The sequence below is a fragment of the Ureibacillus massiliensis 4400831 = CIP 108448 = CCUG 49529 genome, assembly GCF_000772965.1.
Taxonomy (GTDB): Bacteria; Bacillota; Bacilli; order Bacillales_A; family Planococcaceae; genus Ureibacillus; species Ureibacillus massiliensis.
Map to the genome: position 1 here is coordinate 1 of NZ_JPVQ01000021.1, position 57,671 is coordinate 57,671.

Annotated in this window: 60 protein-coding genes and 1 riboswitch (1 of these 61 running past the window's edge); of the genes, 13 read left to right on the forward strand and 47 right to left on the reverse strand. The window is 33.3% G+C overall.

All coding sequences use genetic code 11. The features are described 5' to 3' along the window. Window positions 1-68: 68 nt before the first annotated feature. From CD30_RS11660 to CD30_RS11670, 3 genes are all read right to left on the reverse strand, one after another. Window positions 69-920, reverse strand: coding sequence for an MBL fold metallo-hydrolase (locus CD30_RS11660; RefSeq protein WP_036177091.1), 852 nt, complete (start codon window positions 918-920; stop codon window positions 69-71). Between the two features lie 99 nt (window positions 921-1,019). Beyond that, window positions 1,020-2,318 (reverse strand): DUF4179 domain-containing protein, encoded by a 1,299-nt coding sequence (locus tag CD30_RS11665; protein ID WP_036177093.1) that lies wholly within the window; start codon window positions 2,316-2,318, stop codon window positions 1,020-1,022. A gap of 1 nt (window position 2,319) precedes the next feature. Further along, entirely contained in the window at window positions 2,320-2,823 is a 504-nt protein-coding gene (locus tag CD30_RS11670; RefSeq protein WP_052126174.1) for a sigma-70 family RNA polymerase sigma factor, read from the reverse strand. 158 nt (window positions 2,824-2,981) lie between these two features. Between CD30_RS11670 and CD30_RS11675 the strand changes: the two genes are divergently transcribed. Beyond that, window positions 2,982-3,167 carry a hypothetical protein gene (locus CD30_RS11675; RefSeq protein ID WP_036177095.1) on the forward strand — a complete coding sequence of 62 codons (186 nt, stop codon included), beginning with the start codon at window positions 2,982-2,984 and terminating at the stop codon, window positions 3,165-3,167. 46 nt (window positions 3,168-3,213) lie between these two features. On the opposite strand, the gene metA is transcribed toward CD30_RS11675, so the two are convergent. From metA to CD30_RS11695, 4 genes are all read right to left on the reverse strand, one after another. Continuing rightward, window positions 3,214-4,152, reverse strand: a complete 939-nt coding sequence (metA, locus tag CD30_RS11680; RefSeq protein ID WP_036177097.1) for a homoserine O-acetyltransferase MetA — start codon at window positions 4,150-4,152, stop codon at window positions 3,214-3,216. A 138-nt stretch (window positions 4,153-4,290) separates the two neighbouring features. Further along, window positions 4,291-4,399: riboswitch (SAM riboswitch) on the reverse strand. Window positions 4,400-4,459: 60 nt separating this feature from the next. Further along, on the reverse strand, window positions 4,460-5,224 hold the full coding sequence (locus tag CD30_RS11685; RefSeq protein ID WP_036177100.1) for a hypothetical protein: 765 nt from the start codon (window positions 5,222-5,224) through the stop codon (window positions 4,460-4,462). Window positions 5,225-5,247: 23 nt separating this feature from the next. Further along, window positions 5,248-9,012: an AAA domain-containing protein gene (locus tag CD30_RS11690; RefSeq protein WP_036177102.1), complete on the reverse strand. Its 3,765-nt coding sequence runs from the start codon at window positions 9,010-9,012 to the stop codon at window positions 5,248-5,250. Window positions 9,013-9,126: 114 nt separating this feature from the next. Continuing rightward, window positions 9,127-9,549, reverse strand: a complete 423-nt coding sequence (locus tag CD30_RS11695) for an acyl-CoA thioesterase (RefSeq protein ID WP_036177104.1) — start codon at window positions 9,547-9,549, stop codon at window positions 9,127-9,129. A 243-nt stretch (window positions 9,550-9,792) separates the two neighbouring features. Here CD30_RS11695 and CD30_RS11700 point away from each other — a divergent pair, with 243 nt between their 5' ends. Next, complete coding sequence (locus tag CD30_RS11700; protein WP_036177107.1) at window positions 9,793-10,167, forward strand: nucleotide excision repair endonuclease; 375 nt, start codon at window positions 9,793-9,795, stop codon at window positions 10,165-10,167. A 43-nt stretch (window positions 10,168-10,210) separates the two neighbouring features. Here the strand turns inward: CD30_RS11700 and CD30_RS11705 are convergent, their stop codons facing one another. Further along, the gene (locus tag CD30_RS11705) at window positions 10,211-10,789 is read right to left on the reverse strand and encodes a hypothetical protein (protein ID WP_036177109.1); all 579 of its coding nucleotides are present in this window, start codon (window positions 10,787-10,789) and stop codon (window positions 10,211-10,213) included. Window positions 10,790-11,079: 290 nt separating this feature from the next. Between CD30_RS11705 and CD30_RS11710 the strand changes: the two genes are divergently transcribed. Both CD30_RS11710 and CD30_RS11715 read left to right on the forward strand, forming a co-directional pair. After that, the gene (locus CD30_RS11710; protein WP_036177111.1) at window positions 11,080-11,538 is read left to right on the forward strand and encodes a hypothetical protein; all 459 of its coding nucleotides are present in this window, start codon (window positions 11,080-11,082) and stop codon (window positions 11,536-11,538) included. Next, on the forward strand, window positions 11,526-11,819 hold the full coding sequence (locus tag CD30_RS11715) for a DUF2653 family protein (RefSeq protein ID WP_036177114.1): 294 nt from the start codon (window positions 11,526-11,528) through the stop codon (window positions 11,817-11,819). The genes CD30_RS11710 and CD30_RS11715 overlap by 13 nt, the downstream gene beginning before the upstream one ends. A gap of 36 nt (window positions 11,820-11,855) precedes the next feature. Here the strand turns inward: CD30_RS11715 and CD30_RS11720 are convergent, their stop codons facing one another. The 6 genes from CD30_RS11720 to CD30_RS11745 form a co-directional block, all read right to left on the reverse strand. Beyond that, complete coding sequence (locus tag CD30_RS11720) at window positions 11,856-12,125, reverse strand: hypothetical protein (protein ID WP_036177116.1); 270 nt, start codon at window positions 12,123-12,125, stop codon at window positions 11,856-11,858. 290 nt (window positions 12,126-12,415) lie between these two features. Beyond that, window positions 12,416-14,614, reverse strand: coding sequence for a 5'-nucleotidase C-terminal domain-containing protein (locus CD30_RS11725; RefSeq protein ID WP_408056770.1), 2,199 nt, complete (start codon window positions 14,612-14,614; stop codon window positions 12,416-12,418). 193 nt (window positions 14,615-14,807) lie between these two features. Further along, entirely contained in the window at window positions 14,808-17,510 is a 2,703-nt protein-coding gene (acnA, locus tag CD30_RS11730) for an aconitate hydratase AcnA (protein ID WP_036177120.1), read from the reverse strand. Between the two features lie 199 nt (window positions 17,511-17,709). Beyond that, window positions 17,710-18,264, reverse strand: coding sequence for a hypothetical protein (locus CD30_RS11735; protein WP_036177122.1), 555 nt, complete (start codon window positions 18,262-18,264; stop codon window positions 17,710-17,712). Window positions 18,265-18,340: 76 nt separating this feature from the next. Further along, a complete protein-coding gene (locus CD30_RS11740) occupies window positions 18,341-19,126 on the reverse strand; it encodes a DUF2785 domain-containing protein (protein WP_052126175.1) in 786 nt (261 codons plus the stop codon). A 331-nt stretch (window positions 19,127-19,457) separates the two neighbouring features. Beyond that, window positions 19,458-20,657, reverse strand: coding sequence for an IS256 family transposase (locus CD30_RS11745; protein WP_036177125.1), 1,200 nt, complete (start codon window positions 20,655-20,657; stop codon window positions 19,458-19,460). Between the two features lie 238 nt (window positions 20,658-20,895). Here CD30_RS11745 and CD30_RS11750 point away from each other — a divergent pair, with 238 nt between their 5' ends. From CD30_RS11750 to CD30_RS11760, 3 genes are all read left to right on the forward strand, one after another. Next, on the forward strand, window positions 20,896-22,836 hold the full coding sequence (locus tag CD30_RS11750) for a right-handed parallel beta-helix repeat-containing protein (RefSeq protein WP_036177127.1): 1,941 nt from the start codon (window positions 20,896-20,898) through the stop codon (window positions 22,834-22,836). Between the two features lie 176 nt (window positions 22,837-23,012). Beyond that, on the forward strand, window positions 23,013-24,122 hold the full coding sequence (yfkAB, locus tag CD30_RS11755; RefSeq protein WP_036177129.1) for a radical SAM/CxCxxxxC motif protein YfkAB: 1,110 nt from the start codon (window positions 23,013-23,015) through the stop codon (window positions 24,120-24,122). A gap of 209 nt (window positions 24,123-24,331) precedes the next feature. Continuing rightward, window positions 24,332-25,354 carry a C39 family peptidase gene (locus CD30_RS11760; RefSeq protein ID WP_052126176.1) on the forward strand — a complete coding sequence of 341 codons (1,023 nt, stop codon included), beginning with the start codon at window positions 24,332-24,334 and terminating at the stop codon, window positions 25,352-25,354. 49 nt (window positions 25,355-25,403) lie between these two features. On the opposite strand, the gene leuD is transcribed toward CD30_RS11760, so the two are convergent. The 8 genes from leuD to ilvD all read right to left on the reverse strand — a co-directional run bounded on the left by leuD (window position 25,404) and on the right by ilvD (window position 35,769). Beyond that, entirely contained in the window at window positions 25,404-25,994 is a 591-nt protein-coding gene (leuD, locus tag CD30_RS11765) for a 3-isopropylmalate dehydratase small subunit (protein WP_036177131.1), read from the reverse strand. A gap of 33 nt (window positions 25,995-26,027) precedes the next feature. Further along, window positions 26,028-27,443: a 3-isopropylmalate dehydratase large subunit gene (leuC, locus tag CD30_RS11770; RefSeq protein ID WP_036177132.1), complete on the reverse strand. Its 1,416-nt coding sequence runs from the start codon at window positions 27,441-27,443 to the stop codon at window positions 26,028-26,030. Window positions 27,444-27,459: 16 nt separating this feature from the next. Next, a complete protein-coding gene (gene leuB, locus CD30_RS11775) occupies window positions 27,460-28,557 on the reverse strand; it encodes a 3-isopropylmalate dehydrogenase (RefSeq protein WP_036177133.1) in 1,098 nt (365 codons plus the stop codon). Window positions 28,558-28,759: 202 nt separating this feature from the next. Beyond that, on the reverse strand, window positions 28,760-30,307 hold the full coding sequence (locus tag CD30_RS11780; RefSeq protein ID WP_036177136.1) for a 2-isopropylmalate synthase: 1,548 nt from the start codon (window positions 30,305-30,307) through the stop codon (window positions 28,760-28,762). Next, the gene (ilvC, locus tag CD30_RS11785) at window positions 30,307-31,320 is read right to left on the reverse strand and encodes a ketol-acid reductoisomerase (protein WP_036177137.1); all 1,014 of its coding nucleotides are present in this window, start codon (window positions 31,318-31,320) and stop codon (window positions 30,307-30,309) included. The genes CD30_RS11780 and ilvC overlap by 1 nt, the downstream gene beginning before the upstream one ends. Window positions 31,321-31,423: 103 nt before the next feature. After that, window positions 31,424-31,939 (reverse strand): acetolactate synthase small subunit, encoded by a 516-nt coding sequence (gene ilvN / locus CD30_RS11790; RefSeq protein ID WP_036177139.1) that lies wholly within the window; start codon window positions 31,937-31,939, stop codon window positions 31,424-31,426. After that, the gene (ilvB, locus tag CD30_RS11795; RefSeq protein WP_036177141.1) at window positions 31,936-33,696 is read right to left on the reverse strand and encodes a biosynthetic-type acetolactate synthase large subunit; all 1,761 of its coding nucleotides are present in this window, start codon (window positions 33,694-33,696) and stop codon (window positions 31,936-31,938) included. Before ilvB ends, ilvN begins: the two co-directional genes overlap by 4 nt. Window positions 33,697-34,098: 402 nt before the next feature. Beyond that, complete coding sequence (gene ilvD / locus CD30_RS11800) at window positions 34,099-35,769, reverse strand: dihydroxy-acid dehydratase (RefSeq protein ID WP_036177143.1); 1,671 nt, start codon at window positions 35,767-35,769, stop codon at window positions 34,099-34,101. Between the two features lie 805 nt (window positions 35,770-36,574). On the opposite strand from ilvD, the gene CD30_RS11805 reads away from it, so the two are divergent. Continuing rightward, complete coding sequence (locus CD30_RS11805) at window positions 36,575-36,832, forward strand: GlsB/YeaQ/YmgE family stress response membrane protein (RefSeq protein ID WP_036177145.1); 258 nt, start codon at window positions 36,575-36,577, stop codon at window positions 36,830-36,832. 71 nt (window positions 36,833-36,903) lie between these two features. Here the strand turns inward: CD30_RS11805 and CD30_RS11810 are convergent, their stop codons facing one another. Further along, window positions 36,904-37,602, reverse strand: a complete 699-nt coding sequence (locus CD30_RS11810) for a lytic transglycosylase domain-containing protein (protein ID WP_036177148.1) — start codon at window positions 37,600-37,602, stop codon at window positions 36,904-36,906. A gap of 128 nt (window positions 37,603-37,730) precedes the next feature. Here CD30_RS11810 and mscL point away from each other — a divergent pair, with 128 nt between their 5' ends. Beyond that, entirely contained in the window at window positions 37,731-38,123 is a 393-nt protein-coding gene (gene mscL, locus CD30_RS11815; RefSeq protein WP_036177150.1) for a large conductance mechanosensitive channel protein MscL, read from the forward strand. A 164-nt stretch (window positions 38,124-38,287) separates the two neighbouring features. Beyond that, window positions 38,288-39,397, forward strand: coding sequence for a methionine biosynthesis PLP-dependent protein (locus CD30_RS11820; RefSeq protein ID WP_036177152.1), 1,110 nt, complete (start codon window positions 38,288-38,290; stop codon window positions 39,395-39,397). Window positions 39,398-39,441: 44 nt separating this feature from the next. Here CD30_RS11820 and CD30_RS11825 read toward each other — a convergent pair whose 3' ends face one another. From CD30_RS11825 to CD30_RS11840, 5 genes are all read right to left on the reverse strand, one after another. Continuing rightward, window positions 39,442-39,873: a CBS domain-containing protein gene (locus tag CD30_RS11825; protein ID WP_036177154.1), complete on the reverse strand. Its 432-nt coding sequence runs from the start codon at window positions 39,871-39,873 to the stop codon at window positions 39,442-39,444. Between the two features lie 105 nt (window positions 39,874-39,978). Further along, a complete protein-coding gene (locus CD30_RS11830; protein WP_036177156.1) occupies window positions 39,979-40,593 on the reverse strand; it encodes an SCO family protein in 615 nt (204 codons plus the stop codon). 108 nt (window positions 40,594-40,701) lie between these two features. Next, window positions 40,702-40,827, reverse strand: coding sequence for a YvrJ family protein (locus CD30_RS19830; RefSeq protein WP_084077853.1), 126 nt, complete (start codon window positions 40,825-40,827; stop codon window positions 40,702-40,704). 105 nt (window positions 40,828-40,932) lie between these two features. Continuing rightward, window positions 40,933-41,151, reverse strand: a complete 219-nt coding sequence (locus CD30_RS11835) for a DUF2922 domain-containing protein (RefSeq protein WP_036177158.1) — start codon at window positions 41,149-41,151, stop codon at window positions 40,933-40,935. Between the two features lie 22 nt (window positions 41,152-41,173). After that, window positions 41,174-41,392: a DUF1659 domain-containing protein gene (locus CD30_RS11840; protein WP_036177160.1), complete on the reverse strand. Its 219-nt coding sequence runs from the start codon at window positions 41,390-41,392 to the stop codon at window positions 41,174-41,176. A 122-nt stretch (window positions 41,393-41,514) separates the two neighbouring features. On the opposite strand from CD30_RS11840, the gene CD30_RS11845 reads away from it, so the two are divergent. Further along, window positions 41,515-41,946, forward strand: coding sequence for a DUF2621 domain-containing protein (locus CD30_RS11845; protein ID WP_036177162.1), 432 nt, complete (start codon window positions 41,515-41,517; stop codon window positions 41,944-41,946). Window positions 41,947-41,989: 43 nt separating this feature from the next. On the opposite strand, the gene CD30_RS11850 is transcribed toward CD30_RS11845, so the two are convergent. The 13 genes from CD30_RS11850 to CD30_RS11910 form a co-directional block, all read right to left on the reverse strand. Then, the gene (locus tag CD30_RS11850; RefSeq protein ID WP_036177164.1) at window positions 41,990-42,481 is read right to left on the reverse strand and encodes a CcdC family protein; all 492 of its coding nucleotides are present in this window, start codon (window positions 42,479-42,481) and stop codon (window positions 41,990-41,992) included. 184 nt (window positions 42,482-42,665) lie between these two features. Continuing rightward, entirely contained in the window at window positions 42,666-43,712 is a 1,047-nt protein-coding gene (locus CD30_RS19545) for an S-layer homology domain-containing protein (RefSeq protein ID WP_052126177.1), read from the reverse strand. A 185-nt stretch (window positions 43,713-43,897) separates the two neighbouring features. Beyond that, complete coding sequence (locus tag CD30_RS11860) at window positions 43,898-44,263, reverse strand: response regulator (RefSeq protein ID WP_036177166.1); 366 nt, start codon at window positions 44,261-44,263, stop codon at window positions 43,898-43,900. Between the two features lie 69 nt (window positions 44,264-44,332). Next, window positions 44,333-45,043 carry a cytochrome c biogenesis CcdA family protein gene (locus CD30_RS11865; RefSeq protein WP_036177168.1) on the reverse strand — a complete coding sequence of 237 codons (711 nt, stop codon included), beginning with the start codon at window positions 45,041-45,043 and terminating at the stop codon, window positions 44,333-44,335. Window positions 45,044-45,249: 206 nt separating this feature from the next. After that, a complete protein-coding gene (locus CD30_RS11870) occupies window positions 45,250-45,882 on the reverse strand; it encodes a GIY-YIG nuclease family protein (RefSeq protein WP_036177170.1) in 633 nt (210 codons plus the stop codon). A 106-nt stretch (window positions 45,883-45,988) separates the two neighbouring features. Further along, window positions 45,989-46,915 (reverse strand): EamA family transporter RarD, encoded by a 927-nt coding sequence (rarD, locus tag CD30_RS11875; protein WP_036177172.1) that lies wholly within the window; start codon window positions 46,913-46,915, stop codon window positions 45,989-45,991. A 208-nt stretch (window positions 46,916-47,123) separates the two neighbouring features. Continuing rightward, on the reverse strand, window positions 47,124-48,365 hold the full coding sequence (locus CD30_RS11880; protein WP_036177174.1) for an ABC transporter permease: 1,242 nt from the start codon (window positions 48,363-48,365) through the stop codon (window positions 47,124-47,126). Next, window positions 48,358-49,257, reverse strand: coding sequence for an ABC transporter ATP-binding protein (locus tag CD30_RS11885; RefSeq protein ID WP_036177176.1), 900 nt, complete (start codon window positions 49,255-49,257; stop codon window positions 48,358-48,360). The genes CD30_RS11880 and CD30_RS11885 overlap by 8 nt, the downstream gene beginning before the upstream one ends. A gap of 13 nt (window positions 49,258-49,270) precedes the next feature. Continuing rightward, window positions 49,271-49,816: a DUF2812 domain-containing protein gene (locus CD30_RS11890; protein WP_036177178.1), complete on the reverse strand. Its 546-nt coding sequence runs from the start codon at window positions 49,814-49,816 to the stop codon at window positions 49,271-49,273. Beyond that, window positions 49,806-50,129, reverse strand: coding sequence for a PadR family transcriptional regulator (locus CD30_RS11895; protein ID WP_036177180.1), 324 nt, complete (start codon window positions 50,127-50,129; stop codon window positions 49,806-49,808). Before CD30_RS11895 ends, CD30_RS11890 begins: the two co-directional genes overlap by 11 nt. Before the next feature lie 143 nt (window positions 50,130-50,272). Further along, window positions 50,273-51,103, reverse strand: a complete 831-nt coding sequence (locus CD30_RS11900; protein WP_036177182.1) for an N-acetylmuramoyl-L-alanine amidase — start codon at window positions 51,101-51,103, stop codon at window positions 50,273-50,275. A 365-nt stretch (window positions 51,104-51,468) separates the two neighbouring features. After that, window positions 51,469-51,657, reverse strand: a complete 189-nt coding sequence (locus tag CD30_RS11905) for a DUF6954 family protein (protein ID WP_036177184.1) — start codon at window positions 51,655-51,657, stop codon at window positions 51,469-51,471. A 72-nt stretch (window positions 51,658-51,729) separates the two neighbouring features. Continuing rightward, window positions 51,730-52,128, reverse strand: coding sequence for a PaaI family thioesterase (locus tag CD30_RS11910; protein ID WP_036177186.1), 399 nt, complete (start codon window positions 52,126-52,128; stop codon window positions 51,730-51,732). A 394-nt stretch (window positions 52,129-52,522) separates the two neighbouring features. Between CD30_RS11910 and CD30_RS11915 the strand changes: the two genes are divergently transcribed. Continuing rightward, window positions 52,523-52,840 (forward strand): CotD family spore coat protein, encoded by a 318-nt coding sequence (locus CD30_RS11915; RefSeq protein ID WP_235802053.1) that lies wholly within the window; start codon window positions 52,523-52,525, stop codon window positions 52,838-52,840. Window positions 52,841-52,913: 73 nt separating this feature from the next. Here CD30_RS11915 and CD30_RS11920 read toward each other — a convergent pair whose 3' ends face one another. From CD30_RS11920 to CD30_RS20130, 5 genes are all read right to left on the reverse strand, one after another. After that, a complete protein-coding gene (locus tag CD30_RS11920; RefSeq protein ID WP_036177188.1) occupies window positions 52,914-54,086 on the reverse strand; it encodes a toxic anion resistance protein in 1,173 nt (390 codons plus the stop codon). 179 nt (window positions 54,087-54,265) lie between these two features. Then, window positions 54,266-55,048 (reverse strand): SDR family NAD(P)-dependent oxidoreductase, encoded by a 783-nt coding sequence (locus CD30_RS11925; protein ID WP_036177190.1) that lies wholly within the window; start codon window positions 55,046-55,048, stop codon window positions 54,266-54,268. 227 nt (window positions 55,049-55,275) lie between these two features. Continuing rightward, window positions 55,276-55,443, reverse strand: coding sequence for a YjcZ family sporulation protein (locus tag CD30_RS19835; protein ID WP_084077849.1), 168 nt, complete (start codon window positions 55,441-55,443; stop codon window positions 55,276-55,278). A gap of 168 nt (window positions 55,444-55,611) precedes the next feature. Continuing rightward, window positions 55,612-56,382, reverse strand: coding sequence for an NRDE family protein (locus CD30_RS11930; RefSeq protein ID WP_036177192.1), 771 nt, complete (start codon window positions 56,380-56,382; stop codon window positions 55,612-55,614). Between the two features lie 22 nt (window positions 56,383-56,404). Next, window positions 56,405-56,545, reverse strand: a complete 141-nt coding sequence (locus tag CD30_RS20130; RefSeq protein WP_156962306.1) for a hypothetical protein — start codon at window positions 56,543-56,545, stop codon at window positions 56,405-56,407. Between the two features lie 242 nt (window positions 56,546-56,787). Here CD30_RS20130 and CD30_RS11935 point away from each other — a divergent pair, with 242 nt between their 5' ends. Further along, entirely contained in the window at window positions 56,788-57,105 is a 318-nt protein-coding gene (locus CD30_RS11935) for a YbjQ family protein (protein WP_036177194.1), read from the forward strand. A gap of 97 nt (window positions 57,106-57,202) precedes the next feature. On the opposite strand, the gene CD30_RS11940 is transcribed toward CD30_RS11935, so the two are convergent. Continuing rightward, window positions 57,203-57,671, reverse strand: the 3' portion of a protein-coding gene (locus CD30_RS11940; RefSeq protein ID WP_036177196.1) for a DUF4878 domain-containing protein. 149 nt of this gene lie beyond the right edge of the window; 469 of the gene's 618 nt are visible here — the last part of the coding sequence; its start codon lies beyond the right edge, outside the window — the gene reads right to left on this strand; its stop codon occupies window positions 57,203-57,205.

Consider the following 57,671-nt stretch of genomic DNA (forward strand, 5'->3'; position numbering starts at 1 on the left):
GTGGACTTTCACCACCTAGATAGTTGCCATGCCTGGCACACAATAAAAAGGTGCCTTTAGAAGACACCTTAATTATCGTATTCATGAATATATCGCCCATATTTAGGCTTTGCTATTTCATCAAATTCTTTTGCAAGTTTGGCCAAGCTTTCTTTTAGTTCCTCTCCAGTCATCGGAATTCCATGACCAGTTACTGCAATAGTTGGATTTAAATAGGAAAGCTTTTGAACGGATTCTCTTGCTTGATTCCAATTAGTTGTGAAATATCGTGGAGGACCACTAATTTCCTTCTCCTGGACTAAAACTTTAAATAATGATTCCTGTTTTACTGTAACGAAAGCATCTCCAACGATTAAAGCGCGGTCCTCATCTCTAAACAACGATACATGTCCTGGTGAATGACCGGGTGTAGGTATCCACTTCCATCCCGATAAATTTGGAATCGTTCCATCCTTCGGTAATGGTTGTACATGAGAACCGAGATGTATCGGATCATTTGGAAAATAAAAGGACATTCTTGCCACAAGTCCACCTTCAACAGATGTGTCTGCCTCTGGATATTTCTTTTGCCCCGTTAGATATGGAATTTCTAGTTCGTGTGCATAAACAGGAACATTCCAATGTTTGATTAACTCAATTACAGCACCGACATGATCAAAATGCCCATGAGTTAAAACAATAGCTTTTGGTTTTGTATTTGGTCCAAAGCGATTTTCAGCTTCTTGAATGATTGTATTAGCTGATTTTGGCATACCAGCATCAACTAATGTCCAGCCATTTTTGTCTCCTACAAAACAAACATTAACGACTTGAATCGTTAAAACATAAATATCTGTGGTAATTTCCTTCCCCACGCCACTTAAAATAGAGGTCATCGGAATAAATTTATAATCATTACCATAATTTAATTGTTCATCCATCTATACGAACTCCCTTCCAATCATATTTTTTCTTAAAGAGGTTCGTTTATACAATAGAAATACAAAAAACCCACTTATAATCGTGGGTTTTAAAGAGTTTTATTTTAACGGTATTTGGATTTGTGCGTTTCCGTCTAATAATTTTGGAGAACTGCTAAAATATATTTTCACTGGATTGACAGCATCTTTTAAGTCGAATGAATAAGTTGCTTCGATTTTCTGCTCATCAGTAGTAAATGAATGGCCATCACTATAAAAGATACTTCCTTTTGAATCAATGACATTACCGAACAGTTGGCTTTTTATTTCAGAAGTATCTGTATATGTGACATCTAATGTATTAAAGCCAGTAACCTTCACATCGACCTCTTTTTCGAGTGGGTTTTTAAGTACCTTTTGTTTAAGGAAATCTACTTCAATATAGTCTTCGCCTTTTGGTAATACTTCAATTTGATCAAAGATCATTGTTAGCTTTTCTGGTTCTCTGAAATAATTGCTTTGTATAAAAATACTATGTGTTTCATCTCTAAAATTACCGAATGCAATTAATCCATTGGAGGTTCTACCCCATTCTTCTCCATTTTCATCCAACATTTTAAATTGTTTTATATTTAATATTTGCATCGTATTCGTTAAATCTGCTCCAATTTTAATTTCTGCTCTTAAAGGTGATATTTTAATGGATTCAATATTTATTTTTTGGCCATCAATTTCAACTTGTTTATCTAGCTCTATAAGCTTAGACTTTTGAATTGGCTTCGATAAAGTAAATGGCACTTTAAATGTAGTTTGTTTCTCATCTGCAAATGTCAGCTTAATTTCAAAATTTGAATTTGTGTAATCGATTGGTTTATAGGCTACTACTTCCAATTTATCTTTAATGATGTTTGTTGGATCGATGGAAGGCCAACTATATGTTTTTGCTCCAAGTTCTAAGTTTCCATCTTTTTGAATAAGGTCAAATTCCTTTGTATCTAGCTTAGATATATCATAAGGAGCTTCTAATTGATAGAAAATAATCATTCCAGATTCATCTGCTATCGTTCCAAGAATCGTTAAAGTTAAGTCGTTTTTTGTTTGCATAATTCCTAGTTCTTCATAATATTCATTTTCAACAATGTCTTTAACACCTTTATCATACGTAATTAATTCAACTAAAGGAGCAAAACCGGGAATTTTTGCAATTGTTTGAGCGAATGTTGGTGAAATGCGAATAGAAGTGACGAAAGCTAATACGAGTACCGCTACAACAGCTAGTTGCTTAAGAATTGTACGGTTTCGTTTCATATTCTTTTTGAACTTGGAATACCCATCTTCCCTTGCTTTCCTAATTTTATCTTTTGGAACATCTATTTTTTCAAATTCCTTTTTAAGTTGTTCAAATTCTTTTTCATTCATGTTAACGTCCCTCCTCGCTAAATAATGACCGTAGCTTTCGAAGTGTAGCGTGTAATCTTGATTTGACAGTTCCTTCTGGAATATTGAATTCTCTTGCAATTTCTTCATTTTTTAATTCTCGATAATATTTCAGATAAATTAGATGTTGCTGCTCTGTTGGTAATTTTGCGATGACATCCGCTAACTCCAAATAATTCAAATTCTCTTGTTGAACAATTTCGATATCTTCTTTTAGTTCAATACGATTTATCTTTTTCTTCATATCGTGACAAACGTTGAGTAATATGCGAATTAACCATGTTGATAAAAATTGTGGCTGACGTACAGTGTGTATCTTTTTGAAGCTTCTGTAAGTAAATTCTTGAATAGCTTCAAGAGCATCATGTTCATTACGCATGAAGCTATATGCTATACGATAATAAATATCCTCATTTGCTTCTAATATTTGTAGAAAGGAAGCATGATCACCGCTTATTGCTTGTTTGCTTAACTCCAAATGCTGCATATTTTACCCTCCTTACTTATTAGACTTTATAGCAACGTAAATCGTTCATTTCATTCAATATTTTAAAAATTCTTTAAATTACAATAGTAAAACTCGTCATAGTTAGTATAAAATAATAATGATAGATTAAATAGGACGAATGATGAGGAAGTGGTTTTTTGAAATTTAGATTAATAACGGGAATTCTTTCAATTTTAGTTGGGATTATCTTTTTTGGATTTACCTATGATCCTTTAGGTACAGTTGGTAACATCATCATTCATGTGATTGGTATTTTGTTTATTTTAAAAGGGATTAATTTACTAATACATAAGGAACAACCAGTGAACACAAAATCGGAGTAATGAAAAAACGGATGTTTCGTAAAATCGAAGCATCCGTTTTTTATATTTAAATATGATATTCGATTGCGTCTTCAGCATAATGCCAATCATAAGGTGTTTCTTGATAAACGTAGTAGTTCAGCCAGTTATAGAATAGTAAATGTGAATGAGCTCTCCACGTGTTTTTCGGTTCTTTTGTTGGATCGTTCTGAGGGAAGTAATTGACTGGTACTTCAACCGGCTCACCTTTTTCAACATCTCGTTGATATTCATCTGCCAATGTATGCGCGTCATACTCAAGATGTCCAGTAATCATAATATGTTTTGTATCTTTTGATTGAATGATAAAAGCACCCGCATCTTCAGAATAACTTAATAATCGTAATTCTGGATGGTTTCGCACTTCTTCAAGAGACACATCTGTATGTCTAGAATGTGGTGCAACAAATTCATCATTAAAGCCTCTTACTAAATCAACAGTTAAATCCGTAATCACATGGGAATAGATACCTGAACATTTTTTTGGTAATTCAAATTTGCCAATGCCAAAATGATGGTAAAGTGCAGCCTGTGCCCCCCAACAAATGTACATACAGGAAGTAACATTTACTTTTGCCCAATCCATTACTCTTGTAATCTCATCCCAATAATTTACTTCTTTAAATTCCATTCTTTCTACTGGAGCTCCAGTGATAATCATTCCATCAAATCTGCGATGCTTAATCTCGTCAAATGTTTTATAAAATAATTGCAAGTGAGATTTGGATACATTTTTCGAAGCATACGTAGCAGTGTTTAAAAATGTTACATTTGTTTGTAATGGTGTGTTACCAAGCAAGCGTAATAACTGTAATTCCGTTTTCTCTTTTTCTGGCATTAGATTAAACACTAAAATATTTAATGGACGAATCTCCTGTGTTTTTGCCCGATCTTCATCCATTATGAAGATCTTTTCTTGACGTAAAACTTCTCCAGCTGGTAAATTTTTAGGAATATTAATTGGCAATTTTGTTTCCCCCATTTCTTAAAATGCCAAATTTCATCGTTTAGTTTTCATTGATGGATTTTCTTATTTCTAATCCATGACAATAAAAAACCTCCCATTCCAGCAAGTGAAATGAGAGGTACGATTTGAATTTGCGCACTCTTATCTCTCAAGACATACGTCTTGCTGGAATTAGCACCTTTCTAAAATAAATTAGAGGTTGCTGAAGCTTCATTGGGCCATATCCCTCTGCTTCTCTCGATAAGATTATTTGATGAAATTTAAGATAATAGTAACATGGAAAATAAATATTTGCAATATTCGAGATTTATTTTTTATTTAATATTTTATTTTTCCATTCCGACGCTTCTTTTTCAGTAATAGTCTTTTCTATTTTTTTATCCCAATGATCTAACAATGTATTCCATATACGAGCATAAACATGATCATTTTTTTCATCATAAAGAATGAGCTCAATACATGGTACATCGTTAATTTGGTCAAATTCGGTTGATTCTACTGATGAAATTTGAACTGCTTCAGAATTTGTTTCATCCGTGTCATTTTCGAATTCTGTAGTGCGAATTTCTTCTATAATGAGGTTCTCTGAAATGTTAATTTCATCATGTTGCTTATAATAACGATAAATTTCTTCAGGAAAATCTTCATATTCTAATACTTCTTCAATATCACCTTGCAAAAATGCTTCATGTGACGGACTATACAATAGTTCTTTTGTAGCAACCTCTTGATCTTCTTCATAGACACCACTCTGTAATTGAGCTTGTCCTTTTTCAGTAATATCGAAGATCTGCTCCACTTTCTCGATGAGCCCCATTTTCTCCATTTTTGTTAATAGATCTTGAACAAATAAATGCTCCACTAATAGAATATCGCTAATTTGTTGTGCGCTTTTGAAATGTGCCTTTTGAACGGATATTAATATCATTTTCATTAAAATATCCATTTGTCTTCGTACGACCGGTTTGTAGGTTACATTTACTGTGTGTATTGGTAGACACCAAACATCAGCGTGTATTAATTGATGGGATTGCTGTGATTTTAATTTTTTGAGTAATGATTGTAATAGCATATGAACTCCTAAGCGTTAAGTACTTAATTGTTAATGTAGTAACGGTAACCGTTCTGATTTTTTACAGTGTTTAATAAATTTTGGTACATCCATTGTGTTTCTTTCTTTTTCGGTCGAGCCGTAAACATGTCTGTACTGCCTATTAACATAAGTAATTCTCTTGCACGTGATAGAGCAACATTTAATCGACGATAATCCTTCGCAAAGCCAATATCTCCATGCTTATTATCATTATTACGAACCATACTTACTAAAATTACATCCATCTCCATGCCTTGGAACTTATCGACGGATCCAGTACGTATGTGTATATGTTGTAAGTTACATTCTTCAATGAGTCGATTAATTCTTCTAACCTGTTCAGCATAGAAACTAATAACACCTACTGATTTCAACGCTTCTTTTTCAATTAACCCATTCTCTTTTGCAAGTTTTACTGAATCATCTAAATCAGTAAGTAATCGATGAATGATTTTCAATTCTGCCTCATTAAATAAACTGGAGCCTTCCTTCATTCTTTGTTCAAAATATGCATGTTCATTTGGAACATCGAACCATAACAAATGGTCATTTCTTTTGATGAATTGACTTTCTAGTTTATGGTCCCGCATTTCATCGGAATTTGTTAACCCGCATTTCAAAGAATCACTTTCATTTTCATAAAACGGTGCAATGGATTGCATGATATTTTCGTGCATTCGATATTGGATGGCAAGCATTTTTTTATTTGTTCGAGGTAAGTTTTTATAAAGTCTTTCGAATAATGACTCCTCTAGTAACTTTTCAAGCTCTCTTTTTTGCTCGAAGGTATTGCTGTCTTTAATGACTTCTTCTAGCGTTTCCTCAAATGTTTCATCACCAATCAATGGAGGTAATTGATGATGGTCCCCAACTAATATTATTTTCTTTCCTTTTAACATTGGGAGTAGTAATTCTGGTGGCGTTGCCTTCGATACTTCATCAATAATGACAACATCGAAAATTGGATAGTTGTCCATAAATTCTTTATTCGCAGAGGCCACGCACGTTGTCCCAATAACATTTGCATGCTTAACATATAGTTTGCGAATTTCTTCTAAGTCATGCTCTGTAGAGTGCTCTAGTAACGATTTCCATTCTTTATGTAGCACCTCGGCAATTGGAAGTAATCCGATTTTTTCCTTTAATACTTCTATTTCCTTCTTTAGCTCATTCGATTTCTTTTGTGTTTTCTCTAATTCAGCTTCTGGATTTTGTTTCGTTATTTGTTCAACTTCTGCAAATTGTTTTTCGAGTTGGATGCCTGTTGCATTTAATTGTTTTAGTTCTTCTATCATTTCATTTAATGCATTTTGACCAGTTTGAATTTGACTATTAACCTGCTCTTCTTCTTCTTTTTTTAAATCGAGCTTCGATTGGATTTGGGCTGTTTTTTCCATATTGTCTTTGAGCTGTTCAATATTACTTTCTAATTCACGTATAGCAGCATTAGGATCGGTTTCTAACTCTATTTCACTTTCATTAAATTCGAATTGTGTAAGCTGTTCTTTTGTTCGATTTAACAACAGTGTGAAATTGGATTGTCTTTCTTTCAGAGATGCTAATTGTGATTGATTATTCCCTGTTTGATCTGTAATTTGATCGATTACTTCTTCTTTAATTTTAGTAAAGACAATTTTAGACTCTTCAATTAGTGCATTATATTTTTCTGTTAAATGGTTTAAAGAAATCTTTCTTACATATAATTCTTTCATCAAACGATTGCCGTTTTCTTGATTTACTTTCTTTTTTGCAAAGGCATAGCTTAGCTCTGTTAAAAATTCATTAATTTCTTGTAATGAATATTGATGATTTATAGGAGCGGCTTCTAATTGAAATTGAATTCCAAGAGTGTTTTGACAGTATTCTACCGCCTTATTAAAACGATTCGAAACATCCTTTAACGATTGATAGTTCAAAAGGTGTTGATGAATTTTTTCCATATCAGAGAACAATTGATTTAAAACATAGCCTCTTCGAATTTTGTGAGTTTCTATATATTGTTCGATATCATATAGCTTCTTTATGGATTCAACTTCATTTACTTTTTCAATTAAACTTGATGAAGATGGTTCTAAATCGGTTATCTTCATTGAAATTGTATTTAATTCATGCTCATATTCATTTAATTGGAATTGAAGTTTTTGATAATTAATTTGTTGCTTGTACTTTTCAATTTGGGTGTGAGCTTCTTTTATTTGCCCTTCGATAGAATCAACTTTCCCAAGGAGCGCTAGTTGTTCATTTAATTCATTAATTCTAGTCGTAATTTTATCTTTCGTCTCTGATAATTTTTCAAGGGCAAGCTCAGTTTTTTCCCTTTCCTTTTTCAGCGGGATGATTTTCTTTTTTAACGATGAAATTTCTTCCGTAATTTTTTCGAGTTCTATTTTTGCCTTGTTTTTCTTCTCTATTGCTAAATGTAATGTTTCTTCTTGAGCCTTTAAGTGTTCAATTTCATTTTCGCATTTGCTAATTTCTTCTTGTAATTCATTTTCTTTCGTTTTATGTTGTGATATCTCATTCGTAACGGCTTGTAATGTTTGAGCCTTCCAATAATCTGCAACATTTTCTTCGATGAATTTTTTTCCTTCTTCTTCAATGCTTTCTGTACGTCCATAGCGAAGAATCCGTATATCTTTATTGGATAATAAACGGCCTAAAGCATTGTCAACTGCCAGGTTTGATTGGGACGCAATCAATGTTTTTAATCCCGCTTTTGAATTTTGATAGCAAATTTCAGAGATTACCGTTGTTTTCCCAGTTCCAGGTGGCCCTTGGATCACATATAGATCTTCTGCACTGATTGCACCAGCTACCGCGTCTCTTTGGTATTCATTTAGGTTGTTATGAAATTCTATAGATAGGTCTTTTTTTGGTTCTATAACTTTCAGTTGATCTTCAAATAAAATATTTTCTAAATTGGCATTTGCTGCTAAGCCTTCTTTAAGTCTTTCAAACCCTTTTAACAATCGATTTAGTTGGGATTTTGTAGATGCATTGCTAAAAGTAATAAATTCTGAAGTAAAATCAAACTCATCTTTTTGAAGAAGCTTTGATATTTTAGGGCTAAGTTGGATTTCGACTTGCCGATTCGATCGTTGTACCTTCACTACTTCCCCAATTTCTCGATTATAGCCTTTTACATAGACGCTAAGCCCTTTTAATTGCCCCCATTGTTTATCTTCTATGTTGGATAGACGGAGATTGATTGTTGAAAAATCGTTGCTTACTTGAAGCGAATTAAATGTTGCATCAATATCTTCTATATCTGCATTTTTGTTTAAAACCTTCAAGTACCCTTCCCAGCTTGTGATACGCTTGTTGACATAATCGAATCTTTCTTGAGCCACCGGAAGGTCTGCAAGTAATTGGATAAACTCTTTCGGATATGTATGTCCATTGATACGAGATGCAACAAAGTGAATTCGTATTGGTTTACGGCGATTTGTTTCAACCGGTGTACTTGGGCCTCTTGTTCGGAAGCTTTTTGCTACTAGTCCATTTTTAATATCAAAAATGCAGTCCATTATGACAACACGATTGCTAAATTTTTTAGAAAGTATATTATTCCGTTTATTATCAAAAAATATTGATAAGGAAATAGACGATTCCTCTATAGCCTGTTTTTCTATGTACACATAAAAGGATTGCTGTAATTTGAAAAAGGCGTGTTCATCCGTGAAATGTTGTTTAATTGCTTCACGTGCTGTATTTGTAAGAACAATAAAACATTTCACTGAATCAATTTCTACGATTTTTTGTACCATGAACACACCTCCTTAACTTTTATCACAAACGTCATTATAACAAGAATCTCTCCTTCGTGGTAGAAGTTAAGCTATCCTGAAATAAGAAAAAGACTAGCAATTCGCTAGTCAGAACTACTTATTCACAGCTATTTCTAAATATTTTTCATCCCATATCGAATCTATTTTACTTAATGGATAAGGTCTAAAATTCTCTTTTTTCACTAAAGTATGAATGGATTTGGCAGTAGCAGCTATTGAACCATCTTCGTGCAATATTTCATAACCGTATGTAGTTTTTAATTTTGAATGGGAATCAACCCATGTACGAACCGTAGCAACTTGTCCATAGCGCATCGCTTTTTTGTATTGAATGGATAAGTCTAACACTGGTGATATGTATCCTCGCTCTTCTAAGCCAGCATAATTAAAACCTAAATCTGTCACTAACTGTGAACGGCCTATTTCCATCCATACTAAATAATTCGCATGATATACAACACCCATTTGGTCTGTTTCAGCATAACGGATTTCTATCTTTTTTTCACTAACGAACATATTATTCACCTCTGATTTAATTATACAGCAATATAATTCTGCTTTAAAATGTAAAATATTAATGTATAGCTAACTCATCATAACATTTTATTTAAATGCTATGATGTTTACCCAAATGAATGGTATAATTTTCTTTATTATTTAAAACATATGATATTTGAATCAAGACTGTTCCTCGCTTAAAATCAATGTTGAAATATTATGTGATCAATACAATATAAAAAGTTAAAGGAAGTGAAAAAATTGATAAAAATTGAATTACCAAAACCAGATCTAGTGATATACCAAAGAAAACAAGAACTAAAAGAAGGTGAAGTGCCAATAACGCCAATCAATGGATTTATAGATCTTCACAAGATTACACGTGAAAAAGGCGGTTTTTTCTTATTTTATAATAAGGAGAATGAAGTTTTATTTGTAGGAAAAGCACGTAAGCTACGCCAAAGAATTAAAAAGCACTTTGAGGATAACGTTTCTCCTATTAAAAATCATCGTGAGGAAGTATACAAAATTGAAGTTTATGAAGTAGAAGATCCAATGGAACGTGAAATTTATGAAACCTATGCCATTAACTTGCTTCGAGCAAAATATAATGTAGATAAAGTGTTTTATGAATAATGAAGTAAAAAGAAGCTGATGGAATTATCCATCAGCTTCTTTACTAAAACCCAATCATTTCTTTAATTTGATTAAAATCATCTAATATTAATCCCTTATTTTTCATAACATCATTAAACCACGGTTCGATTTGTTTTGTTGTTTGCTCTTCTGGTTGTTCACGATGATGTAAAACAAAAACAATATAATCAACAAGTTTTGTACGTTGTTCATAAAATTTAATCCGCATTTTATGATCACGATTCACTTCGATATTGAAAATTTCGCCTAATTGTATAATCCCAGCATTTACGTGTTGTTCAGCGTATAAGGAAGAACCAACAATTGCTAATTTTTGATTGAATGTCAAAGGTAATGGCTTAAAGTAAGTCGACATTAGATTTTCTGTTTGCTCAGTAATGTATTGTAATTGTGACTTTTGATCCGGGCTAAGGGTTTTAGTTTGTTCAAATATTGGCATAATTTTATATGCATCATCTAATAAAGTTTTAATCTGTTCAAACCGATTTGGATCATAGGGTTCTTCTAATCGTCGATAAATTGTTTCTGCAACAAATAGACGTTGAAGATAGCCTGTTAATAAAATCATGCCATTATATTGTGTTTTTGAGTTCTGTGTCATTTGTGATGACCCTCTTTCTATTCGATATTGGTTGTTTCTTATGTAGAGGTCATAACAAAGACTAACATACTTTGAAACATAATGGTATAAAAATGAACAATTCATAAAAGATGTAAATAATAGTCGATTCTTCTTTGAATGATTTCTGTTATTCACACCATAATAAAAATGTTCAAATAAATAATATGTAAATCTATGATTTTTAGAGTATTTATTTTTTTATCATAGGTTTTTTTGTTATAATAAATATAGCTTACAACTAAGTTTATCAAATGATATGGAGGATATTAATGAAAAAATTATCGGTTCTTTCAGCTATTTTTCTTGCTTTTACTTTAGTATTTTCAAGTGTTGGTTCAGTTCTTTTACTTGGAGATGATCATGTAGCTGAAGCGAAATCTTACAAATCTGGTAAAAAAGGATTTTCTAGTACACCTGGGAATAATAATTCAAACATTCAAAGTAAAGACACAAACACAAACTCTTCCACTGTAAACAAAAATAATACAAATACAACGAATAAAGGTGGCGGTTTTACAACTGGTGGCCTAATGAGAGGTTTATTTGTAGGTGGTTTGGCAGGATTATTATTCGGTAGTCTATTTTCAGATATGGGCTTAATTGGAAATCTATTAGGCTTTGCTATTAATGCTATTGCCATTGTAGTAATTATTGCCCTTTGTGTAAAAATTTATCAAATGATTACTCGTAAAAAGGATAAAGAGGTAACTGAAGGTTGGAAAAAATAACTTTAAGTGAACAAGAAATTGTGAATGCCCTTTGTATTTTTCATGGGAAATTTAGAAATGTAGATCCTAATAACGTCCAAATAGAACTGATGTATGATGATGAAACTGGGTTTTCTGCAGAAGCAGAAGTAAACGGTCAAATTGATCATTACAACACATCAAACTTCATTGCTGCCCTTCGATTATACATTGACGAACAATTGCATCGTGATGCGATGGGAGCTAGAATTCTGTTAGATCTCCATGATGATGAAGGAATAATCGCAAATATTGAATGGTAACAAAAACGTGCAATCTGATTTATGATTGCACGTTTTTTAATAATCTAATTCCTTTTTATCGAGTATTACTGTTTCTTTAACATTTGTTAAATGATCCTTTAAATGATAATAAACAACATTACTATTAATTAATTCAACAAAAAATTCAATTTCCGTGTGCTTATCGATTGGCCAATCTGCTAGAGCAAGTAAACCCTGCGGCGGCGGAACTTTTGATAGGCATTCAATAACTTTATTGCTATCAAAATTTAAAATAAAATACCTTCCATCTCGGAACTTAGCAAATATGCTATATCTTTTCTTCATTATTACCCAACCTTTACAAAAAGTTAGAGAATCTATATTATTATATATTCAATACAATAACAAATTATTTCCATTATATTTTACAATAAACTGTTTTGTTTTTTAAATAAAGATATTATGACATTTTTTTTAAAAAATATGATACATTTATTACTTTTTAAGTATAAACCTGTAAATAATATCGTTTCAATACTATACCCCGAATACCAAGCTACTTAAACATAATATAAATTTTCAAAAAAAGTGTGACTCAATTTGGATTGTTCCATGAATTGAGTCACACACTCTTATTATTTTGAAGATACGTCTACTATTCTACCTTCTACTTCAGATGGAATTGCCTCTAATGATTTTAAATGCTCTACGAGGTTCTCCCAGTCAGATAAACCTAGGTCTGTCACTCTACCTTCATTATAAGCAACTGCAAACATATCGAAGCCATCTCCACCTTTAGCTGTAAATGCGTTAGTAGCTACAGTATATGTTTTGTTGTCTTCAAGCTCAACGTAGTTTCCAGTACCATCATCATATTGAATACTAATAATACGTTCACCTGCTGGTTTTGAAGAGTCGAATTCCACTTTTGCTCCAGCTACGTGTAAGAAGCCACCATTTTCATCAGGATAATTAGCAACACTTGCTTCAAACGCTGCTTTTAATTCAGCTCCTGTAACGTCCATTAGTGCTAATGTATTACCAAATGGTAAAACTGTAATTACCTCAGCAACAGTGATCGGTCCTTCGTTAATTGCAGCGCGGATTCCCCCACCATTTTGGAAGGCCATTATTACTTGCTTATCAGTATAATTTTTAGCTTTCGCTAACATTCCATCAGTTATTAAATTACCAAGGATTGTTTCATTTTTACGTACACTTAGTTGCTCTGTATTTCCTTCATCAGAAACACGAGGAGTTTCTAGTGGTGCTTCTAGAGTTACACCAATTTCTTCTTGTTCTACTGCAGTAATTTGATCTTGATAAGGTTTTAAGATTTCTAGAGCGCCTTCATCATCAGCAACTTCACCTAATCCAATCAGTTGACCTTCAAAATCTACTACTACACCATTTTCATCGAAAGAAACATCTAATGTTCCTAAATAATCACTATATTGATAGGCTTGTACAATAATTGTAGGTTCTTTTTCTGCACCGTTTTCGTCAGTGTCCACTAATACTGGTTCACTTAATTGAGTATGACTATGTCCACCAACGATTACATCAATGCCATCTACAGATTTTGCTAATATTTGATCGTTATCGACTTCAGCACTATCATCAAATCCGATATGTGTAACTGCAACAATTTTATCCACACCCATATCTTCAAATGCTTTAACTGCTTTTTCAGCCTCTTCTAGATAGTCTTCAAATACGATTGCACCTGGTGAAGAAATATCTTTCGTTTCTGCAGTTGTTAAACCAAAGAAGCCGACTTTTTCACCATTAATTTCTTTTACTAGACCACTATAAATTTTTCCATTTTCAGGATCACTTGAAACTAAATCATTAAATAATCCTTTAAACTTTGCATCTGGAGAGAAATTAATATTTGATGAAACAAATGAGAATTTAGCTCCTTCTACGAAATCTGCTAATGCCTGATGACCTTCAGGACTTGAACCTAGGTCGAATTCATGGTTACCAAATGTCATTATGTCGTAGCCCATGTAGTTCATAAGCTCAAGATCAGCTTGTCCTTGGAATTCATTGAAATAAAGAGTTCCAGAAAATACATCACCAGCATCGATTAATAACGCATCAGGATTTTCAGCGCGTACTTCTTTAACAGCCGTTGCACGTTTAGGTGCCATATCTGTACGAGCATGTGTATCATTCGAATGCATAATTGTTAAGTTAAATGCACTGTCATCAGTAGAATCTACATTTGTAGCTTTGTAAATAAATGTAGAAAATTGACCTCTTGTTACATTTTGATTTGGAGAAAATGTATTTGCAGTAGTACCAACTGTTACACCATTATCATATAGTGCCTTAACATAAGCTTCATCTTCATCTGCAATGTCATTAAATGGAAGCGTATCTTCATTTAAAGATTGTAAATTGAATGCTTTCGTAAGAATTGATGCCATTTCTCCACGTGTAAGTGCTTCACCTGGTTTAAATGTATTATCGGCATAACCATTAATAAAACCAGCTTGTTTTAATGCAGCAATTGCTCCGTAGTAATTATGAGTTGTAGGAACGTCAGTGAATTCTGGATTTTCAACATTTTCAACATCTAATTCTAAAATGTTTGCTAAAATGGCTGCTACTTGTCCTCTTGTAATCTCATTTGCAGGTTTAAAAGTTCCATCAGCATACCCGTTAATTACACCAGCTTTTGCTAGTTCTGTAATTGCAGTGTAGTGAGAATAGTCTTCTTTTACATCAGTGAATGATATAGTACTTGCACTAGCAGGAGCTAAAGCAAAACTAGAACCAACAATTACTGAAGTGGCTAATGTTGCAGTAAATACTTTCTTATTCAATAAAGTTCCCTCCATTAATCAAAATATAAAACTATTACTTTTTAAGTATAATGAGAGAATATTGAGAATTGCAAGAGAAATTGTTAATATATTGTAAATATTTTAATTTGATAATGATTAAAAAGTAAAAAAAATAAACGGTAAGCACTACAAATCTAGTAGGCTTACCGTTTTTACTTGTTTCTATTTTGTATTATTCAGCAGCTTTCGCGCGAAGAACCATTTGTAGGATACCACCGTGGCGATAGTAATCTACTTCTACTTCTGAGTCGAAACGAGCTAGAGCTTTGAATTCTTTAACAGTTCCGTCTTCAGCTTTAGCAGTAACTGTTAAAATATCACGTGGTTTTACATTATCAGTGATATTTACAGAAATTTCTTCTTTACCAGTTAAACCTAATGTTTCGGCATTTTCACCTGGCATAAATTGAAGTGGTAATACACCCATCATTACAAGGTTTGAACGGTGGATACGTTCGTAGCTTTGTGCGATTACAGTTTTAATTCCAAGTAGGAATGTACCTTTTGCAGCCCAGTCACGAGAAGATCCCATACCGTAGTCGTTACCAGCTAATACTACTAAACCAGTACCATTAGCTTGATATTTCATAGCTGCGTCATAAATGTACTCAACTTCACCTGTTGGCCAGTAAGTAGTGAAACCACCTTCTGTACCTGGAGCTACTTGGTTACGAATACGGATGTTTGCAAATGTACCACGCATCATTACTTCATGGTTACCACGACGTGAACCATAAGAGTTGAAGTCACGGATTGCTACACCGTTTTCTTGCAAGTATTTACCTGCAGGTGTGTCTTTACCAATCGCACCAGCTGGTGAAATGTGGTCAGTTGTAATTGAGTCACCGAATTTCGCGATTACACGCAAGTTATCAAGACCTTTGATTGCTTCAGGCTCTTTAGAAAGACCAGTGAAGAACGGTGGGTTTTGAATGTATGTTGATTTGTCATCAAATGTGTAAAGAGACTCAGTTGATGTTTCAATTGCATTCCATTTTTCGTTAGCAGTAAATACAGTTTTATATTCTTTTTGGAATAGTTCACGTGTTACTACTTTGTTTAATACTTCGTTTACTTCTTCAGTTGAAGGCCAGATATCAGCGAAGAATACATCGTTGCCATCTTTGTCTTTACCTAAAGAATCTTTTTGTAGGTCGATATCTACAGTACCAGCTAAAGCGTAAGCAACTACTAATGGTGGTGAAGCTAAGTAGTTAGCTTTTACTAATGGATGTACACGACCTTCAAAGTTACGGTTACCAGAAAGAACTGAAGTTACGAATAAATCTTTATCTTTAATCGCTTCTTCGATTTCTGGAAGTAATGGACCAGAGTTACCGATACATGTTGTACAACCATAACCAACTGTGTTGAAACCGATTTGGTCAAGGTAAGTTTGTAAACCTGAATCTTGTAAGTAACCTGTAACTACTTTAGAACCAGGAGCTAATGAAGTTTTAACCCATTTTGGTGGTTGAATACCTTTTTCTACAGCTTTTTTAGCAACTAAACCAGCAGCTAAAAGAACGTATGGGTTAGATGTATTTGTACAAGATGTAATAGCTGCGATTGCTACTGCACCTGTAGGCATTTCTACATCGCCATCAGCAAATTTAATTGTTGATGTTTTTGAGAATTCATCTTCAGTTAATCCGAAACCTTGTACGCCCATTGGAGCAGTAACTGCTTCATGGTAACGAGCTTTCATTTCTGAAAGAGGAATTAAATCTTGTGGACGTTTTGGACCAGAAAGGTTAGGTTCAATTTCGTCTAATTTAACTTCTAACACATCAGTGTAAACAGGTTCTAAAGATGGATCGAAGAACATGTTGTTCGCTTTTAAATAGTTTTCAACTACTGCGATGTGCTCTTCGTCACGGCCTGTTAAACGCATGTAGTTTAATGATTCTTCGTCAATTGCGAAGAAACCACATGTAGCACCATATTCAGGAGCCATGTTTGAAATTGTAGCACGGTCAGCAAGTGGCAATTTAGATACACCAGGACCGAAGAACTCTACGAATTTACCTACTACACCACGTTTACGTAATACTTGAGTTACTTTTAATGCTAAGTCAGTTGCTGTAGCACCGTTTGGAAGTTCACCAGTTAATTTAACACCGATAACTTCTGGGATTGGGAAGTATGAAGGTTGTCCAAGCATACCTGCTTCTGCTTCAATACCACCAACACCCCAACCAAGAACGCCAAGACCGTTAATCATAGTTGTATGTGAGTCAGTACCTACTACTGAGTCTGGGAATGTTTCGAAAGTGCCATCTTCGTTTTCTTTAACATGAACAACAGGTGCTAAATATTCTAAGTTAACTTGGTGTACGATACCTGTTGCAGGTGGTACAGCACGGAAATTATCATATGCAGTTTGAGCCCATTTTAAGAAGTTGTAACGTTCTGCGTTACGTTCGAACTCTAAATCCATGTTTGCTTGTAATGCAGATGCATTACCATATTTATCAACTTGTACTGAGTGGTCAATTACAAGATCTACTGGAATTGCTGGGTTGATTTTATTAGGGTCTCCGCCTAATTCTTTCATAGCTGAACGTAAAGAAGCTAAGTCAACTACTACTGGTACACCCGTGAAGTCTTGTAATACTACGCGAGATGGTTTGAATGGTACTTCCCCTTCTGGATCTGCGCCATTACCAAATTTAGCTAAGTTGTTTACGTGCTCGTCTTTAATTACGTAGTTGTCATATTGACGTAAAACGGATTCTAATAATACTTTGATTGAGTATGGAAGGCGCGATACGTTTGCGATACCAGCTTCTTCAATTGCAGATAGACGGTAATAGTTATAAGTTTTACCGTTTACTTCGAATGAAGAGCGGCTGTTGTGTAAATTGCTTGCCATTTGTACTCCCCCTATTAATCTTTTTGAAAAGGCATATAATATGCTACTTTTTTTCCAATGTTCATGATACCTCATTTGTATTCATAAGTAAATTACATTAATATTATCTTTTGTAATAAGTTAAATTTATGACCTAGAATGATTCTTAAATGAGATAAATTAATACACTTTTAAATGATACTATTTATTTTTTTAGATTTTAAATGGATAGTTCGTTTAATATGTCATCTTGTTCATTAATTATTCTAATTTTAAAATGATCTTTATCTTCAATCAATGATAGATCAATAAACCAAATCTTATACCCTTTTATTCCATATAAATTTAACATCTCTTCTGAAACAGTTGATAATTCAATTAAAGTCGCAGCTTTGCCATTGATATTCACTTCTATATTTCCCTTTGGATTAATTAACCCGAATAATATTTGATTGTCTGAATGAGCAGATTTTATTTCATTTTCATTTAATGGATTAGGTATTTCCGAAAATACACCGCCCCCAGAGCTCCAGCCCGTCAAGTTTTTCGTTACAATTCCAGTGCCAAAGTAATTTCCATCAGCTAAAAAGAAATATCGGTGAACTGTATCGGTTTGAGGTCCTTCAATCCAAATATAGTCATGATCAGTTGGCAGCGCTTCTTCTGGGCTACTTTTACGATCACCTGAAAAGTGAACAAAATATTGGTTGAATAAAAAACTAAGTACAATGACGACTATAGCAAACAAGCCGATTCGCATCGATCGTGTTCTCAAACTGATGTCCCCCTTCCCAAGACTTTATTATTGCTTCATCCATTTTGCTATTAATAAGGAAACAATCCCCATTAACTTAGGCATTTTTTTTGTGAATTTTAGTTGGAAATATAAACTTTTCATAAAGTGGAGCGAGCGTATTCGTTCTAGCAGCAAAATAATTTGGTGTATATCCTGTTGTCATTAACGTGAATTCTAATTTATCAAAAACCTGCTCTACCCATTCAATTAAAATAGTTTCTGGATATTCCTTTAGAATGAGTTTTTCAATAATTTGAATGAATCGTTCATCTTCATCGTTTGTAAAAACCTCTTCCTTCCATAAGCTCGTTTTAATACCTTCTAAAAGTATTGGTGCCAATTTTAACTCAAATGAAGGATGAGAGACGATTGCTGAAGAAAGGTCAGCCCCATGCGTTATGGCTAATGCCCAACCTTTAGTATCTAAAAATCCACGGACATCTTTTTCTCTATTTAAATATGGTGAACAAGCGTGAAGTGTTTCTATAGCTTCTTCAGTGGTTAAAAATGGAACTTGCGCATCAACATATAGTAATCCTGTTAACCATAATGCAGAGAATGATCTCGTAAATACTGAATCCGTTCCTTTCTCACCGATATGTAAAAATAAAAAATCACTTTCTCTTAAAGTAAGAGTAAGTTGTTTCATTTGTTGCTTTGAAAATATCTGGGTACTTAATAGCTCAATAAACAATCGATAATTTAATTTATCTCGTAATTCGTCTTCTGGATAACCTATATGTTCTAGCATTTGATCTATTAACTGAGTACCATTTTCATCTATGTATATTCGCCTTTCTTCATCATTCATCTGAATCACACTTGTAAGAAGTTCTTTCATACTACCTCCATATTGTAGTTAGACATATGGATATCATTTTAAACTCCATGGGAAGATAATGCTACCAATTCGTAAATCTCCGTTATTTCATTGGGAATGTAAATTATTTTGTGTAAATGAATGACTTTCTCAAATTATGTTAATACTTTTATTATCTATTAAGGGGATAAGGCTCTGCTGAAGAGCAACCTGAGCACTTAACAGATAGACCAAAAAGGGGAGAGTTGCTCTCTCTTTTTCTATTCCTTTTTGGGCTGAAGAAAGCGTTAAACTTTTGGGCAAAGCGTAGCGAAGCCCAACACGACAGAACTTAATCAAATGAAAAAGCCAACTAAATGCGACCCGCAAATAATATTTTAAATTGTCCTTCACATTCTAGCCATCCTGGAATTGGCTTATTCCACTTTTCAATTGCATCCATAGTAGCTAAATAGATGATTTTCTTTAATGCATTGTCTGTAGGATAAGCTGATTTAGTTTTTGTCACTTTTCTTAACTGCCGATGGAATCCCTCAACCGTATTAGTAGTATATATAATCTTTCTAATCTCCGTTGGATATGAAAAGTAAGTCGTCAGCTCTAACCAATTTTCTTCCCATGATTCAATAACCTTCGGATATTTGCTATTCCATGATTCCTTTAGTTTTTTAAATTCCAGTTCAGCTTGTTCTAGAATGGAAGCTTTATAGACTTTCTTTAAATCATTCATAAATGCTTGTCGTTCCTTTGATGCAACATACTTCATTGTGTTACGTATTTGATGAATCACACATAACTGAATATGAGTCTGTGGAAATGTACTTTGAATCGCTTCTGAAAAGCCCGAAAGTCCGTCTTTACAAGCAATCAAAATATCTTCAACACCACGACTTTTAAGGTCAGTACAGACACTCAACCAAAAGCTTGCGCTCTCATTTTCTCCAATCCATATTCCTAAAATATCCTTTATTCCATCGGAATTAACACCTAGAACTGTGTAAGCTGCTTTATTGATAATGCGATTTTCATGCTTTACCTTAAAGTGAACAGCATCTAGATAAACAATGGGATAGACTCGGTCCAGCGGACGAGATTGCCACTCAACTATTTGTGGTAGAATTTTATCTGTCACTTTACTAACTAAACTAGGCGAAACATCTACACCATATATATCATTCATGTGTGACTCAATATCTCTAGTAGACATTCCTTTGGAATAGAGGGCTAGAATCTGTTCCTCTAGACCATTAATCGATGACTCATAGTTCTTAACAATTTGTGGCTCATATTCACCATTACGATCTCTGGGAATACTTAATCTTGTATTACCAAACTTTGTCTTAATAACCTTTGTTCTATATCCATTTCGACTATTACCAGTGTTAATTCCCTGAGAACTGTGTTTTGTATAGCCCAGGTGATCCTCTATTTCAGCTTCAAATACAAGTTGTAATGTTTCTTTAAATAAAGATTTCATCATCTCAATGATGTCATCGACAGATTGACACTCCCTGGCTAAATCCTTAATCGTCATATTTTCGTAATTTTGCATAATGGTCATCCTCCTCTTATTGGAAAGTTTAACCATTTACACAAAATTTAATACGCTCTCATTTCATTATCTCGATAAGTCATAAATTTGAAAATATCAGATTTTTAAACCTAAAAATAATCAATATATTAAGTAAAAATCATTTTCAATTAAAAATTCTTTTGGATAAGCGATTAAATCATGTCTAATTCAGTAAAAATAGAAATATCAACCAGATTTACTAAGAAGGAGGGGTAAAATGACAATCTTAAAATTGTTTTCAACTTTTTTTTCGAATGTTAAGACAATCAAAAAAGCTATCCAAAGGTCAAAAACAGGAGACCATATAAAGTTATCTCCAAAGATATATAAAGAATCGATTCATTTTGAAAGGGATGTACTAATCAGCGCAAATGGAAATGATTCAGAGGAAACGATTATTGAGGGAGTTATTATTGTTCCTAAAACAGTACAGGTTACAATTCAAAACGTAACGATCTCCCCTACTTCTCAAATTTATGTGGAAGGAAATTTAAAACTAGAAAATTGTCGACTCATTGGTAAAAAATCAGAAGTATTATTATCTGCGAATGGTGGAGTTATACAAGCTACTAATTGTGAACTAACAAACGCTAAAGAAGTCGCAGTTGCTCTTATGAATCAAAGTAAATCTTTCTTCAAAAACTGCATTTTTAACTCTAATGGAAAAATGCAAATTTTATTACAAGAATCAGAAGCAAATGTTGAAGAGTGTGAATTTACTGACTCGCAACATTGCTTTTGGATTAAAAACAATTCAAAACTTTATACTACTAAAAATCATTTGCACCATCATCATGGGACGCAAATAATTGTTGATGGTGCAAAATTTGAGGACTTTGGAAGTATCATTGAACGCGGAGAAGGAAACGGAATATATGGATTAAACGAAGCAGAAATTACTATTCAAAATAGTACGGTTCGGTACCATTCCCTTCCACAGATTTGGATTCAAGAAAGTATATTAAAAACCAATCATTGCATTATTAGCTATGGAGATGAATCGGGCATTACGTTAAAAAATAATGCAGAAGCAATGATATACTTTTGTGAAATTTCTAACCACAAGAAAGAAAATATCCTTGTTAAAAAGAATTCAAGAATTAATATAGAACAATGCCATATCCATTCCGGTAGTGGTGTTGGTATTCAAATAAAAAGTCAATCTATCGCGAATTTTAATGAAACAATTATTAAATCTCATGGACTATCTCAAATATATATTACGGACCAATCAATCTGTTCGATGAAAGGTTGTATTATAAAAGATGGCTATCATATTGGACTTTTTGTTGATAAAAAAAGTTGTTTATCTGTCGTAAAAAGCGAGATTTCAAGGCATGCAAATTCTGCCTTTACTAGTATTGAAGCTCAATTAAATGTATACGAATGTAAAGTGATGGATAATAAAGGAAATGGTATATTAGCGATTGAAAAATCGAATATAGATATTGAGCTTTCAACCTTTTATGATAACGATATGCCCCACCTCGCAAGTAAATCCAATGTTATTACAACCATTACACAATGTGAGTTTTTTAATGGAAAAAGCATCTTTATAGTAAAGCATAGTGAAGTATTTGTTTTTGAAAGTAAATTTCACCATTGTGATCAAGTACAGATTGAAATTACAGATCATTCAACAGCTGTTTTTGATAACACCTCCATAACAAATGGCTCTTCCTATGGGATAAAAATTACAAGAAATTCAATATCAAACTTTATAAATTGCCAAATTAGTAATCACTATCTTGCGCAAATGGTTGTCAATGATAGCTCTCTTATAATAAATAACTGTGAATTAATTGAAGGAAAACGCAATGGTTTATTAATACAAAATCATAGTGAGGTATTTATTCGAGATAGCTACATTGCAAAACATATGAAACCACAAATATGGATTGACTTTGAATCTACTGTAGATTTAGAAAGTGTACAAATCGCGGAAGGTTATCAATCAGACTTACTTGCTCAAAATCGATCCGCCATTTATGTCTCGGACAGTATTATTCGAAATGATAGGTACCGATATAATGTACAAGCAATGAATCATTCAAAAATTAAATTTAATAAAACAATCATTGAAAATAAATATGGAGAAGTATTTTATAGCGAAAATAACAGTTTAATTACGAATTCTATCGATGAAGTGGATGAATAATTTGATCCATTTCATTTATTTTTTATCTTAAGTTTACATAATAATATTATAAATAAACACTTCTCTTCGTATGTATCTTTATAGATTGGAATAAAATGTTCTAATTCATCATTTTATAGTTTTCGAAACTCAAAAACTATGAGAAAATGAGTTCTTGGAAAGGAAGATCGAAAACGATGAATACATTAGAAAAAATTACCCCTAACTTTGACCCTTGGGAAGCATATATGGATATTGAACAGCATGGAAAATTAACACTTTCGAATATTGAGTTTACAACCACTACTTTATGTAATATGAGATGTGCTCATTGCGCTGTAGGTTATACCTTACAGACGAAAGATCCAGTTGCGCTCCCGGTTGAGTTATTTATTCAACGACTTGAGGAAATCCCTCAATTACGTTCTTTAAGTATTACAGGTGGCGAACCGATGCTAAGTAAGAAATCAGTTGAAAATTATGTGAAACCACTATTGAAATATGCCCATGAACGTGGTGTGCGTACTCAAATGAATTCGAACTTAACAATTGATGGAGCTCGTTATCTAGAAATTGCTCCCTACCTAGATGTTTTACATATTTCTCACAATTGGGGAACAATTGAAGAGTTTGTGGAAACAGGATTTGCAATGATGGAAAGAAAGCCAACATTTGATCAACGAGCGTCTTTATTCGATCGGATGATTGAAAACTCTCGTCTTTTAGCAGAACATGGTGTCATGGTATCTGCTGAAACTATGTTAAATAAAAATACATTACCTTATTTAGAACACATACATCATCAAATTGTACATGAAATGAAATGTGCAAGGCATGAAGTGCACCCTATGTATCCATCAGATTTCGCCTCTTCTTTAACAGCACTTTCATTAGATGAAATTCGACATGCAATCCATCATTTACTTGATATTCGCGATGAAGATACTTGGATGCTATTTGGTACACTTCCCTTCTATCCTTGTAGTGTAAAGGATGAAGACCAGGAGTTACTAAACCGTTTACGCCAAGCCAAAAATGTTACATTACGGAATGACCCAGATGGTAGATCGCGCTTAAATATTAACATTTTCACTGGCGATGTTATTGTAACTGACTTTGGCGATACGCCTGCACTTGGAAATGTAAAAGAAGATTCCCTACCTGACGTTTTCGATAAATGGCTAAAAACGGATTTAGCTAAGTCATTAAACTGTCACTGCCCAGCGGTAAAATGTTTAGGACCAAATGTTCTCGTTAAAAATATGTATTATCAAGATGCGAAGTTTATTAGCGGATCTGTTAAGTAAATTCTTATATAAAACAACAATAAATTCATCTTTAATTAAGCCTGTCAATTTTATTTTGACGGCTTTTTCTATTTTTTTAATTTATTACTTTAAATCTTTAGCGAAAAAGTATTACACTAATAATAGGTATATTGACCATAATGGTATATTTTAATTTGGTATGCTAAGACTAGTAATTAATCATAGTTAGACGAGGATGTGCAACAGATATGAGAATTCGACAAAATTCCATAAAGATGATCGGAATAATTACTTGTACTACCCTTCTATTTGGTTGTTCTACTCATGAATATACGACGAATAGTGAACAATTATATGGAAGTAAAAATCTATCGGCTAGTAATTATTCTTCTGAATCATTAACCATCCATACAGTTGAATTTTCAAGTGATCGTAACGTAAATGATGTTACTGTTACCCTTCTCGATTATGATACAGGTGAAAAGCTTGCTTCCACTAAAGTAAATGAAGATGGTAAAGCAATATTTGATATGGTTAAACCTGATCATCCTTATGAGATTGTAATTTATAAAAATGAAATTACAGGTGAATTATCAGAGCAACAACGAGAATTCATAGTATTTGATCCGAACAAATCATTAGTAACAATTGAAACCTTTAATCCTTCTTCTGATAAAAGTCTTGCTGTACCTGTAGTAAAACAAAATCCAGAACTACCTAATGGCTGTGAAGTAACAGCTTTAGCAGCAATATTAAATTATTATGGAATTGGGGTTAAAAAAACCGAATTAGCAAAAGACTATCTGCCAACTTCTCCTGTGACTAAACGCGGAAACGAGCTGTATGGACCAAATCCATATGAAGCGTATGCGGGGGATCCTTCAAAAAAAGACGGTGGTTATTACGTTTTTGCCCAACCAATTGTTGAAGTTGCGAATCAAGTATTGTTTGAAAACAATAGTAACTATAAAGCTTTAAATTTGAGTGATGTATCTCGTGAGGAAATATTGGCTTATGTGAACTCTGGTGTACCAGTCCTAACTTGGGTTACTATTGACTTAAAAAAGCCGAGAACAAGTGGATATTGGATTATTGAAGAAACGAAGGAAAAACATTCAATCTTTATGAATCTACATGCAGTAGTTTTAACGGGATATGAAAATGGTAAGGTTACAATCATGAATCCTTTAACGGGTAATGAAACGATTAATGCGGATATATTTTTCAGTAGTTTTAAATCACTTGGTTCGCATGCAATAGTAATTTTATAAAAAATGGGCGACTCTTGATTAAAGTGCGCCCATTTTTTGTTTGAAATTATTAAAATGCAATTCTCTTTGCTTCATATTCTGCTATTTTATCTTCATATTTAAATGTTAATGCGATTTCATCCCAACCATTAAGTAGCATTTCTTTGTAGTAAGGGTCAATGTTGAATTGATAAATTGCTCCGTCTTCCCCTTTAACCGTTTGTTCTTTTAAATTTACAGCAACAGAATATGGCTTTTCTAATCCTTTTGCTAAAATTTCATCACACTCTGCTTCTGTTAATTTAATCGGTAGGATTCCATTTTTAAAGCAGTTGTTATGGAAGATATCCGCAAAACTCGGTGCAATGACTACTCGGAATCCATAATCTAGTATTGCCCATGGCGCATGTTCGCGAGATGAACCGCAACCGAAGTTATCTTGGGCAACTAAAATTTGTGATCCTTTATATTCTGGTTTATTTAATACGAAATCTGAAATTTCATTCCCCTGTTCGTCAAAACGCCAATGATAAAATAGGAAACGTCCAAATCCTGTACGTTCAATACGTTTCAAAAATTCTTTTGAAATAATTTGGTCAGTGTCTACATTTTTACGATCTAATGGTGTAATAATACTATTTACTTGATTAATAGGTTCCATTGTTCTGTCCGCCTTTCTCATATATGAAAAAAGTTATACTTCTTGCTCTTGTTTTACGTATTTACGTACATCAACGAAGTGACCTTCAATTGCAGCTGCAGCAGCCATTGCTGGACTTACTAAGTGAGTACGTGATCCAGCACCTTGGCGTCCTTCAAAGTTACGATTTGAAGTTGATGCACAACGTTCTCCAGCAGGAATTGTATCTTCATTCATACCAAGACATGCTGAACATCCTGATTCCCGCCATTCAAAACCGGCATCTAGGAATATTTTATCTAACCCTTCCTCTTCTGCTGCTTTTTTCGTTGACCAAGAACCTGGTACAACAATTCCACGAACACCTGGATGAAGTTTTTTACCCTCCACAATACTTGCGGCAGTTCTTAAGTCAGAAAGACGTGAATTTGTACATGAGCCAATAAATACATGTTGGATTTCGATGGATTCGATTGGTTGGCCTTCTTCCAATCCCATATATTTAAGAGCTTTTTTCAATGCTTGTTTATCAGTTTCAGACTCAAAATCATCTACAGTTGGTACTGACTTTGACACACCAGTTCCCATTGATGGATTAGTACCCCATGTTACAATTGGTTCAATTTCATTAGCATCAATTTCTAGCACTACATCATAAGTAGCATTAGGATCTGACGCAAGGCTTAACCAATATGCTGCTGCCTCATTGAATTTATCCTCTTTCGGAGCGAAACGTCGTCCACGTAAAAATTCCACTGTTTTTTCATCAGGTGAGATTAAGCCTGCTTTTGCACCTGCTTCAATAGACATATTACATATTGTCATCCGTTCTTCCATAGTTAATGAACGAATGGCTTCGCCTGTAAATTCCACAATGTGGCCAGTGCCTATACTAATACCCCATTTCGCAATGATGGCTAATATGATATCCTTTGCAGCTACACCGACACCTAATTGACCATTCACTCGAATTTCCATTGTTTTTGGCTTACTTTGCCATAAAGTTTGGGTTGATAAAACGTGCTCTACTTCTGATGTACCGATACCAAATGCTAGTGCACCAAATGCACCGTGAGTAGAAGTATGTGAGTCACCACAAACGATTGTTTTTCCTGGTTGTGTTAATCCTAACTCAGGACCAATGACGTGAACAATCCCTTGATCTGGATGTCCCATATCCGCAAGCTGAACACCAAACTCCTTCGCATTTTCAGCTAAAGTTGTAATTTGTTTCTTTGCAATTGGATCATTAATTGTAGGCAAATTTTTAGTTGGTACGTTATGATCCATTGTTGCAAAACATAAATCTGGACGACGTACTTTACGACCTGCTAATCGTAAACCTTCAAAAGCTTGTGGAGATGTTACTTCATGAATTAAATGAAGATCAATATAAAGTAAATCAGGTTTGCCTTCTTCATGATGTACAACGTGAGTATCCCAGATTTTTTCAATAATATTTTTTGCCATCACTTTTCACCAATCCTTAAATATAAGATTCTACAATACTATCAGCTACAAAATTTGTATCAATTTCGATAATTACACGATCAGTCCACTCGTTAGTTGATAAAGAACGTGATCCGTCTTTTGCTAGATCAGCAGTAAAGTAACCATCATTAAATACTGCACTAACTGCACGTTCAATTTCTGTAGCTTCTTCTTTTAATCCAAAGGAATAACGTAACATCATTGCTACTGATAGAATTGTTGCAGCAGGGTTTGCTTTTCCTTGCCCTGCTATATCTGGAGCTGAACCATGAATTGGTTCATATAATCCGAAATGATCTCCTCTAATAGAAGCAGAAGGTAATACACCAAGGGATCCAGTAATAACTGAAGCTTCATCACTTAAAATATCCCCAAACATATTGTCAGTAACGACAACGTCAAAATGTTCAGGATTTGTAATAAGCTTCATTGCTACAGAATCAACAAGATTATGCTCCACTTTGACATCCGGATACTGTTCTTTCTTCTCCTCTACAACTTGACGCCATAATCTAGAGGTTTCTAGCACATTTGCTTTATCAACTGAGCAAAGTCTTCCTTTACGTAAGCGGGCCATTTCGAATGCATTATCTACAATGCGTTCAATTTCTTTACGTGTATATATATTTAAATCGCTTGCTTCGTTGTCAGTGCGATGTTTTTCTCCAAAGTAAATACCACCAGTTAATTCACGTACGATCATTAAGTCAACATTCTCTGCAACTTCGCGCTTCAATGGAGAAGCTCCTAGTAAACTAGGAAATGCTTTTACAGGGCGAAGGTTTGCAAATAGATCAAAGGTTTTTCGGATTTTAAGTAATCCTTTTTCAGGTCTGAGTTCAGGTGGATTGTTATCCCATTTTGGGCCACCTACTGCTCCTAGTAAAATTGCGTCGCTTTCTTTACAGATTGCGATTGTTTCATCTGGTAATGGATTGTTGAATTCATCTATTGCTGTACCACCAATAACCGCATAGGATAAATGAAATTTATGGTTGTAACGTTTGCCAATTGCTTGTAATACACGAACAGCTGAAGCAACAACCTCAGGACCAATACCATCGCCAGGTAAAACTGTAATTTTCTTTTCCATTGTAAGACACCTCAACGTTTATTTTTTTACAGAGCCGTATGTTAAATCGAAATGCGAAATTTCTGAGTATAAAATGTTCAAAAATATATTTTTTGTTTTCTATTAATAAAAATGATATAAAATAATTAACGACTTTTTTTAGAAACGCCACCAAACGTTAAATGCTTGATGGCGACCTTGGGACAAATTATTCTTTCAAAGATTAAACATTTGCGATTTGACGGGTTCCGTGTATGTTTTCTTGAATCAAGTGACGGTTAATAGCGTTTAAATATGCTTTTGCAGTAGCTGCAAGCACATCTTGTGAGTTATCACGTCCAGTTGATGTGAACCCGTTATAGCGTAAAGTAACTACAGATTCCGCTAGAGCATCGCGACCTTTACTTACTGATTTAACACCGAAGTCTAAAATATTTACTTTTCCGTTTACTAATTGTTCTAGTGTGTTGAATATTGCTTCAACAGATCCAGAACCTGTCGCAGCAAGAGTTTTCAATTCTCCCTCTGGTGTAATAACTGATGCTGTAGCAGTTGGAATATTTTCTGTTCCGTAAGAAACCTGAACTGTTTTAAGCTCAAATAATGGAATATCTTCTACAGATACTTGTTGATCTGTTAAAAGTGTTATTAAATCTTCCTCTGTAATTTCTTTTTTACGGTCAGCTAATTTTTTGAATTCTTGGAAGGCTTTGTTAAGCTTTTCATCAGATAATTCATAGCCCATTTTTACAGCACGATCACGGAATGCGGCACGACCAGAGTGTTTACCTAGTACTAAATCCACTTCTTCTTCACCAATTAATGCAGGTGAAATAATTTCGTACGTTTCTTTATGTTTTAGAACACCGTCTTGGTGAATTCCTGATTCATGTGCAAATGCGTTTTTACCTACTACTGCTTTATTCGGTTGAATAACAACACCTGTTAAACGACTTACTAATTGAGAAGTACGTTTAATTTCTTTTAAATTTAAACCAGTCTCAATTTCATAAATATCTTTTCGAATATGCATTGCAACACCAATTTCTTCTAAAGAAGCGTTACCAGCACGTTCACCAATTCCGTTAATAGTACATTCAACTTGATCTGCACCATTTTGAATTGCAGCTATAGAATTTGCCACGGCCATACCAAGATCATCGTGGCAGTGTGCAGAGAATTTTACTTTATGAGCGCCATTAACATTTTCACGTAAGAATTTGAAAAGCTCACCATATTCTTGTGGAGAAGCATAGCCTACTGTATCTGGAACGTTAATTGTAGTAGCACCTGCTTCGATTACCTTCTCAATGATTTTTACTAAAAATTGGCGATCTGTACGGAAGCCATCTTCAGCAGACCATTGAACTAGTGGGAAGAATTTTTTAGCATATTTAACTGCTTCTACAGCTTGCTCTAGTACTTGTTCTGGTGATTTTTTTAATTTATATTCCATATGAATAGGACTAGTTGCTAGGAAGACGTGGATATGCGGCTGTTCCGCAACTTTAAGTGCTTCCCAAGTTGTGTCAATATCTTTTTGAACACATCGTGCAAGTCCTGTTACAATTGAATTTTTTACTGTGCCTGCGATTCGATTTACTGCGTCGAAATCACCAGGGCTTGAAGCAGGAAACCCTGCTTCAATAATTGTTACACCTAAACGTTCTAATTGCTTTGCGATTTCGATTTTTTCCTGAGTATTTAGATTAATTCCCGCTGACTGTTCGCCATCTCGAAGCGTCGTATCAAATATATCTATTTTACGCATTACTTAACCACTACCTTCTTTTTGCCTTCATTGATGAATGGCATCATTTCACGTAATTTAGAACCAACTTCTTCAATTTGATGCTCTGCACCTGCTTTTTTGTACTCAGTGTAGCGTGGGCGACCAGTTTCATTTTCGTTAATCCAATCTTTAGCAAATGTGCCGTTTTGGATATCTGTTAATACATCTTTCATACGTTCTTTAACTGATGGATCAATGATTCGTGGACCAGATACATAATCTCCCCATTCAGCTGTATCAGAAATTGAGTAACGCATTGTTGCCATACCGCCTTCGTACATTAAGTCAACGATAAGCTTTAATTCGTGAAGTGTTTCAAAGTAAGCAAGTTCAGGTTGATAGCCAGCTTCTACTAAAGTTTCAAAACCGTATTTTACTAGTTGAGTAGTACCACCACAAAGGACTGCTTGCTCACCGAATAAATCCGTTTCCGTTTCTTCTTTAAATGTTGTTTCTAACATACCTGCGCGAGCAGCACCAATTCCTTTACCATAAGCAAGTGCTAGATCACGTGCTTCACCTGTAGCATCTTGGAAAATTGCGAATAATGCAGGAACACCAGCACCTTGAGCATAAGTACGACGAACTAAATGTCCAGGACCTTTCGGAGCTACCAGGAATACATCAACATCAGCTGGTGGTACGATTTGACCAAAGTTAATGTTAAAACCGTGAGCGAACATTAATGCGTTACCAGATTTTAGATTTGGTGCGATTTCCTCTTCATATACTGCTTTTTGTCTTTCGTCAGGAAGTAAGATTTGGATGATATCTGCTACTTCTGCTGCTTCTGCTACTGTTCTAACATCTAGACCATCTTCTTTTGCTTGATCAAATGATTTACCAGGGCGTACACCTACAACTACATCAAAACCAGATTCTTTTAAGTTTTGAGCATGTGCATGACCTTGAGAGCCATAACCGATAATTGCGATTTTTTTACCTCTTAATACTGAATCATTGATTTCGTTTTGATAATACATTTTAGCCATTTTAATTTCCTCCTAAAGTTGGTTTTGTTTTTTTATTTTTTTAGTGTGATTACTATGTTTGTAATCACATTTTTATATACTTAACTACCTGAGTAAGCAGCACTTACTTCAGAATAGAAAGTTGTGGTGTTTCAATAGGCTGGGCCTCGCGTACAGAAGCTGTAACACCTGTACGCGTTAACTCTTTAATACCATAAGGTCGAATCAACTCAATAAATGCATCAATTTTTTCAGGATTCCCCACGACCTGATACGTCACTACGTTTTTGGATGTATCGATGATTTGTGGTCTGAACGGTTCTACAATTGCATTCATTTCTATTCTTAAATTAGCTGGTGAAATAACTTTCACTAAAGCGAGTTCTCTTAGAACAATTGATTTATCCGTTATATCATTGACTTTTAAAACATCAATTTGCTTGGATAATTGCTTGATAAGTTGTTCAAGTTTCACTTCGTCACTAATATTGACGACAAAAGTCATTTTTGAAATATTTGGTTGTTCAGTGTGGCCTACCGTAATCGATTCAATATTAAATTGTCGTTTCATTAGTAAGCCTGTTACTCGATTGAGAACACCACTTTGATTAATAACTGTTACTGTAATTACTCGTTTCACGGTTTTTTCACCCCTACAATATCATCTAGCCCTTTCCCAGCAGGTACCATTGGATAGACGTTTTCTAATTGTTTTACTCTAGCATCAATTACTGCTGGTTCATCTGAGTTCAACGCTTCTTCTAAAATTGCCCCAGCTTCGTCTAATGTTGTAATACGATAGCCTTTTAAGCCAAAAGCATCAGCTAATTTTACAAAATCAGGCTGTACAGGCATCAAGCTTTGTGAATAACGTCCATCATAAAATAACTCTTGCCATTGACGAACCATACCTAACGCACCGTTGTTAATGATGACAACTTTTACTGGTAAGTTAAATTCTTTTAATAAAGCCAATTCTTGATTTGTCATTTGGAAACCAGCATCACCTACGATAGAAATAACTTTTTTATCTGGCTTCGCAAATTGAGCTCCGATCGCTGCAGGAAAACCAAATCCCATCGTACCCAGTCCACCTGATGTTACCCATCCATGATCGTTATTCAATTTGTAATATTGTGCAGCCCACATTTGATGCTGGCCAACATCTGTCGTTACAATCGCATCACCATTTGTGATGGTATGAACCATTTGGATGATTTGTTGAGGCAAAATTTCTTGCTCATCTTCAACATACCAATATGGGTAATTTTCTTGTTTTTCTTTTAGAAACGCTAACCATTCTGATGAGTCAGGTGATTGGAAATCTTTTTTAAGTAATGCTTGTAATGCTTCTTTTGCATCCGATACGATTGGAATATCTGTTGGAATATTTTTACCAATTTCTGCAGGGTCAATGTCGATATGAACAATGGTTGCATTCGGCGCAAACAATTTTGTATCCCCTGTCAATCGATCATCGAAACGAGCTCCAATATTAATTAACAAATCACATTTTTGTATTGCATCATTTGCAACAGCTGCTCCGTGCATTCCAGCCATACCGAAGTTTAATTCGTGATTTCCGTGAATACTACCTAATCCAAGCAATGTATTAATAACTGGCAATTTGTATTTTTCGACAAATTCAGTTAATTCTTTGCGTGCATCTGCAAAGAGAACACCAGCACCTGCTAAAACTAAAGGTTTCTTAGATTCTGAGATAGCTTGCATTGCTTTTTGGATTTGTAAAAAATTTGGTTTTGTATTCGGCTGATAACCAGGTAAGTAAATTGGTTCATCATTATCTACAATCTCCGAAGCATCAAACAATTGACCGGATATATTTTTAGGAAAATCGATAAGGACTGGTCCTTTACGTCCTGTATTCGCAATATGAAACGCCTCTTTTACGATACGAGGGATATCACGTACATTTTGAATTTGATAATTGTGTTTAGTAATTGGTGTTGTGATACCAATAATATCTGCTTCTTGGAACGCATCTGAACCGATTACACTAGTTGCTACTTGACCAGTAAAAATTACTAATGGGATCGAGTCAATCATTGCATCGGTAATACCAGTTACTAAATTTGTAGCTCCTGGTCCACTTGTAGCAATTACAACACCTGGTTTATTTAAAACACGTGCATAACCTTCAGCAGCATGTATTGCTCCTTGCTCATGTCGAGTTAAAATATGTCTGATTGGATTTTTATAAATGGCATCATAAACATTTAATACTGCGCCACCAGGATATCCAAAAACTGTATCAACACCTTGATCGATTAATGATTTAATTAATAAATCAGACCCTGTCTTTGGTGTATATTTTTCTTCAGTTGAAGCTGCCGGCATAGCATCTATTTTCACGTTTGTTGATGTATTTGCAGTCATTTTTCAATTTTCCTCCATTCATATCAATTTTTATAAAATAAAAAAGCCTTTTTCTCCAACGCAAAAGAAAACCTTGTGCGTAGGGATGAAAAAGACTTTCATGGTACCACCCTTGTTCATAGCTAAAAAGCTACCTCGCGAATAGTGGGAACAATTCATCTACTTTGAATGTTTCAAAGGTTTTGAAAATTCAAAGTGCAACTAGATGAATTCACTATTCATTAATAACGAGCATTTCGAAGTTTGCCCGGAACTATCTAATGGCATAAATGCGTTTAATAGTTCACTCCGAGGGGATGTCGGATATAGTTGTATCACCGGGTTCCAGCATTCCCGGCTCTCTGGTAGATACAAGTCTCTATAACCTTTAACCTCATCATCGAGTTTTATATACATGATTTATTATATACTCATGATACCGCCTTTTGAGGCATTTGTCACAAGTTTTGAATATCTTGCTAACCATCCAGTTTTAATTTTTGGCTCGAATGGTTTTAAGTTTTTACTTCTTTCTTCTAAGACATCTTCTGAAACTTGAAGATTAATTGTTCTATTTGGTAAATCAATTTCAATTATATCTCCATTTTCAATTAATGCAATAGGTCCTCCTTCAGCAGCTTCAGGAGAAATATGTCCTATGGAGATACCTCTAGAAGCACCACTAAATCTTCCATCTGTTATTAGTGCAACTTTCGTACCTAAACCACGGCCCATAATTGCAGAAGTTGGTGCTAACATTTCCGGCATACCTGGTCCACCCTTTGGTCCTTCATAACGAATGACAACAACGTGACCTTCTCGTACTGTACCATCATCAATAGCAGCTTGTGCTTCATCTTGAGAGTCGAAGACAATCGCTTCACCAGTAAATGTTTTAATCGATGGATCTACAGCTCCAACTTTGATTACTGAACCTTCTGGCGCAATGTTACCATAAAGTACTGATAAACCACCTACAGGACTATATGGATTGTCTTTTGTACGTATGACTTCTTTGTTTGTAATTTGATGATCTTTTACTAAATCACCCATTGTTTTACCAGCAACTGTAATACGATCTGGATGAATTGCACCAGGAATTTTTGTTAATTCATTAATAATTGCTTCAACACCGCCAGCTTTATTAATATCATCCATTGAGATATCAGATGCCGGCATAATTTTCGCTAAATAAGGAACGCGAGCAGCGACTTTGTTGATGTCTTCTAAATTATATTCGATTCCCGCTTCATTTGCGATGGCTAATGTATGAAGTACAGTATTTGTTGAGCCACCCATTGCCATATCTAATGCAAATGCATCATCTATAGCTTCTTTTGTAATGATATCACGAGGTTTTACATCCTCCTCTATCATTCGAATTAAATGTTTTGCTGCGTCTCGGATTAATTCCTTACGCTTTTCACTTGTAGCAACAATTGTACCATTACCCGGAAGAGCTACTCCTAGCATTTCCATTAAACAGTTCATCGAGTTTGCAGTAAACATACCTGAACATGAACCACAAGTTGGACAAGCATTATTTTCTATATCTAAAAGTTCATCAGCTGACATTTTCCCTGATTTATGAGCACCAACACCTTCAAAAACTGATGTTAATGAAAGTTGTTTTCCTGATGAAGATACACCAGCTTCCATTGGACCACCAGAGACGAAAACTGATGGAACATTTGTACGAACGGCTGCCATTAACATACCAGGTGTTATTTTGTCACAGTTTGGAATGTAAAATACACCATCAAACCAGTGCGCGTTAATAACTGTTTCAGCTGAATCTGCAATTAACTCACGACTTGGTAATGAATAACGCATACCAATGTGTCCCATTGCAATTCCATCGTCAACACCTATTGTGTTAAATTCAAAAGGAATACCGCCAGCTTCTATTATTGCCTCTTTTACAAAATCAGCAAACTCACGTAAGTGAACGTGGCCAGGAATAATATCGATGTAAGAGTTACAAATACCGATAAATGGTTTTCCTAAATCTTTAGCTTTAACTTTACCCGTAGCATATAAAAGACTACGGTGAGGAGCACGATCAACTCCTAATTTAATCATATCACTTCTCATAATTGATACGCCCCACAATTTCTACTAAGATTAATTTATTTTATTTATTGATGTAATAATATTAAACTCACATATTGTTCATGCATTGAATCAAATAACTTACATTACATGATTGTGTTGTTGAATACTATTAACTTATTAAATTGTTGATATCATAGTACAAAAAGTGCTTCGTAGTCAACTATATTTTTCAAATAATTTGTACAATTTAAAAAACTATCATTCGTTGTAATCGTTTACAGTCTCGATAATACACAAAATATTCTGTTTTAAAATAAATTTAAGATTTTTTTATTCCCTTACTAATAAATACTTACAAGTTATTTAATGTTGTCTCTAAATGTATAAATTTGTTTATGCTAAAGGTATCGTAATGATGTTAATTAATTAAAAAAGACCCCAATAAATGGAGTCTCTTGGAATTGAATTATGGAATCATTTTGGAATAAACAACATATCTACAGCTAGATTAAGTACGATAATAGTATGCAACATTGTAATAAACAAAGCTTGGCGGTTTAATTTTTTCATAACATTTTTATCCATATGATCCCCACCTCATTTTAAATTTGTCTAACTTGTGAACATTATATGACAGTGTTTTAAAAATTGCAAAATATTTTTAATTTTCAGTGGTTCATATATTTCCTTTTACATATATTTTCTTTTTTCTTAAAGTTTTTCTTTATAAATACGTATAGTTTTTTTAATTTAACGGAAAATTTATAATATAACACTTCCAATGGTATTGACGTTTAATTCGTACTTTAAATGAAGTATTTACTTACAAAGGAGATGGACAACTATGATGAGCTTCATTTGGTTTCTAATAATTGGAGGAGTATTGGGTTGGTTAGCCGGTGTTATTTTAGGAAGAGATGTACCTGGGGGTGTTATAGGTAATATTATTGCAGGTATTGTCGGTTCATGGATCGGTAGTGCATTACTTGGGAATTGGGGTTGGGAAGTATCTGACTTTTATGTTTTCCCAGCTTTAGTCGGAGCGATAATATTGATTTTTATTGTTAGTTTCATTTTGCGATCATTTAGAAAAGCAACTTAAATCGATAATAATAAATGGTGGGTGTCATTGAAAATCTGACACCCTTTTTCTATGTATACAATAGCTTTTTATTAAAATGTAGTGTTTAGTACAATTTTCTCTAATTCACTACTTACACTTTCATACTGTTCATAATAAGAGATCACCATATCTACATAAACATCACTATGATTATAATTGAATACAGCCTTTCTTAGTTTACCATCAGATGCTCCAGCTTTTGAAAGGTAGTTTGCCGCACTGTAAATAGCATCTTCAATATCAAACGGATCAGCCTTCCCATCTCCGTCTCCATCTACCCCATACCCACCGAATTTTTTAATTATAGCAGGATTTGTCTTATCCTCCTCTGGAATCTGCCCTTGCCCTAACCCATCGCATGTTGGATGCTTCCACCCTACAAATGTGCATGGCATAAATTGCATATGCCCCTCTGCACCGACTGGAGAAATTAATGTACTCGTAGTAGAAAAACGTGTTTCTACTCTGTGATGGGCGGCTAACAATGTCCAAGGAACATCGTATAATTCACCTGCAGCTATGTATATTGGGATATATTCCTCTGGTATTTCGACATCAAATTCTTTTTGTATATCTTCTTCATTTAAAGCCGTACTTACTTCTTTGAAAATGGTTAAATCTTTTAGCTGTTGCCAAACTATAAAAGAGGAATAATACACTGTAATAGAGATTGGTATAAGTAAGATAATTAAAAATAATTTAAATCCTGGACTTAATAATGGTTTCTTTTGTTTCTTTTTCTTCGCCATATGAGCCACCTTTAAATGATTTCAATTGATATATTTTTCAATTTTTGAGATAGTTTTAAAATTAATAGGAATAATAACAATACAATTCTATACTAAAATACTAGAAAACACCAAGGAGTGAAATATTTATGTGGAAAGAATTTAAAGAGTTTGCTATGAAAGGGAATATTATAGATCTTGCTATTGCAGTTGTAATTGGTGGTGCCTTTGGTAAAATCGTGACATCATTAGTAAATAACATTATCATGCCATTTGTCGGGATTATTACAGGAGGAATTGACTTAACTAAAAGTTTTGTTTGGGCTGTTGGTGATGCAAAAGTTGAACTAGGTGTATTTTTGCAATCTATTATTGATTTTCTAATTATTGCATTTGCTATCTTCTTTGCCCTTCGACTACTTACGAAATTTAATCGAAAAAAGAAAGAGGAAGAAACTGTAGCAGAACCTGTTGTTGAAGTTGATAATAAAGAAGAACTATTAAAAGAAATACGTGATCTTTTGAAAAGCCACAAAGAGTAAGAGTATGAATTGTACCTGTGTATATGTTATTTAATTTTAAAATATTTGTTTGAAAACTTAATTAATTTCTTCGAACTCGGTTGTTTTCGCAAATTGTACATGATAAATTGAATTAATAATCAATATTTTTGTATCTAATGGAATAAGGAAAGAGTGAATCTAACATGACAAAAAAGGCAATCGAAACAAAATTAGTACAACTAGGCAATTTAAGTGATCCTAAAACAGGTGCAGTTAATCCTCCAATTTACATGTCTACTGCGTATAAACATGCAGGCATTGGACAGTCAACGGGCTATGACTATACACGTACGAAAAATCCCACTCGCGAAATATTAGAAAAAGGAATTGCTGAATTGGAGTTAGGAGATGCAGGATTTGCATGTAGCTCTGGTATGGCGGCTGTTCAATTAGTATTGTCTTTATTTAAACCAGGTGATGAAATTATCGTTCCTGATGATATTTACGGTGGTACCTATCGACTATTAAAGACTTTTAGTGAAACTTACAACATAAAGCCAATTTATTTTTCATCAGAAAAAGACGTAGAAGGTTTAATAACTGAACATACAAAAGCAATTTTCTTAGAAACGCCTACAAACCCATTAATGCTAGAGTTTGATTTAGATTTCTTCGCTGAAATTGCTAATAAACATAATATTTTATTTATTGTTGATAACACATTCTACACACCATACTTCCAAAGACCAATAGAACATGGTGCCGATATTGTTCTACATAGTGCAACAAAATATATTGCTGGTCACAATGATGTTCTTGCTGGGTTAGTTGTTGCAAAAGGACAAGAATTATGTGAAAAACTTGCTTTTGCCCATAATGGTATGGGACTAGTACTTTCTCCAATGGATAGCTGGTTAGTCATTCGTGGTTTAAAAACAATGCATCTACGGTTAAAACAACATGATGCAAACGCAAAAAAAGTGGCAGCTTACTTAGAAAGTGAAGCTCTTGTCACGGATGTATTATATACAGGTAAAGGCGGTATGCTTTCCTTTAGAGTAAAGTACCCTGAAATGGTTAATCCATTTTTACAAAATATGCAATTAATTACTTTTGCTGAAAGCCTTGGCGGTGTAGAAAGCTTCATCACCTACCCTGCTACTCAAACCCACGCTGACATCCCTTATGAAGAACGTGTTGCCCGTGGAGTAGATGATCGTCTATTACGATTCTCTGTAGGTGTTGAAGAAGCAGACGACATTATCGCGGATTTAAAACAAGTGTTTGATCAATTAAGAAAAGAATTTAACTAAAAATTATGAAAGAGCCCAGAAAGATTTATATCTGGGCTCTTTTTTTAGTGATTATAATGATCTTGTTCTGAAATTTCGCTTAACGCTTCTCCAGCTTCATTTACGAAAATGTTTTCTTTTGCTAAGTCTCCGATAGCAATAATTCCCACAATATCACCGTTTTGTACTACTGGTATACGGCGGATTTGATGCTTTGCCATCATTTGAGCACATTCATGTATGTCTGTATCAGGTGAACAAGTAACTACATCAGTAGTCATACAATCGTGACAGTGAACTTTATTACTATCTTTTCCTTCTGCAACACAATTAATAACAATATCACGATCTGTAATCATACCTACTACTTTATTCCCTTCACAAACTGGCACAGAACCGCAATTAATATCCCGCATGATTTGTGCTGCTGTTGTTAAAGAATCGTGAGGAGAGCAGATTCGAATTTTCTTCGTCATAATTTCTGATACAGTTTTCATTTTAAAACCTCCAAAAATAATTATTCAACCTTATTCTTCCTCAAAATTTGAAATTTATAAATAAAAAATACTAACAAGAATAATTCCTGTTAGTATTTTTGTATTTTATTTACCTAATCTTTCTTCAATCAACGTTTTCATGTCAATTGCGATTGTGTCATATGGAACTCCTGCATCGCTTTCTGTGTAACCAGAATAGTTCTTTACGACATTCCCTTGTTCGTCTACAAGATGAAACGTACTCATATGTGCTACCTGGTCACTATTATCTGGTTTTTTTACAAATGTTTTAAATGAATTTAACGCAAATTGCTCAATAAACGCTTGATCGTAGCCAGTAAGTAAATGCCATTTTGATTCATCCGGTACAGTATAATGACTCAAATATTCAGATAATATTTCCGGTGTATCAACTGTTGGATCTACTGAAAAGGCTACAATTTTATAATCTTCTACGCCACGTTCGACTAGTTCTTCTTGTATCACTGTCATATTATAAGTCATTGGCTGACAAATCGTTGTACAATTTGTAAAGATAAACATTGCTAACCAAGGCTCGCCCTTTAAATCCTCTAATGTAACTGTATTTCCTCGATGATCAGTAACTTGAAAGTCTTCTATCGGATAGTTTACATCTGCCTTAAATTTATAATTACTACATGCTGCTAATACAGTACTAATGACAAGTATAGTAATTATACAAAATAATTTCTTTTTCATATTGTGTCAACTCCCTATTTCTTACTTTCATCTTATCGAAAATCCAACTTAAAGTACATTTTTTTGTGGTGACACAATCATTACAAAATTGTGAAATCGATTTCAAATTTAATCTTTCATTGCTGTTAAGGCAGTGTGAATGGCATCGAGTTTTGTTTCGATTCTGTATAGCAAGTAAAAGGAAACGATTATTGGGAATCCAATTTCTTGTATCAGCATAATCCACTCCTCCATCATGTCACCCCTCCTAGATATTCTTATTTAATGAAAAAGCCGACAAAATCATTAAATGACATTGTCGGCAATTCCGTTAATATGAGTTGTATTTTTCAACTCATATTATGAAAGAGCAATTTCAGAAATATTTCTTTCAATAACACGTGCTTGATTTATTCCAATTAATGAAAATCCTTCATAATGAAATACGTCTTGATCAATAATTGTTTGCATAACATTGGATACTTCTGCAGGCGTTAAATCATCTTTAGGTTCACTAATTGAAATCGTCATCGTTTTACCGTTTTCGGTATTAAATTTCATTTCTAAAGTTAAAGCCATTTGTTATCCCTCCTTTTAAAGATTAAAATTCAATTACCTCTGTTTCAGATTTTTTTGCTTGATTTAATGGATACTTTGATAGACTTGCAATTGCTTGTGATACTGTAGCTAGTTTTTCAACTTCTACATCGTCACGTACATTTCTAATTGTTTTTGAAGTTAAAACAGGCATACCCAATTCATCAAGGCCAGTTTCAAATAATAATTTCAAACTTGCTTCCTCAAAGTTATATGCAGCCATTCTTTTCACCTCCCTCTCACTCTTTTATATATATCGAAATCGTGAAAATAGAGACATTGATAGTGAAAAATTTTAACTTTCCTTTTATAATTAGAGATAGTGTAGTAAAAGAGGTGAACAAATTGTTAGATGGCTGGTTCATGTGGTTTATATTATTTTGGGTTGTAATATTAGTTTCCTTTATGGGAATTGGTGGATTTTTCATGTTTCGAAAGTTTTTAAAAGCTTTGCCAAAGCAAGATGGAAAATCAGATTTAGATTGGCAAAATTATTATTTGGATAAAACAATTCATTTATGGGATGAAGAGTCAAAGAACTTATTGAATGAACTCGTTAGTCCAGTACCTGAATTATTCCGTCAAGTTGCAAAAGAAAAAATTGCAGGTAAAATTGGTGAAATTGCTCTAGAAGAACATGCGAAAAATATAACAAACGATTTAATCATTCGGGGATATATTCAAGCAACTCCAAAAAGGGATCATAAGTTTTTAAGAAAAAAATTAGATGATATGAAAATAGATGTATCCCCATATGAGGATTTATTTGAACAATAGATTCTTTATAATAAAACCTCCCTAAATGACTAGGGAGGTTTTATTATTGAACGATGTGCGCCTTTTCAATCTTCTTAAATTTTACAAGCATTGCAATTCTCCATGGTAAGAGCATAGAAAATGCTAGTATCCAAAACATACCCGCTAATTCTCCTACATCAAATGCATCTGATAATATTACCTTTAATATACTTCGTCCTACAAAAAGACCAATGAATATAAAGAAAAATGCTTTTGAACGTTTCATATAAATTTCATTTTCACGAATTTCAAATTTTGATGTTGCAATGAGTATAGTTGAAAAGATGACACCAACTACTACAGCCTCTAATATTTGTATAGGCGTTACACGGAATTCTTCAAAAATAAACATTAAAGCACCCGTAGACATTGCAATGGGAGGAATTAAAATTTTCTTCGCATTAACAGGCTTTTTCTGAGATCGCATTCGTGCAAACATGACAAAAGTACCCATAAATATTGCCATTAATGTCGAGCCTATAACTAAATAATGAGAAGGTATATAAGCAAACATCCAATTCCTCCTCTATATCTTTACATCTGTATAATAGTATCTGTTTTATATAATACCACATACAATCGTTAACGACATAAAAAAATCCGCATGAAATTTGTTATATCTTTTTCTGTATGCTCAATTAAATTAAAGGCAAATACAACTATTCGCTGTATTTGCCCTTTTCTACTTGTTTTATAATTTATTCAGTGTATGAAATAATAATGTTTGGTTCTTCCTCTGATTCATAATAGATTTCTCCACCAAGGTAAACATCAACTATTTCTAATTGATCAGTTACATTTTCAGTTAAAATTAGATCGCCGTAGATTGTAAGATTCTGTATTTTAATATAGTCTGCATTGACATATACTTCACCATAAACCTCTAAATCTCCCCCATTGAATACTAAAGGATTGTCTATTGTACCACCATTGTTTAACACTAATACAGATATTCCCTTAATATTGCTACCAGCAACATTTACTATCATATTTGAATTAGCTAGGGCTTGTGAATTTTCAGCAGAAAAAATATTTGATAAGCTTTCATCAAATGTATATTCCCCAGTTGTTGTAATTACTTTATCATTTTTAATCTCAATCACTTCTAAGTGCGGATACGTTGCTTCGATTGCTTTTACAAGAAATACTGCCATTTGTCCGCGTGTCACATATGCAGATCCATCAAACGTTGTTGCAGTACGTCCTGCTGTTACATTATTTTCGTAAAGAGCTGCAACAGTGTCTTTGTAGCCTGGATACACATCTGTAAATGGTAAATCATTGACATTTGATGCACTTAAATCAAAAGCAGAAGCCAAAATTAATGCCATATGGTAGCGAGTGATTGGTTTGCCCACTCCGTATGTACCATCTTCAAATCCGTTTACATAACCAGCATTTTGAATGGCAGCAATAGCACCGTAATAAGGATGACTAGTTGATACATCTGTAAATTTTGGATTTACAACATTTTCAGTATCTAATTCAAGTAAACCCGCTAGGATTACAGCCAATTGACCTCTTGTAATACTTTTATTTGGTTTATATGTATTATCTGGAAATCCAGTGACATAGTCGTTCGCTGCTAAATTCAACACAGCATTATAATAATAATCTCCTTCTTTTACATCCGTAAACAACTCGCTAGCATTTGTTGTAGTCGGCGCTACTATTACTAAAGAAAATGCCAGAACTGTTGTTGTTATTACTGCATAAATTAATCTAGTAATTTTATTTTTATTCATTGAAAATCTCCTATCATATGACTTTAAAACAATCATATATAGAATACTGTTAATAGACAATTGCTTAAAATAATGAATATTTAGTATGTTACTGGTATTATTGGTTATGGATTCATAATTCGACTAATTTCATTATAGACTTAAAAATCCCACCTTATATACAAGGTGGGATTAAAAGGGAAAGATTAGTAACTATTTAGAAGCTTATCAACAACCATTTTTAGTTGATTAGCATCGAAAGGTTTTGTAATGAAATCTTTTGCACCATTTTCAATTGCTTCAACGATAATACGTTGTTGACCTAGAGCTGTAATCATAATAATTTTAGCATCAGGATAACGTGGGATTATCTCTTTTACTGCATCTAATCCAGACATTATAGGCATAGTTACATCCATTGTTACCAAATCCGGTTGAAATTTTGAGTAGAGTTCCACTGCTTCTTTTCCATTAGAGGCAAGCCCCACAACATCGAATCCCCACTCTTCAAACATATTTCCCACTGTTGTTCTCATAAATAATGCATCATCAACTACTAAAACTGTTGGCATGTAACTCATTCCCTCTCGCTAAAAAAACATAAATGTAATTAAATTATGTTAATATTGTTGTTTATAACACTAGAAGCCTGTAAATCCACCAAAGATAGGCGTCAAAATTCGAATTAAATAATCTAATCCATCGAAAAATAATAGTATACCAATAGCAATCATTATATATCCGCCGACTTTAACAATAATTTGGCTATTTTTACGTATCCAACCTAATCGAGAAATAAAGAATGATAGTACAAAGAATGGAATTGCAAATCCAAAGTAGTAAGCTAACATATACCACATTCCAGATTCAGGGTGTGTACTTGCTAATAAGATGATCGAAGCTAAAATAGGACCAGTACAAGGAGTCCAACCTGCAGCAAAGGCTAAACCAATCAAAGCAGAACCAATATAACCTGATGGTCGATTTTTAAATTCAAATTTTCGATCCTTCATTAAAAAGTCAATTTGTAGTAAACCTACTATCATTAATCCAAAAACAACGATTAAGATGGCACCGATTTGTCTTATCAAATTTTCATAATTAGTAAATATTTCTTTAAAGATTGAAGCGCTAAAGCCGATTGCGATAAATATTAATGAAAAACCGATTAAAAAGAATACAGTATGTAAAATAGCACGTTTTTGTAACATGCCCTTTTCATCTTTAAGTTCTGTATAACTCATACCTGTGATATAGGATAAAAATGCAGGATATAAAGGTAGTGTACATGGCGAAATAAAACTTAAAAAGCCAGCACCTAAAGCTAAAAAGACATTAATATCTGTTTCCATGTTGATTCTCTCCTTACTATTAATGTCTCCATCGTATCAAATTTTTTAAATAAAAGCGGTTAATAATATTTGAAAATTATTGACTAAATTATGAAATCAATTCGAAAGCCACTACTAACCAATTTAAAACAATTATTAGTGTACCATAAATTGATAATTATTGTCATCTTTGTTACAAGATTATTAAAATTCTGAATATTCGATGTTTAATTACTAACAATCGAGCTCGTTAATTCACTTGTAAATCGAATATTCCAAATAGGTTCAAAACGGTTTATTAAATAATTTTTAACCTTTTTCATATCACTTTTTGATGTTAAAGGACACATTTGAATAAATATTTTAGAATGAGTAATTACTTTTGTTATATTCGCATTGACATGACAATGTGTGGCAGTTCCATCTTTAAAACAACTTTTTGGTGATATATTTCCAATATGTTGATTGAAACGAATTTTAAATGATTTCGCACATACTCCTGTAAATACGAGTTCATTATTTACTAGTATTGTGTATACCCCGGCTTTATTTAATATTGTTTCATTTCCTTTAACATTAAAACGAGAATAGGTTAAGTCACCATAGTTATTTAAAAATTGTAAATAAAAAGGATTACCATTACTCTTCATGGAATAGATAGCCTGTCCTGCAGGCATATCTAGCAGATCGGCATATTGCTTTTCACATTGAGTTTTTAATGATTCATACCTAGTTTGTTGTATTAATTCACCTAATGTTTTTTTATCAAATCTTGAGAAAACATTTTGTAACCCTGTTTCTAACAAATGTATTTCAGCTTTATAAAATTCGAACTGTTCTCCCCCAATTGCTAATAACATACTATCCCCCACATTCCCCTTACTATATTAGATAGTTTTATTTATTACTTTTAAATCATAACATTATTTTCCATTAATGTAAAAAAGCAAGCCGATATCGACTTACTTAATTTACATTAATAGGTTCATGATGTTTTGCGTGGTGGCGTTTTCTATAATCAGTAATTGTAGAAGCAATAAACAATAGAATAGCAAGCCAAATGAAACTAAAAGAAATAAAGTCAATTATAGTAAACGTTTCATTGTATAATACGATTCCCAAAATTAACACTACGGTAGGTGTTATATATTGTGTAAATCCAATCAGATATTGAGGAATTTTTTGAGCGCCTTTAGCAAAAAGAACTAGCGGAATTGCAGTAACAATTCCCCCTAATATCAATACTAAATCCGTCGTAAAATTTACTTGTAAAAAAGAAGTTTCTTGAGTATTCCATAAATAAATATAATAGCCAAATGCAAATGGCGTGATAAATAATGTTTCAATTGCTAGACCACGAGTTGCATCTAATTTAATCCTTTTTTTCAATGCACTATAAGTTGCAAAAGAAAGAGCTATTAAAATGGCAATCCATGGAACTTGACCGTAACTTACAGTCATTACTAGTACTCCTGTAAAAGCAATGATTACTGCAGCTATTTGAGCTTTTGATAATTTCTCTTTAAAGAAAATGACCCCAAATAACACTGTAAGTATTGGATTTATGTAATAGCCTAAGCTAGTATCAACAACATGATCATGATTAACAGCCCATATATACATGTACCAGTTAATTGTTATGACAATAGATGCTAGCATTAAAGAGAAAAATAGCTTTTTATCTTTCCAAATTGCTTTTAAATCAGCTACAAGATTTTTCCGTTGTTTTATAATAATAATAAATAATAACGTAAAAACGAATGACCATATCATTCTATTAATCAAAATTTCCAAGCTATCAACATGCTCTAGCATCTTCCAATATAATGGGAAAAATCCCCATAATCCATATGCGCTTAACGCATATACTAAGCCCTTCTGTTCTTCTGTCAAAATTTGCACCTTCTTATGTGAATACGTAAATATATTCCAATTATAGTGTTAGAATTTGTGTAAGTAAATGTATTTTTTATTTATCGGCTTAACCCCTTTTGTATCAGTTTACATTCAAAAGTAAGATGTATATTGTATTTTCGCGTACATTTTTGTACAAAAGAAAAATCGCTATCAATTATTTGAAAGTAATTGATAGCGATTCGTTTTAAGTAGTTACCTTTAATACAGTTTTAATTTTTTGAATAACTCCACCGCTGCTATATGTTAATACACTTCTCTTATAGAAGGATAAACTTAATACGTATAAAATCACAACTGATAAAATGAGTACCGCTAGTGAAAGTATCGGTTCAATTGGTGATAAATCTGTTGCTCCAATTCTCATTGGCATCACCATGCCAGAAGTGAGTGGAATGTATGAGAAAACTTTTATTAATATTGTATCTGGATTTGCTACTCCTGATATCATGACATAAAAGCCAACCAATAAAACCATAATTGCCGGTGTCATAACCTGAGAAGCTTCTTCTACTTTTGAAACAAGGGATCCAAATAATGCCCCAAGAATTAAGAATAATATAACGGTAAAGAAAATAAATGCAACTACATAAATGATATAGGAAAACGAAAGCTCACTAGCGATATTTCCAATTCCTAAATCGCTTGCAGGTGTTATATTAGATTTAAGGCCTATCAATGCAATTAATGCTCCGACGATAATGGCAAATTGTGTGAGAGCGATTAAAAATACACCTAGTAGCTTTGATTGAAAATGTGTGCTCGGTTTAACGCTTACTAACAACATCTCAAGTGCACGTGATCCTTTTTCAGATGCAACATCTGTCGTAATCATTGATAAATATGTTGTAATGAAGAAGTAAATAACAATTCCAACGACGTAAGATACCCACATTCCTGATTGTTTTTCGCCTTCACTTTTCCCATTTACGTCTTCGTTTAAATTTGTTGTTGTAATAATTGGCTGACTATTTAGTATCCGTTCAGCGTCTTGGCTTGATAAGTTTAGTGATTGAATGCCAAATATTTTTGCTGCATATTCTACATGTGAATTAATAGTTGACTGGTCATTTAATTGCAATGGATTGTATGTCACTATGTCTGCCTTCAAATTGTTATCTGCTTCTGAAAGTACTACTACTGCATCTAATTGATCTTGTTCTAACCCATTATGAAGCTCTTCTATTGGTTGTTCAGAAATTGTATATTGAATATCTTCACTGGATATAAAAATAGAACTCATATCTATTTCTGTTTCATTAACTAATGTTACTTCAATAGGTTCTTCCTTCAAGAAAAAGCTCGAAATTTCACTCCAGTATAATACGATTGCCATAATTACAATATACATCAACGTTAGTGATATAAAAGATTTAGAACCTAACTTCTGTTTATATAGTTGCTTTACGAGTATCTTTAGTTTATTCAATGTTTCCACCTACCTTATCCTTAAAAATTTCATCTAAAGATAAATAATCTAGGCTAAACTTTTCAATATAGTTTCCATTTGAAACAATATCAAAGATAGGTTTTGCAAAGGATTCATCTTCTAAGCTTATAACATATTCATCGCGTTCTTTTTTAATTTCCTTTATACCTGAAAGCTTTGATAAATAATGTTGGTCTATATTTGTACGGATCGTTAATTTGGTTTTCCCATATTGTTTTTTCAAATCAATTAAACTTCCTGAAAACAGTGAAACACCTCTTTTTAATAAACATAAATGATCACATAATTCCTCTACATTATCCATTTGATGACTTGAAAATAGTATAGTCATTCCTTGATTTTTAAGTAGTAAAATTGCGTCCTTTAATAAATCTCGATTAACTGGGTCAAGACCACTAAAAGGTTCATCTAAGATTAAAAATTTCGGTTTATGAATAAAGCTTGCAATGAGCTGAACCTTTTGTTGATTACCTTTCGATAAGGTTTCCGCTTTGTCATGTCGTTTATCCTCTAAATCAAAACGTGAAATCCAAAAATCAATTTCCTTTTCAATCTCATCTTTTTTCATTCCTCTTAACTCACCAAATAAATAAAGCTGTTCTTGTACCTTCATACGAGGAAATATTCCCCGTTCTTCTGGTAGGTAACCTAAATAATCTCGGTTGATTTTATTAATTGGCTTACCTGCCCACGTGATTTCACCAGAAGTAGGTTCCTGTAAATCTAAAATCATTCGAAATGTTGTTGTTTTACCTGCTCCATTTTGACCGATTAGACCAAATATTTCACCTTCTCCAATACTAAAATTCAAGTCATTGACAGCTGTGAAATCTTTATATTTTTTTATTACATGTTCAAGCTTTAGTGTCATTTGAAACTCCTTTCTAGTCGTTAAAAATTTCTAACTGTTCTTTTAGTTTTCTTCGTTTTTTAAAAACACGAAAAAGTGGTATTCCGATGATTAAAGCTGCAAATAAATTGAAAAACCCTACTATTCTAATTGAATTATAAGCTCCATCAAAAATATCAGTGATGTTTAAAGTACCCATAGCCAGGTTTAATAAAAATAAAAATAAAAACAAATAATAGATGCGATTCATATAGTTTAATTTCGATGAAGTATCTGTATACAATTCAAAATCCCCTTCTGAGGATTTTTTGCGGAAATACGCCCAACTAAAAGATTTTGAGACTAATTCCACACCTGATGCTTCTAAAAATGCTATATATTCCTTACTGTCATCTTTTTGATTTAAACCATTCAATAATTCATTTCGATAAATATATTGACCGGGTATCCCCTTTTCAAATTTAAAATAACCAAATCCAAATTTTTTTAAATGCCAGCCAGCTTTACACATTTTATTTATCCATCGTTCTTCTTTTTCAAAATCAATATAGAAACGAATTTTTAATATTTCATCCTTCATTTTTCGCACCTCCTGTTATACGGATACCATTCTCAAAAAGTTCCTTTAATCGAGAAATTTCATATTCAATAATTTTTTTTCCTTCATTTGTGATAATGTATTCTTTTTTACGGCCATCATCCTCAATAGGTCTAATCCATCCTTTTTCTAATAGCGATTTGATAGCACCATAAATTGTTCCGGCTCCTAGATTTACTCGATTATTCGTTAATTGCTGTGTTAACTGAATAATCCCATAGCCATGACGAGGTTCATATAAAGAAAGCAATATATAATAAACTCCTTCTGTTAAAGGTGGATGTTGTTGTGACATATAATTTCTCCTTTTTTACATCGTCAACTGATATATCGACTGCCGATATACTAAATATATCAGCTGCCGATATATAAGTCAATATTACATAAAAAAACACCACCCCATTAATGAAAAAATGGGATGGTAATTGCATAATGTGGTTATTCAGTTTTATTGGCAGCAATTAAAGTACCTATACCTAAAAAATCACTCGTTGTTAAAGTACCATTATTTAATTTTTCAAGCCAAATAGGCTGTATTGCTTGATCTTTAATTCCTTTTTCAAGCATTTGTTTAATTTTTTGTTTATTCGTAAGTATCTCTTCTAAACGAGTGATTAAAGTAGGTCCTGTAAAATTCTGTAATGATAAGGTGCCTTTTAAAGTACTATTTAATTCATTTGAATTTGTCTCTTCTTGATTTCGCTGAGCTGATTTACTGTCTATTGGAATATGACCTGGTTTTACATATTGAATTAATTCGTTTGTTATTGCTATACAAATTTCTTCAAAGTAATTTTGATACAATGATACATCTACTGTAGAATTTACAAAGCAAATCTCTATTAAGATGGCGGGTTTGTTCATGTTATTTAAAAACCCCAAGTTTGTACGTTTTTTTCCACCACGATTTCGTAAACCACTCGCATTTGAGATTGCCTTACTTATTTGAGAAGCAAAAGCTTTCATTTTATCACTAACATAAAGCACTTCTGTTCCAATATTTGTATCATGTCTACCACTAGTGGAGTTGAAATGTACGCTTACATCTAATTTACGCGTTGTATTATTATGTTGCGCAATCAGGTACTCTAAATTTTCCTCTTGAGTTTTAGATATATTATCTTCAATATGTGTTACTCCGATATCAACATTTTGTAATAAACGAACGATACGATTCACGATTTTTCTTGCTTCAGTCACTTCATCAATAATATCTTTAGCACCTGATCCTGGAGAATAATGACCAGGACTAATTGTAATTAAACTCATCATTTTCACCTCCAATCAATAAAAACAAACTATTTAGTGAAATCACCTATCATTTTGTCGTGTCATTTCTATAGTACGTACGAAAACTTAAAATACACGGGCGAACATAACATTCTGTATATTTCTACTATGCATATTAATAGACACTTGTTCTTAATTCATTTACCTAATGATATATGATTCCATTATATAAATAGTTTTAAAACCACTTTATAAAGACAGCAGATTCCAATTTTATTTGATATAAGTACTTTTTCTTCGTATTAATATGAAAAATAAAAAGAGCTGATGTTATGGTGCTGCACCCCAAACGTTAGAATTTTAAATCTAACATTTGATATGCAGCACCAAATTCAGCTCTTTTTTTAATGTCTAATTGATTTTTTAATCATACAAATTAACAATATTGTTAGGATTACATAAATGAGTAGTACAATTAGAAAAGCGATAAATCGTTCTTGATTTGAACCATCTGCAAACATGACTGGCCCTAATCCAAAAAACGTAACACCTAAAAATAGAACGAAAAAAACAACATATATGAACCACCTCATTGTGCAAATCCTCCTTCAATGTAGTTTATCGGATTTACAAGAAAGTGATACAAATTAATTGTTAAAATTTGTTTAATCTCTAATTATTTTAAATGTACCAATGCCTTTAGCTAGAATTTGCCCATCCTTTGTAAAGACTTCTCCTTCAACTGTAGCAATTCGGTGACCTAATTGAATAATCTTTCCCGTTGCATAAATCGTTCCAGAATTTGATGGTGCTAAATAATTAATATTTAAATTGATGGTAGCACAACGGGTTTTTGTTTTGGCTCTTAAACACATGGATAATACTTGATCAATCATTGCCGCATGTACTCCACCATGAAGCGTTTCATTTACATTTAAAAGATGATCTTGAATAGTTAGTTTTAGTAATACATCGTCTTCTTCAAATTTTTCAATTTCAAACCCGATAAATTGGAAATATGGCATTTTCTCAAAGCTTTGTTTTATTTCGCTTATTGTTATCATGTTTATAGTTCCTCTCCGTTCATTACACTTACTCCTCAAGTGAATTTAAATTATGCCGAAATCATCATTAGATTACAGCTCCTATTTCAACTTTAACATAGCGAAGTTTGTCATCTTTTGTTATTTATACTTATTTTACGATTAAAGAGATTTTTCAGCTTTATGAAATCACTGGAATAATGGGTCAAAAACCAAGGGATAGGCATAAATCTTAAAAACTAAAACATCTTTGCCCTTTACTGACTAAAATTGGGTATTCAACTATCATTCTTTTTAATCATTTTGTATTTTCTCATAAAAATTACCTTCAAAATAGGTATCTATCTAGTTTAGGCTATCGAAATATGAATAGATTAATTATGTAAACAATTCTATTACGAAGGAGGTCGTGAAAATGTTTAATAGACGAAAATGTGGTCCATCAAGAAGACCAATCCATTGTCCTGCAAACGTATTACCAACACAAGTTGCACCAGCAAGGGTTTCACCAACTCAGGAAGTGGTAAGAACTAATGTTATTAATACTGTTGTACCACATATCCATCCAGTTCATACAACAACTGTTAACCGTCATGTAACGCATAACCAACATTACTTCCCACAAACTCAATCTGTGGAAAATGTATTCTCAGAAAATACGATGAACTGCGGTACACCTGAAAATCCGAACCCAGATTGCTTCCCAATCCGTAGAAATAGATTCGGCTTTTAATAACTAATTAATGTTAACGATCTTAAAAATCAATGGGCGACTCCATATTAAGAGTCGCCCAAATCTTTTGTTTTTACATACTTTTTAACTTTTCGTATTCAAGTTGAAGCTTTTCGATTCGTTTTCTACCCTCTTCACGATTACGAATCGTTTCAGCCTGAATTTGTTTTGTTTCTTCAATTCCAGACATTATCGTTTGCCAAGTTGTTTCAATCGTTTCGATTTTAATGCTAGGTTGACCTGCAGCACGTGCAATGTTCACACTATTTTGTCTTATATTCTCAGCATTTTTAATAAGCATTTCATTCGTTCGATTATCTAATTCAACCATAGAATCAGAAACTAACTTTTGTCGTTTTAATGTAACTGCATGAATGATCCCTTGTTTAAAAATTGGAATTGTTGTAACGAAGGCTGAATTAATTTTTGCGATTAAATGATTATTTCCTTGTTGCATCAAACGAATTTGAGGAGCTGATTGGAATGAAACCTGCTGTGCCATTTCAAGATCAAATCTACGTTGTTCGAGCAATTCAATTGCCCTCCGAAGTGACTCTAACTCCATAATCGCTTCCTGATCACCTTCATTTGCACGTGCTTCTAATGTCGTTAGATTTGGTCGTAATTTTTCAACTTTCACCTCGATTGCGGCAATATGTTCACTTAAAGATTGGAAATATTCTAAGTTTTGATCGTACATTTGTTCAAGCTCTACAGTATTTTGCTTCATTTCTATTTCGTATTTTTGAATCTCGTTGTAGATTGCATCAATTTCTTTATTCATTGTATCGTATTTCGATAAAATCTTTTGTAGTTGTTCTTTTCCTTTACTAAACATTTTTGAGAAAAATCCTTTTTTCTCATCTTTGAAATCCTTTGGATCGAAACGGTCCATAATCTTGTTTAAATTGTTGATGAGAGCACTTGATTTTTCCAGTTTGCTTGTTCGTATCGTTGAAAGCATTCTATCTGAAAATTTAGAGATCTCTGTAGCTGTATCCTTCCCAAACTCTAAGATGGCGATTTGATTGTTTACATCTATTTTTTCAGCTAATGTTTGGACCTGTGGCTCTTCTTTTAGAGCTATTTGTCGTTTCTTAATTTGAGACAACTCTTCTTGTGATACAAGCTGCTTAGCCTGAATATCTATTGGTGGTTCGTTTACCATTTCTAAAGCATTTGTAGAAGTATTTTCTGTTTTCTTTGTGTCCAAATCTTCAAATAACGAATTTTTTATCTCAGACATTATCGAATCCTCCGTTCATAGGCAGTAAATAATAAAAATATTTCTTCCTGGATAACTTTTCTATATGAACATTCTATACGAAAAGGTATTTAACAAAACATACGATTTTAGGAAAGAAAAGTTTCATCTAATAAGTTCTATTATGAAAAAAATCCTGCCAAAAAAGCAAGATTTATAAGTTATAGTGCTCCACCAGATCCACCATCAATATTTACTGAGGTACCCGTTACGTATGATGCAGCGTCAGAAACTAAGAATGTAATCACATTAGCAGCCTCTTCTGTTTCACCAATACGTCCTAGTGGGATAGATTTACCAACTTCTTTTGAATATTCTTCCCAAGTAATATTAGGCATAGTTTCTTTCCACTTGTTTTCAATTTGACGACTTCTGATTAATCCGATACAAACAGCGTTTACACGGATATTATATTTCCCAAGATCCTTACTCATAGCTTTTGTTAGTGCTAGTCCAGCAGAGCGGCTTACTGTTGTTGGTAAACTAGATGCTGGAGGAGTTTTAGCTAGAATAGCTGATAAGTTTAAAATAGCCCCTCCATTTTGTTCTTTTAAATATGGAAGTGCATATTTTGAACAATTGATTGCACCAAACAATTTTAAGTCTAAATCTGATCTCCACAGATTTGTATCAACTTCCTCAAAGGGATTTGCTGATGATGTACCAGCATTATTTACAAGTATATTTAACTTTCCAAAGTGCTTAACTGTTGCTTCTATTAATGATTTACAGTCCTCTTCTTTTGATACATCTGCTGAAAAAGTAAATACCTCTACACCTGTTTGTTCTTTAATAAATGCCTTTGCTTCATTTAATGATGCTTCATTTCGAGCTGCAATTGTTACCTTAGCACCCTCTTTAGTTAATTGAAGAGCAGTATATAAGCCAATTCCTTTACTCGCCCCAGTTACAATTGCTACTTTTTCTTTTAAACCTAAATCCATTTTCCCATCCTCCTAATATTACCTTTAATAACTATTATTATATATAATGTTAATTGATTTGTGGGAATTTTATGATTATTTAATGTTTCTTGTATTATGATAGATTACTATAGTTAGGATTTTGATTTAGAAAGATTAAATTCTTCAGAACTGTTGTACATGAAAAAGGACCCTAAAGATTAAATCTTTAGAGTCCTTTTGGAAAATTTGACTATATCTTATTAAAATTAGAATGAAAGTCTATTACCATAGTGAGCGCCAACAATAATTAATAAAATGAATAATACGACGATTAACACAAAAGCAGATCCGTTAGATCCACCAGAATCACCGCTCCAGCATTCTCCACCATAGCCGCCAACGTCACTTCCGCCGCAAAAGTTACTGTATCCCATTTTCCTACCTCCTTCAATTCGATTTAATATAATCTATGTGAGATTGGTAATTTTGTAATGGATAAACAAGCAATATATTAGCTTTTATATTGTTTAAATCCATTACTAATATAGTAAATGCGATACATAATTATTGTTGCGTGACATTTGTTTAGAATTACATACTTTTTATTTTTCAAGCTGAAATTCATATTTTGTATCAAATTCAAATAGTCCATTTTTAAAGGTTCTTTCCACAAAGGAAATATGATTATCATAAGATATTAAAAGTACCGTTGAAGATCGTGTACCGTAATGGGGCATTTGTATAAACATCGGTGATAACTCACGTTCTAAAGTGATCCCCACACCAGTGTCAGGTAATTCCTCTATTGATGCTTTTGTTCGATTAGAAACAATCTTGAATAATTCATCAATATTTAAATCATCCTCTTGATGTAGTTCTACATAATTTTTTAACAATGCTTTTCCCTTTTTTACTTTTGGCCAAGGAGTGTTTAATGAACAATTACTCAAACTATGTGTACCTGCTTGAATTTTACTTGTTTCATTTAAAATATTATTATAATGATAAATCTCGCCACCATCGCTGATAATTACATTGTACCCACCAAATAATTCTCTCGTTTCTTTTAATTCTTCGATATAATCAGAAGGTGCGATATTCCTTGTTAAAAAGGTTTTCACAATATCCCCTCTAGACTTAGGGGCTACAGGTAAATTTGGATCACGATAGTTTGTTAAAGCTGCAAATCTTCCTTGCTTTGTTATACCAAGCCATGTCCCCATTTGTTTTAAATCACGACCTGCTAATAAATTAGGTTCATTTTCCCAAAAGTGAGCTGCTTCAGTAGGCCTATCATATTCTTCATCACGGTTTGCTACAACAATTAATTTATACTTTGGATGATCGTTATAATGAAAGTTAATTAGACACATAAGTTCTCCTTTTTATTGTAATTTATTTCTTCTCTTCTATTTTATTTATTAATTCTCTTAAGATTTCATTATTTTCTCTAAGGGCTGAAACCACACTTATCATAAACCAAAGAACGATTAATACAGGAACAATATAAAACAACATGGTAATTAATATAACCAATTCAAATCCCCCCACTAAGTTAGGTATCTCCTATTACTATTTTATACCAATTTTATTAACTATACGTCTATGCTTTTAAGATTATTATAGGTAATTATCTTTTCAAACTATTTTTTCTTATAAATTTATATTTTTGTATTCTTCTGTCCAATCGTAAAATATTTTTAATTAATTGGAATTTTTGAGAACTTATTTTGACGATAATCGTATAGTAAGTATCATAAAATTTTGGAGGTAATAAAATGTTAGTGACAACTACTAGTCAAATTGATGGGAAGCGAATTGAAACTTATCACGGTATCGTGACTGGTGAAGCAATTATGGGGGCCAATGTTGTACGAGATCTTTTTGCATCCGTAACAGATATTATTGGTGGACGTAGCTCTGCTTATGAAAACAAACTATCTGAAGGGAGACGCCTCGCATTACAGGAAATGGAGGATGCAGCAAGTCGACTTGGTGCAAATGCTATTATAGGTGTTGATTTAGATTTTGAAACTCTTCGCGATGGAATGATGATGTGTGTCGCTACCGGAACAGCTGTTACATATCGTGACTAAAGATAACTATAAATAAACGAAAAAGGTGAAGAAAAACAATTAGTTTTTCCTCACCTTTTTTATAGCTCATAAAATCATTATTGTTTTATTTATTAAATTAAAAGCCTTCAAACATTTCTTCTACTTCTTCAGAATTTCCGAGAACCGCTTCCATTAAATTAGCATCTGAAAGGATTTTGAAGTTACCCTCTTTATCCTTTTCAACATTTAACTTAACTTCACGAGTCACTGTTTCAACATCCTCAGCAGTAAGAGTATTCGTTAGGATTTCAACTGATTTAGCTTCCATTTGTTTGTTATACTCTTCTTCTGAACCTTCATTCATTGCTAATTCGAAGGCAGCATTAAAGATTTCTTCCATTGCAGTACCCATAGCGGCAGCAAAGTCAATTGAAGTAATTTCAACATTGACTTCGGCTTTATTATCATCGATCATGTTTTCTTCTGGTGATTTGAAGTCATATTTATTGCTAATCCCTTTTAAAAGAGCTTTAACTGTTTCATCTGACTCCTCTTCATAAATGCTATTAAAGTCAAATTCATCAGAAACATTTTCAGAATGAACA

Bases quoted from the DNA above. Each gene is read 5' to 3' on its own strand.
- mscL (WP_036177150.1), top strand. From the start codon at position 37,731: ATGTGGAAAGAATTTAAAGAGTTTGCTATGAAAGGGAATATTATAGAT.
- CD30_RS11805 (WP_036177145.1), top strand. From the start codon at position 36,575: ATGATGAGCTTCATTTGGTTTCTAATAATTGGAGGAGTATTGGGTTGG.
- CD30_RS11910 (WP_036177186.1), bottom strand. From the start codon at position 52,128: ATGATAACAATAAGCGAAATAAAACAAAGCTTTGAGAAAATGCCATAT.
- ilvC (WP_036177137.1), bottom strand. From the start codon at position 31,320: ATGGCTAAAATGTATTATCAAAACGAAATCAATGATTCAGTATTAAGA.
- leuC (WP_036177132.1), bottom strand. From the start codon at position 27,443: ATGGCAAAAAATATTATTGAAAAAATCTGGGATACTCACGTTGTACAT.
- CD30_RS11695 (WP_036177104.1), bottom strand. From the start codon at position 9,549: ATGTTCGTTAGTGAAAAAAAGATAGAAATCCGTTATGCTGAAACAGAC.
- CD30_RS11840 (WP_036177160.1), bottom strand. From the start codon at position 41,392: ATGGCTGCATATAACTTTGAGGAAGCAAGTTTGAAATTATTATTTGAA.
- CD30_RS19835 (WP_084077849.1), bottom strand. From the start codon at position 55,443: ATGGGATACAGTAACTTTTGCGGCGGAAGTGACGTTGGCGGCTATGGT.
- CD30_RS11660 (WP_036177091.1), bottom strand. From the start codon at position 920: ATGGATGAACAATTAAATTATGGTAATGATTATAAATTTATTCCGATG.
- CD30_RS11830 (WP_036177156.1), bottom strand. From the start codon at position 40,593: ATGAAAAAGAAATTATTTTGTATAATTACTATACTTGTCATTAGTACT.
- CD30_RS11810 (WP_036177148.1), bottom strand. From the start codon at position 37,602: ATGGCGAAGAAAAAGAAACAAAAGAAACCATTATTAAGTCCAGGATTT.
- CD30_RS11710 (WP_036177111.1), top strand. From the start codon at position 11,080: ATGAAAAAATTATCGGTTCTTTCAGCTATTTTTCTTGCTTTTACTTTA.
- CD30_RS11750 (WP_036177127.1), top strand. From the start codon at position 20,896: ATGACAATCTTAAAATTGTTTTCAACTTTTTTTTCGAATGTTAAGACA.
- CD30_RS11850 (WP_036177164.1), bottom strand. From the start codon at position 42,481: ATGTTTGCTTATATACCTTCTCATTATTTAGTTATAGGCTCGACATTA.
- CD30_RS11860 (WP_036177166.1), bottom strand. From the start codon at position 44,263: ATGCCAACAGTTTTAGTAGTTGATGATGCATTATTTATGAGAACAACA.
- CD30_RS11760 (WP_052126176.1), top strand. From the start codon at position 24,332: ATGAGAATTCGACAAAATTCCATAAAGATGATCGGAATAATTACTTGT.
- CD30_RS11740 (WP_052126175.1), bottom strand. From the start codon at position 19,126: ATGAAAGAACTTCTTACAAGTGTGATTCAGATGAATGATGAAGAAAGG.
- ilvD (WP_036177143.1), bottom strand. From the start codon at position 35,769: ATGAGAAGTGATATGATTAAATTAGGAGTTGATCGTGCTCCTCACCGT.
- CD30_RS11930 (WP_036177192.1), bottom strand. From the start codon at position 56,382: ATGTGTCTAATTAACTTTCATTATAACGATCATCCAAAGTATAAATTA.
- acnA (WP_036177120.1), bottom strand. From the start codon at position 17,510: ATGGCAAGCAATTTACACAACAGCCGCTCTTCATTCGAAGTAAACGGT.
- CD30_RS11915 (WP_235802053.1), top strand. From the start codon at position 52,523: ATGTTTAATAGACGAAAATGTGGTCCATCAAGAAGACCAATCCATTGT.
- CD30_RS11870 (WP_036177170.1), bottom strand. From the start codon at position 45,882: ATGTTATTAGCAATTGGGGGAGAACAGTTCGAATTTTATAAAGCTGAA.
- CD30_RS11685 (WP_036177100.1), bottom strand. From the start codon at position 5,224: ATGCTATTACAATCATTACTCAAAAAATTAAAATCACAGCAATCCCAT.
- leuB (WP_036177133.1), bottom strand. From the start codon at position 28,557: ATGGAAAAGAAAATTACAGTTTTACCTGGCGATGGTATTGGTCCTGAG.
- CD30_RS11935 (WP_036177194.1), top strand. From the start codon at position 56,788: ATGTTAGTGACAACTACTAGTCAAATTGATGGGAAGCGAATTGAAACT.
- CD30_RS11835 (WP_036177158.1), bottom strand. From the start codon at position 41,151: ATGGCTTTAACTTTAGAAATGAAATTTAATACCGAAAACGGTAAAACG.
- yfkAB (WP_036177129.1), top strand. From the start codon at position 23,013: ATGAATACATTAGAAAAAATTACCCCTAACTTTGACCCTTGGGAAGCA.
- CD30_RS11905 (WP_036177184.1), bottom strand. From the start codon at position 51,657: ATGAGGTGGTTCATATATGTTGTTTTTTTCGTTCTATTTTTAGGTGTT.
- CD30_RS11720 (WP_036177116.1), bottom strand. From the start codon at position 12,125: ATGAAGAAAAGATATAGCATATTTGCTAAGTTCCGAGATGGAAGGTAT.
- CD30_RS11865 (WP_036177168.1), bottom strand. From the start codon at position 45,043: ATGGAAACAGATATTAATGTCTTTTTAGCTTTAGGTGCTGGCTTTTTA.
- CD30_RS11925 (WP_036177190.1), bottom strand. From the start codon at position 55,048: ATGGATTTAGGTTTAAAAGAAAAAGTAGCAATTGTAACTGGGGCGAGT.
- CD30_RS11665 (WP_036177093.1), bottom strand. From the start codon at position 2,318: ATGAATGAAAAAGAATTTGAACAACTTAAAAAGGAATTTGAAAAAATA.
- CD30_RS11670 (WP_052126174.1), bottom strand. From the start codon at position 2,823: ATGCAGCATTTGGAGTTAAGCAAACAAGCAATAAGCGGTGATCATGCT.
- CD30_RS11900 (WP_036177182.1), bottom strand. From the start codon at position 51,103: ATGAGTTTAATTACAATTAGTCCTGGTCATTATTCTCCAGGATCAGGT.
- CD30_RS11820 (WP_036177152.1), top strand. From the start codon at position 38,288: ATGACAAAAAAGGCAATCGAAACAAAATTAGTACAACTAGGCAATTTA.
- CD30_RS11895 (WP_036177180.1), bottom strand. From the start codon at position 50,129: ATGTCACAACAACATCCACCTTTAACAGAAGGAGTTTATTATATATTG.
- CD30_RS11890 (WP_036177178.1), bottom strand. From the start codon at position 49,816: ATGAAGGATGAAATATTAAAAATTCGTTTCTATATTGATTTTGAAAAA.
- CD30_RS11825 (WP_036177154.1), bottom strand. From the start codon at position 39,873: ATGAAAACTGTATCAGAAATTATGACGAAGAAAATTCGAATCTGCTCT.
- CD30_RS11745 (WP_036177125.1), bottom strand. From the start codon at position 20,657: ATGCAAAATTACGAAAATATGACGATTAAGGATTTAGCCAGGGAGTGT.
- CD30_RS11885 (WP_036177176.1), bottom strand. From the start codon at position 49,257: ATGACACTAAAGCTTGAACATGTAATAAAAAAATATAAAGATTTCACA.
- leuD (WP_036177131.1), bottom strand. From the start codon at position 25,994: ATGGAACCTATTAATCAAGTAAATAGTATTATTACACCATTAGATCGT.
- CD30_RS11920 (WP_036177188.1), bottom strand. From the start codon at position 54,086: ATGTCTGAGATAAAAAATTCGTTATTTGAAGATTTGGACACAAAGAAA.
- ilvB (WP_036177141.1), bottom strand. From the start codon at position 33,696: ATGACTGCAAATACATCAACAAACGTGAAAATAGATGCTATGCCGGCA.
- CD30_RS11705 (WP_036177109.1), bottom strand. From the start codon at position 10,789: ATGACACAGAACTCAAAAACACAATATAATGGCATGATTTTATTAACA.
- CD30_RS19545 (WP_052126177.1), bottom strand. From the start codon at position 43,712: ATGAATAAAAATAAAATTACTAGATTAATTTATGCAGTAATAACAACA.
- CD30_RS11690 (WP_036177102.1), bottom strand. From the start codon at position 9,012: ATGGTACAAAAAATCGTAGAAATTGATTCAGTGAAATGTTTTATTGTT.
- CD30_RS19830 (WP_084077853.1), bottom strand. From the start codon at position 40,827: ATGGAGGAGTGGATTATGCTGATACAAGAAATTGGATTCCCAATAATC.
- CD30_RS11780 (WP_036177136.1), bottom strand. From the start codon at position 30,307: ATGCGTAAAATAGATATATTTGATACGACGCTTCGAGATGGCGAACAG.